The 56570-nt window shown below is 70.1% G+C and carries 53 protein-coding genes, 3 tRNA genes and 2 pseudogenes (2 of these 58 only partly in view); 33 read left to right on the plus strand and 25 right to left on the minus strand.

The window, feature by feature from the left end; genetic code table 11:
* The 4 genes in view from yidC to rpmH are tightly spaced (at most 20 nt apart) and all read right to left on the minus strand, a layout consistent with a single transcriptional unit that may run on beyond the window.
* Positions 1-759, minus strand: partial view of a membrane protein insertase YidC gene (gene yidC / locus ACWGJM_RS10900; RefSeq protein WP_453411333.1) — the 5' portion only. It extends 519 nt beyond the left edge of the window; the window shows 759 of its 1278 coding nt (coding positions 1-759); it begins with the start codon at positions 757-759; the stop codon falls past the left edge of the window.
* 3 nt (positions 760-762) lie between these two features.
* Positions 763-1128, minus strand: a complete 366-nt coding sequence (yidD, locus tag ACWGJM_RS10905; protein WP_453411334.1) for a membrane protein insertion efficiency factor YidD — start codon at positions 1126-1128, stop codon at positions 763-765.
* Complete coding sequence (gene rnpA, locus ACWGJM_RS10910; RefSeq protein WP_020941105.1) at positions 1125-1496, minus strand: ribonuclease P protein component; 372 nt, start codon at positions 1494-1496, stop codon at positions 1125-1127. Before rnpA ends, yidD begins: the two co-directional genes overlap by 4 nt.
* Before the next feature lie 20 nt (positions 1497-1516).
* Positions 1517-1654: a 50S ribosomal protein L34 gene (rpmH, locus tag ACWGJM_RS10915; protein WP_005482975.1), complete on the minus strand. Its 138-nt coding sequence runs from the start codon at positions 1652-1654 to the stop codon at positions 1517-1519.
* 374 nt (positions 1655-2028) lie between these two features.
* Here rpmH and dnaA point away from each other — a divergent pair, with 374 nt between their 5' ends.
* The 11 genes and pseudogenes from dnaA to ACWGJM_RS10970 all read left to right on the plus strand — a co-directional run bounded on the left by dnaA (position 2029) and on the right by ACWGJM_RS10970 (position 15309).
* Positions 2029-3948 carry a chromosomal replication initiator protein DnaA gene (gene dnaA / locus ACWGJM_RS10920; RefSeq protein WP_453411335.1) on the plus strand — a complete coding sequence of 640 codons (1920 nt, stop codon included), beginning with the start codon at positions 2029-2031 and terminating at the stop codon, positions 3946-3948.
* Positions 3949-4812: 864 nt separating this feature from the next.
* Positions 4813-5943: a DNA polymerase III subunit beta gene (gene dnaN, locus ACWGJM_RS10925; protein ID WP_453411336.1), complete on the plus strand. Its 1131-nt coding sequence runs from the start codon at positions 4813-4815 to the stop codon at positions 5941-5943.
* Positions 5944-6093: 150 nt separating this feature from the next.
* The gene (gnd, locus tag ACWGJM_RS10930; RefSeq protein ID WP_453411337.1) at positions 6094-6972 is read left to right on the plus strand and encodes a phosphogluconate dehydrogenase (NAD(+)-dependent, decarboxylating); all 879 of its coding nucleotides are present in this window, start codon (positions 6094-6096) and stop codon (positions 6970-6972) included.
* Positions 6973-7063: 91 nt separating this feature from the next.
* Positions 7064-8185 carry a DNA replication/repair protein RecF gene (gene recF / locus ACWGJM_RS10935; RefSeq protein ID WP_453411338.1) on the plus strand — a complete coding sequence of 374 codons (1122 nt, stop codon included), beginning with the start codon at positions 7064-7066 and terminating at the stop codon, positions 8183-8185.
* Positions 8182-8763 (plus strand): DUF721 domain-containing protein, encoded by a 582-nt coding sequence (locus tag ACWGJM_RS10940; protein ID WP_453411339.1) that lies wholly within the window; start codon positions 8182-8184, stop codon positions 8761-8763. Before recF ends, ACWGJM_RS10940 begins: the two co-directional genes overlap by 4 nt.
* A 373-nt stretch (positions 8764-9136) precedes the next feature.
* Positions 9137-11221, plus strand: a complete 2085-nt coding sequence (gene gyrB / locus ACWGJM_RS10945; RefSeq protein ID WP_453411340.1) for a DNA topoisomerase (ATP-hydrolyzing) subunit B — start codon at positions 9137-9139, stop codon at positions 11219-11221.
* 42 nt (positions 11222-11263) lie between these two features.
* Entirely contained in the window at positions 11264-13858 is a 2595-nt protein-coding gene (gene gyrA / locus ACWGJM_RS10950) for a DNA gyrase subunit A (protein ID WP_453411341.1), read from the plus strand.
* Between the two features lie 18 nt (positions 13859-13876).
* Complete coding sequence (locus tag ACWGJM_RS10955) at positions 13877-14605, plus strand: DUF3566 domain-containing protein (protein ID WP_453411342.1); 729 nt, start codon at positions 13877-13879, stop codon at positions 14603-14605.
* Between the two features lie 89 nt (positions 14606-14694).
* Positions 14695-14771, plus strand: a tRNA-Ile gene (locus tag ACWGJM_RS10960).
* 72 nt (positions 14772-14843) lie between these two features.
* Positions 14844-15014, plus strand: a complete 171-nt coding sequence (locus tag ACWGJM_RS10965; RefSeq protein ID WP_453411343.1) for a hypothetical protein — start codon at positions 14844-14846, stop codon at positions 15012-15014.
* A gap of 95 nt (positions 15015-15109) precedes the next feature.
* Positions 15110-15309 (plus strand): annotated as a pseudogene (locus tag ACWGJM_RS10970) (VOC family protein).
* A 141-nt stretch (positions 15310-15450) separates the two neighbouring features.
* On the opposite strand, the gene ACWGJM_RS10975 reads toward ACWGJM_RS10970, so the two are convergent.
* Positions 15451-15774 (minus strand): DUF6344 domain-containing protein, encoded by a 324-nt coding sequence (locus ACWGJM_RS10975; protein WP_453411344.1) that lies wholly within the window; start codon positions 15772-15774, stop codon positions 15451-15453.
* A 250-nt stretch (positions 15775-16024) separates the two neighbouring features.
* On the opposite strand from ACWGJM_RS10975, the gene ACWGJM_RS10980 reads away from it, so the two are divergent.
* Both ACWGJM_RS10980 and ACWGJM_RS10985 read left to right on the plus strand, forming a co-directional pair.
* Complete coding sequence (locus ACWGJM_RS10980; RefSeq protein WP_003999697.1) at positions 16025-16153, plus strand: DLW-39 family protein; 129 nt, start codon at positions 16025-16027, stop codon at positions 16151-16153.
* Between the two features lie 107 nt (positions 16154-16260).
* Positions 16261-17625, plus strand: a complete 1365-nt coding sequence (locus tag ACWGJM_RS10985; protein ID WP_453411345.1) for a hypothetical protein — start codon at positions 16261-16263, stop codon at positions 17623-17625.
* Here the strand turns inward: ACWGJM_RS10985 and ACWGJM_RS10990 are convergent.
* Both ACWGJM_RS10990 and ACWGJM_RS10995 read right to left on the minus strand, forming a co-directional pair.
* On the minus strand, positions 17589-19016 hold the full coding sequence (locus ACWGJM_RS10990) for a serine/threonine-protein kinase (protein WP_453411346.1): 1428 nt from the start codon (positions 19014-19016) through the stop codon (positions 17589-17591). The genes ACWGJM_RS10985 and ACWGJM_RS10990 overlap by 37 nt on opposite strands.
* Before the next feature lie 113 nt (positions 19017-19129).
* Positions 19130-19678, minus strand: coding sequence for a helix-turn-helix domain-containing protein (locus tag ACWGJM_RS10995; RefSeq protein ID WP_453411347.1), 549 nt, complete (start codon positions 19676-19678; stop codon positions 19130-19132).
* A 186-nt stretch (positions 19679-19864) separates the two neighbouring features.
* Between ACWGJM_RS10995 and ACWGJM_RS11000 the strand changes: the two genes are divergently transcribed.
* Positions 19865-19937: transfer RNA gene (locus tag ACWGJM_RS11000), tRNA-Ala, on the plus strand.
* A gap of 514 nt (positions 19938-20451) precedes the next feature.
* A pseudogene (locus tag ACWGJM_RS11005) lies at positions 20452-20823 on the plus strand (LuxR C-terminal-related transcriptional regulator); the annotation flags it as partial.
* Positions 20824-20898: 75 nt separating this feature from the next.
* Here the strand turns inward: ACWGJM_RS11005 and ACWGJM_RS11010 are convergent.
* Positions 20899-21612 carry a DUF5324 family protein gene (locus ACWGJM_RS11010; RefSeq protein ID WP_453411348.1) on the minus strand — a complete coding sequence of 238 codons (714 nt, stop codon included), beginning with the start codon at positions 21610-21612 and terminating at the stop codon, positions 20899-20901.
* Positions 21613-21927: 315 nt separating this feature from the next.
* Here ACWGJM_RS11010 and ACWGJM_RS11015 point away from each other — a divergent pair, with 315 nt between their 5' ends.
* Both ACWGJM_RS11015 and ACWGJM_RS11020 read left to right on the plus strand, forming a co-directional pair.
* Positions 21928-22461 carry a peptidylprolyl isomerase gene (locus ACWGJM_RS11015; protein WP_453411349.1) on the plus strand — a complete coding sequence of 178 codons (534 nt, stop codon included), beginning with the start codon at positions 21928-21930 and terminating at the stop codon, positions 22459-22461.
* Between the two features lie 94 nt (positions 22462-22555).
* A complete protein-coding gene (locus tag ACWGJM_RS11020; RefSeq protein ID WP_453411350.1) occupies positions 22556-23446 on the plus strand; it encodes a rhomboid family intramembrane serine protease in 891 nt (296 codons plus the stop codon).
* A 270-nt stretch (positions 23447-23716) separates the two neighbouring features.
* On the opposite strand, the gene crgA is transcribed toward ACWGJM_RS11020, so the two are convergent.
* Positions 23717-23971, minus strand: a complete 255-nt coding sequence (gene crgA / locus ACWGJM_RS11025; RefSeq protein WP_132855222.1) for a cell division protein CrgA — start codon at positions 23969-23971, stop codon at positions 23717-23719.
* Between the two features lie 156 nt (positions 23972-24127).
* On the opposite strand from crgA, the gene ACWGJM_RS11030 reads away from it, so the two are divergent.
* Genes ACWGJM_RS11030 through ACWGJM_RS11055 form a run of 6 tightly spaced genes read left to right on the plus strand, consistent with a single transcriptional unit; the run spans position 24128 to position 28256 of the window.
* The gene (locus tag ACWGJM_RS11030; protein WP_453411351.1) at positions 24128-24925 is read left to right on the plus strand and encodes a DUF881 domain-containing protein; all 798 of its coding nucleotides are present in this window, start codon (positions 24128-24130) and stop codon (positions 24923-24925) included.
* 22 nt (positions 24926-24947) lie between these two features.
* Complete coding sequence (locus ACWGJM_RS11035) at positions 24948-25628, plus strand: class E sortase (RefSeq protein ID WP_453411352.1); 681 nt, start codon at positions 24948-24950, stop codon at positions 25626-25628.
* A 52-nt stretch (positions 25629-25680) separates the two neighbouring features.
* Positions 25681-25842, plus strand: coding sequence for a hypothetical protein (locus ACWGJM_RS11040; RefSeq protein ID WP_361442121.1), 162 nt, complete (start codon positions 25681-25683; stop codon positions 25840-25842).
* Positions 25839-26477, plus strand: coding sequence for an aminodeoxychorismate/anthranilate synthase component II (locus ACWGJM_RS11045; RefSeq protein WP_390737472.1), 639 nt, complete (start codon positions 25839-25841; stop codon positions 26475-26477). The genes ACWGJM_RS11040 and ACWGJM_RS11045 overlap by 4 nt, the downstream gene beginning before the upstream one ends.
* A complete protein-coding gene (locus ACWGJM_RS11050) occupies positions 26474-27490 on the plus strand; it encodes a class E sortase (protein ID WP_453411353.1) in 1017 nt (338 codons plus the stop codon). The genes ACWGJM_RS11045 and ACWGJM_RS11050 overlap by 4 nt, the downstream gene beginning before the upstream one ends.
* Positions 27491-27503: 13 nt before the next feature.
* Positions 27504-28256, plus strand: a complete 753-nt coding sequence (locus tag ACWGJM_RS11055; protein WP_453411354.1) for a class E sortase — start codon at positions 27504-27506, stop codon at positions 28254-28256.
* Between the two features lie 60 nt (positions 28257-28316).
* On the opposite strand, the gene ACWGJM_RS11060 is transcribed toward ACWGJM_RS11055, so the two are convergent.
* The 7 genes from ACWGJM_RS11060 to ACWGJM_RS11090 all read right to left on the minus strand — a co-directional run bounded on the left by ACWGJM_RS11060 (position 28317) and on the right by ACWGJM_RS11090 (position 37732).
* Complete coding sequence (locus tag ACWGJM_RS11060) at positions 28317-29339, minus strand: restriction endonuclease (protein ID WP_453411355.1); 1023 nt, start codon at positions 29337-29339, stop codon at positions 28317-28319.
* Between the two features lie 201 nt (positions 29340-29540).
* Positions 29541-31529 (minus strand): Stk1 family PASTA domain-containing Ser/Thr kinase, encoded by a 1989-nt coding sequence (gene pknB, locus ACWGJM_RS11065; RefSeq protein WP_453411356.1) that lies wholly within the window; start codon positions 31527-31529, stop codon positions 29541-29543.
* A gap of 171 nt (positions 31530-31700) precedes the next feature.
* Positions 31701-33179, minus strand: a complete 1479-nt coding sequence (locus ACWGJM_RS11070) for a peptidoglycan D,D-transpeptidase FtsI family protein (protein WP_453411357.1) — start codon at positions 33177-33179, stop codon at positions 31701-31703.
* On the minus strand, positions 33176-34621 hold the full coding sequence (locus tag ACWGJM_RS11075; protein WP_453411358.1) for an FtsW/RodA/SpoVE family cell cycle protein: 1446 nt from the start codon (positions 34619-34621) through the stop codon (positions 33176-33178). Before ACWGJM_RS11075 ends, ACWGJM_RS11070 begins: the two co-directional genes overlap by 4 nt.
* 27 nt (positions 34622-34648) lie before the next feature.
* The gene (locus tag ACWGJM_RS11080; protein ID WP_453411500.1) at positions 34649-36199 is read right to left on the minus strand and encodes a Stp1/IreP family PP2C-type Ser/Thr phosphatase; all 1551 of its coding nucleotides are present in this window, start codon (positions 36197-36199) and stop codon (positions 34649-34651) included.
* Between the two features lie 140 nt (positions 36200-36339).
* Entirely contained in the window at positions 36340-36858 is a 519-nt protein-coding gene (locus ACWGJM_RS11085; protein ID WP_453411359.1) for an FHA domain-containing protein FhaB/FipA, read from the minus strand.
* A gap of 10 nt (positions 36859-36868) precedes the next feature.
* Positions 36869-37732, minus strand: coding sequence for an FhaA domain-containing protein (locus ACWGJM_RS11090; protein WP_453411360.1), 864 nt, complete (start codon positions 37730-37732; stop codon positions 36869-36871).
* Between the two features lie 384 nt (positions 37733-38116).
* On the opposite strand from ACWGJM_RS11090, the gene ACWGJM_RS11095 reads away from it, so the two are divergent.
* A tRNA-Leu gene (locus tag ACWGJM_RS11095) sits at positions 38117-38200 on the plus strand.
* A gap of 81 nt (positions 38201-38281) precedes the next feature.
* On the opposite strand, the gene ACWGJM_RS11100 is transcribed toward ACWGJM_RS11095, so the two are convergent.
* Positions 38282-40810 (minus strand): FtsX-like permease family protein, encoded by a 2529-nt coding sequence (locus tag ACWGJM_RS11100; RefSeq protein WP_453411361.1) that lies wholly within the window; start codon positions 40808-40810, stop codon positions 38282-38284.
* A complete protein-coding gene (locus tag ACWGJM_RS11105) occupies positions 40804-41541 on the minus strand; it encodes an ABC transporter ATP-binding protein (RefSeq protein WP_453411362.1) in 738 nt (245 codons plus the stop codon). Before ACWGJM_RS11105 ends, ACWGJM_RS11100 begins: the two co-directional genes overlap by 7 nt.
* Positions 41542-41752: 211 nt before the next feature.
* Between ACWGJM_RS11105 and ACWGJM_RS11110 the strand changes: the two genes are divergently transcribed.
* From ACWGJM_RS11110 to ACWGJM_RS11130, 5 genes are all read left to right on the plus strand, one after another.
* Positions 41753-43033 (plus strand): sensor histidine kinase, encoded by a 1281-nt coding sequence (locus tag ACWGJM_RS11110; RefSeq protein ID WP_453411501.1) that lies wholly within the window; start codon positions 41753-41755, stop codon positions 43031-43033.
* On the plus strand, positions 43033-43665 hold the full coding sequence (locus tag ACWGJM_RS11115) for a response regulator (RefSeq protein ID WP_453411502.1): 633 nt from the start codon (positions 43033-43035) through the stop codon (positions 43663-43665). Before ACWGJM_RS11110 ends, ACWGJM_RS11115 begins: the two co-directional genes overlap by 1 nt.
* A gap of 127 nt (positions 43666-43792) precedes the next feature.
* Positions 43793-45259: a DUF2252 domain-containing protein gene (locus tag ACWGJM_RS11120; RefSeq protein ID WP_453411363.1), complete on the plus strand. Its 1467-nt coding sequence runs from the start codon at positions 43793-43795 to the stop codon at positions 45257-45259.
* A gap of 96 nt (positions 45260-45355) precedes the next feature.
* Entirely contained in the window at positions 45356-46168 is an 813-nt protein-coding gene (locus ACWGJM_RS11125; protein WP_453411364.1) for a hypothetical protein, read from the plus strand.
* A 59-nt stretch (positions 46169-46227) separates the two neighbouring features.
* Entirely contained in the window at positions 46228-46557 is a 330-nt protein-coding gene (locus tag ACWGJM_RS11130; RefSeq protein WP_453411503.1) for a rhodanese-like domain-containing protein, read from the plus strand.
* A 61-nt stretch (positions 46558-46618) separates the two neighbouring features.
* On the opposite strand, the gene ACWGJM_RS11135 is transcribed toward ACWGJM_RS11130, so the two are convergent.
* The 6 genes from ACWGJM_RS11135 to paaA form a co-directional block, all read right to left on the minus strand.
* On the minus strand, positions 46619-47752 hold the full coding sequence (locus ACWGJM_RS11135; RefSeq protein WP_453411365.1) for an acyl-CoA dehydrogenase family protein: 1134 nt from the start codon (positions 47750-47752) through the stop codon (positions 46619-46621).
* 143 nt (positions 47753-47895) lie between these two features.
* Positions 47896-48960, minus strand: coding sequence for a 2Fe-2S iron-sulfur cluster-binding protein (locus ACWGJM_RS11140; RefSeq protein ID WP_453411366.1), 1065 nt, complete (start codon positions 48958-48960; stop codon positions 47896-47898).
* Positions 48960-49517, minus strand: coding sequence for a 1,2-phenylacetyl-CoA epoxidase subunit PaaD (gene paaD / locus ACWGJM_RS11145; RefSeq protein ID WP_453411367.1), 558 nt, complete (start codon positions 49515-49517; stop codon positions 48960-48962). Before paaD ends, ACWGJM_RS11140 begins: the two co-directional genes overlap by 1 nt.
* Positions 49511-50212: a 1,2-phenylacetyl-CoA epoxidase subunit PaaC gene (paaC, locus tag ACWGJM_RS11150; protein ID WP_453411504.1), complete on the minus strand. Its 702-nt coding sequence runs from the start codon at positions 50210-50212 to the stop codon at positions 49511-49513. The genes paaD and paaC overlap by 7 nt, the downstream gene beginning before the upstream one ends.
* A 17-nt stretch (positions 50213-50229) precedes the next feature.
* Positions 50230-50517, minus strand: coding sequence for a 1,2-phenylacetyl-CoA epoxidase subunit PaaB (gene paaB / locus ACWGJM_RS11155; RefSeq protein ID WP_355929675.1), 288 nt, complete (start codon positions 50515-50517; stop codon positions 50230-50232).
* The gene (gene paaA, locus ACWGJM_RS11160; RefSeq protein WP_453411368.1) at positions 50514-51503 is read right to left on the minus strand and encodes a 1,2-phenylacetyl-CoA epoxidase subunit PaaA; all 990 of its coding nucleotides are present in this window, start codon (positions 51501-51503) and stop codon (positions 50514-50516) included. The genes paaB and paaA overlap by 4 nt, the downstream gene beginning before the upstream one ends.
* A 289-nt stretch (positions 51504-51792) precedes the next feature.
* On the opposite strand from paaA, the gene ACWGJM_RS11165 reads away from it, so the two are divergent.
* Genes ACWGJM_RS11165 through ACWGJM_RS11175 form a run of 3 tightly spaced genes read left to right on the plus strand, consistent with a single transcriptional unit; the run spans position 51793 to position 54520 of the window.
* A complete protein-coding gene (locus tag ACWGJM_RS11165) occupies positions 51793-52569 on the plus strand; it encodes a DUF5819 family protein (RefSeq protein ID WP_453411505.1) in 777 nt (258 codons plus the stop codon).
* Positions 52566-53774, plus strand: a complete 1209-nt coding sequence (locus ACWGJM_RS11170; RefSeq protein WP_453411369.1) for an HTTM domain-containing protein — start codon at positions 52566-52568, stop codon at positions 53772-53774. Before ACWGJM_RS11165 ends, ACWGJM_RS11170 begins: the two co-directional genes overlap by 4 nt.
* Positions 53771-54520 carry a TrmH family RNA methyltransferase gene (locus tag ACWGJM_RS11175; protein ID WP_453411370.1) on the plus strand — a complete coding sequence of 250 codons (750 nt, stop codon included), beginning with the start codon at positions 53771-53773 and terminating at the stop codon, positions 54518-54520. The genes ACWGJM_RS11170 and ACWGJM_RS11175 overlap by 4 nt, the downstream gene beginning before the upstream one ends.
* A gap of 90 nt (positions 54521-54610) precedes the next feature.
* On the opposite strand, the gene paaN is transcribed toward ACWGJM_RS11175, so the two are convergent.
* A complete protein-coding gene (gene paaN, locus ACWGJM_RS11180; RefSeq protein WP_453411371.1) occupies positions 54611-56317 on the minus strand; it encodes a phenylacetic acid degradation protein PaaN in 1707 nt (568 codons plus the stop codon).
* Positions 56318-56486: 169 nt separating this feature from the next.
* Between paaN and ACWGJM_RS11185 the strand changes: the two genes are divergently transcribed.
* Positions 56487-56570 carry the 5' end (the start) of a 3-hydroxyacyl-CoA dehydrogenase gene (locus tag ACWGJM_RS11185; RefSeq protein WP_453411372.1) on the plus strand. 1428 nt of this gene lie beyond the right edge of the window, so the window shows 84 of its 1512 coding nt (coding positions 1-84); the start codon lies at positions 56487-56489; its stop codon lies beyond the right edge, outside the window.

The following is a 56570-nucleotide window of genomic DNA, read 5'->3' on the forward strand; positions in this document are numbered from 1 at the left end:
GTACATCTGCTGGCCCATGGTCCACACGTTGGTGGTCAGCCAGTAGACGAGGACACCGACCGGGAAGTTGATGCCGAAGACGGCGAACATGATGGGGAAGACGTACATCAGCATCTTCTGCTGCTGCATGAACGGCGTCTTCACGGTCGTGTCGACGTTCTTCGTCATCAGCTGGCGCTGCGTGTAGAACTGCGACGCCGACATCATGACGATCATGACAGCGGTGACGACCCGCACATCGGTGACCGTGGCGCCCAGGGCCTGGACGGTGGCGGAACCATCCTTGAACTTCGCGGCCAGCGGGGCCCCGAAGATGTGCGCCTGACGGGCACTGGCCAGCAGCGACTCGTTGATGACGCCGATGGTCGTGCCCGACGCGATGCCGTTGAGCACGTGGTACAGGGCGAAGAAGAACGGAGACTGCGCCAGGATGGGAAGGCACGAGGAGAGCGGGTTGGTGCCCGACTCCTTGTACAGCTTCATCATCTCTTCGGACTGACGCTGCTTGTCGTTCTTGTAGCGCTCCTGGATCTTCTTCATCTCGGGCTGGAGCGTCTGCATGGCCCGGGTCGCCTTGATCTGCTTCACGAAGAGCGGGATCAGGCAGATACGGATCAGAATCACCAGGGACACGATGGACAAGCCCCAGGCCCAACCGGTGTCAGGCCCGAAGATGGCGCCGTACACCGTGTGGAACTGGACGATGACCCATGAAACGGGTGTCGTGATGAAGCTGAAGAGGCTGGCAATCGTGTCCACTAATCATGCTCCTTGGGCATGGGACGAGGTCTCTGCGGCCGGGCTCGAAGAAGGCTCGGCAGGGAGCTCCCCTTCGAGGGCCGGTTCGGCGGCGGAGGGCCCGCCCCTGCGTGCACGCCAGGCGTCACGCAGCATTTCGTGCCACCGCGGGCGCCTGCGCGGCGGAACATGGTCCACCCCGCCCAGCGACCACGGATTGCACCGCAGGATGCGCCAGGCGGTGAGTGCCGTGCCCTTGATCGCACCGTGCCGGTCAATGGCCGTGTAGCCGTAGTGGGAGCACGACGGGTAGTACTTGCACACCGGCCCGAGCAGTGGGCTGATCGTCCACTGGTACAGCTTGATCAGAGCCAGCAGCGGGTACTTCATCGCGCGCCCCCTCCCAGCAGCCGCTGAACGGCGGCATCCAGGTCTCGGGCCAGCTGTGCGTGGTCTGCGTCACCCGCTCCGGGCAGCGCTCGTACGACTACCAGGCTACCGGGGGGAAACAGGGCGACTCGGTCACGCATCAGATGGCGAAGTCTGCGCTTCACTTGGTTGCGCACGACCGCGCCACCCACGGCCTTGCTCACGACGAAACCCGCACGCGTCGGGGGAGCGCTCTCCCCAGGCGCATGCGGGTCCGTGGCACCGCTACGAAGGTGGACGACGAGGGTCGGGCGGCCTGCCCGGCGACCCCGTCGGACCGCGGTCGCGAAGTCCTCGCGCCGCCTCAGCCGATGCTCGGTAGGCAGCACGACGTCATGACCTGATCAGATCAGGCGGACAGACTGGCGCGACCCTTGCTGCGACGGTTCGCGAGAATCGCGCGGCCGGCACGGGTACGCATCCGCAGGCGGAAGCCGTGGGTCTTCGCGCGACGACGGTTGTTCGGCTGGAAGGTGCGCTTGCTCACTCGGGGGCTCCAGAAGAAATCGGTAGTGGCGGGGTGCCGTCCTGGCTGTCACCGTGCGCCCACGAGTAGCTCGCATCACGCCCGAGTGCACCGCTTCCCGATCACCTTCAGCGATCTGTGCCCATCGGAGGCAGGCGGCAGCAGCCATCGACAACTCGACCTGGTCACGGTACGCGGGGCTACGCCATCCGGTCAAACCGAGTGTCACGGAGAGACACTATCCACAGGCTGGGGACAACAACTTGAACCGTACCCGCCGCCCTGACTACCGTGACTGGACTCCGATTCGTTCCTTTGTCCCCCCGCCCCACCGATCTACATCCCGATCCGTCCCACAACCACACGTTCGTGGGACCTGTGAGAGAGCGTGCCCTGTGGCTGACGTACCTGCCGATCTTGCCGCAGTGTGGCCACGAGTACTCGAGCAGCTCCTCGGCGAGGGCCGCGGGCAGGGTGTGGAGGCCAAGGACGAGCACTGGATCCGACGCTGCCAGCCCCTCGCGCTCGTCGCGGACACCGCCCTGCTCGCCGTACCAAACGAATTCGCGAAGGGCGTACTGGAGGGCCGTCTGGCCCCGATCGTCAGCGAGACCCTGAGCCGCGAGTGCGGCCGCCCCATCCGGATCGCGATCACCGTCGACGACTCCGCGGGCGAGCCGCCGGCCCCACCCGCGCCCCCCGCCCAGCCGCAGCCGCGCTACGAGGAGCCCGAGCTCCCCACGGGACAGTACGAGGGATACGGCCGCCACCGGGCCGGCGACCAGCTGCCCACCGCCCGGCCCGCCTACCCGTCCGAGTACCAGCGGCCCGAGCCGGGCGCCTGGCCCCGCCCGACCCACGACGACTACGGCTGGCAGCAGCAGCGCCTGGGCTTCCCGGAGCGCGACCCGTACGCATCCCCGCCGGACACCTACGGTGAGCCGCACCGCGACGCCTACGGCGCCCCACCCCAGGACTACAGGCAGCCGGCGATGGACCGCCCGTCGTACGAGCAGCCCTACGACAAGCCGCGCCCGGACTACGACAAGCCCCGTCCGGACTACGACCAGCCGCGCCCCGAGTACGACAAACCCCGCTCCGAGTACGAAGCCTCCCGGGGCGACTACGACCAGCGCGACCCGGCCCGCCGCGAGCTCCCGGAGCCGCCGGCCGGAGCCGGCCACGTGCACCGCGGCGGACCCGTGGGCCCGAACCTGCCCACGACCGGAGCCCCCGGCCCGCTGGCCGCGCAGCCCGCGCCGGCGACCGGCCCGGGCGAGCCCACCGCGCGGCTGAACCCGAAGTACCTCTTCGACACCTTCGTCATCGGCGCCTCCAACCGCTTCGCGCACGCGGCCGCGGTCGCCGTCGCCGAAGCGCCCGCGAAGGCGTACAACCCCCTCTTCATCTACGGGGAGTCCGGCCTCGGCAAGACGCACCTGCTGCACGCCATCGGGCACTACGCGCGCAGCCTCTACCCGGGCACGCGGGTGCGGTACGTGAGCTCCGAGGAGTTCACCAACGAGTTCATCAACTCCATCCGCGACGGCAAGGGCGACAGCTTCCGCAAGCGCTACCGCGAGATGGACATCCTGCTCGTCGACGACATCCAGTTCCTGGCGGACAAGGAGTCGACGCAGGAGGAGTTCTTCCACACCTTCAACACGCTCCACAACGCCAACAAGCAGATCGTGCTCTCCAGCGACCGGCCGCCCAAGCAACTGGTCACGCTGGAGGACAGGCTGCGGAACCGTTTCGAGTGGGGCCTGATCACCGACGTCCAGCCACCCGAGCTGGAGACACGCATCGCGATCCTCCGCAAGAAGGCGGTGCAGGAGCAGCTCAACGCCCCGCCGGAGGTGCTGGAGTTCATCGCCTCCCGGATCTCGCGCAACATCCGCGAGCTGGAGGGCGCGCTGATCCGGGTGACCGCGTTCGCCTCGCTCAACAGGCAGCCGGTGGACCTGGGCCTGACGGAGATCGTCCTCAAGGACCTCATCCCCGGCGGCGAGAACGCGGCCCCCGAGATCACCGCCACGGCGATCATGGCCGCGACCGCCGACTACTTCGGCCTCACGGTCGAGGACCTGTGCGGCACCTCGCGCGGCCGCGCCCTGGTGACCGCCCGGCAGATCGCCATGTACCTGTGCCGTGAGCTCACCGACCTGTCACTGCCCAAAATCGGCGCGCAGTTCGGCGGCCGCGACCACACGACCGTCATGCACGCCGACCGCAAGATCCGCGCGCTGATGGCCGAGCGCCGGTCCATCTACAACCAGGTCACCGAGCTGACCAACCGCATCAAGAACGGCTGACACAGCCGTTACGGACGGCTGACACAGCCCTACGACAGCGCTGAGGGCGCCCCCGGGAGGAGATCCCGCGGGCGCCCTTCGTCATGCCGCAGCCATCCTGTGTTCGATTACCCGCCGGGTTACGGCCGCTCTCCACAGATTCGGGCACTTTCTTGCGTCCACATGCTGGGGACTGTGGAGTTGTCCCGAAACCATCCACAGGCTGTGCGGTTGAAAGGTCATCAGCCCAGCTCATGTGCCTGTGGATCGGTGGACGAACGATCTCCACAGACTGTGGACGAAGCGGGGATCCACAGGCTGTGCACGAAGTTGTCCACCGGCAACCCACAGCCTGGGGCCGGTTGTCCCCAGCGATCGCAGGCTTCTCCACATGGCTGTCCACTGTTCGGCAACGCGACGCACCCGATCACCGCCTCGAGTGAAAGGCGTCACATCAAGGTGCCGGGTTGGGGTGTGGGAAACGTGGGTAAATCTGGGGACGCAGCTGGGGAGAACTGCCCTCGGGCTGTGGGTGGTGTGTGCAGAACTTTCTGTTCTCCACAGAAACGCTCGGTTGTCCACCGCCTTCACCCACAGGACCAGTGGATAAAATCTGGGCCCTGAGCTGGGCAAACGTGGTTATCCACGGTATCCACAGGCCCTACTACTACTCCCGACTAGAGAGAGTGGGAAATCCGTTTCGAAGCGGGGCCTGTGCACAACTCGCCGTCTCGAGCCCGGCCGCCCCTCGGAGCGACTTGAGCCCGACAGGCACCTACTGTCAGTGCGGTGCGTCAGACTGGTCCCCGGTGTCCTTCCCGTCCCAGTGGGCGGTGACACCGAGTCGGAGGACTCAGAGGCAACAGCAGCAGGAGGCGGCTTACGGTGAAGATCCGGGTGGAACGCGACGTACTCGCGGAGGCAGTGGCGTGGGCGGCACGCAGCCTCCCGGCCCGTCCGCCGGCGCCTGTGCTCGCCGGTCTTCTGCTGAAGGCCGAGGACGGCCAGCTGAGCCTGTCCAGCTTCGACTACGAGGTCTCGGCGCGGGTGTCCGTCGAGGCGGAGGTCGAGGAGGAGGGCACGGTCCTCGTCTCCGGCCGCCTGCTCGCCGACATCTCCCGCGCCCTCCCCAACCGTCCGGTGGAGATTTCCACAGACGGTGTACGGGCGACCGTGGTCTGCGGCTCCTCGCGGTTCACACTTCACACACTGCCTGTGGAGGAGTACCCGGCGCTGCCCCAGATGCCGAACGCGACCGGCACGGTCCCCGGCGAGGTCTTCGCCTCCGCCGTCCAGCAGGTCGCCATCGCCGCCGGCCGCGACGACACGCTGCCCGTCCTCACCGGTGTGCGCATCGAGATCGAGGGCGACACGGTCACGCTGGCCTCCACCGACCGCTACCGCTTCGCGGTCCGCGAGTTCCTGTGGAAGCCGGAGAACCCGGACGTCTCCGCGGTCGCTCTGGTGCCCGCCAAGACGCTCCAGGACACCGCCAAGGCGCTGACCAGCGGCGACAGCGTCATCCTGGCGCTGTCCGGCTCGGGCGCGGGCGAGGGCCTGATCGGTTTCGAGGGCGCCGGTCGGCGGACGACCACGCGTCTGCTGGAGGGTGACCTCCCGAAGTACCGCACGCTGTTCCCGACGGAGTTCAACTCCATCGCCGTGATCGAGACCGCCCCCTTCGTGGAGGCCGTCAAGCGTGTGGCCCTGGTCGCCGAGCGGAACACCCCGGTACGGCTGAGCTTCGAGCAGGGCGTGCTCATCCTGGAGGCCGGCTCCAGCGACGACGCACAGGCTGTGGAAAGGGTCGACGCCCAGCTGGAGGGCGACGACATCTCGATCGCCTTCAACCCGACCTTCCTGCTGGACGGGCTGAGCGCGATCGACTCCCCGGTGGCCCAGCTGTCGTTCACGACGTCCACCAAGCCCGCGCTGCTCAGCGGCAAGCCGGCGGTGGACGCCGAGGCGGACGAGGCCTACAAGTACCTGATCATGCCGGTGCGGCTCAGCGGCTGACCGGCTGAGCGCGACCTCCGGGAAAGCCCCAGGTGAGGGCATACGAATGAGCGCGTATGCCCACAGCTGTGCGTGAGCGTCCGGGTTTAGGCTCGGACACAGGTACGACAGTGCCTCGCACGCCACACAGCGACCTAAGGAACACAACTGATGGAGCTCGGTCTCGTCGGCCTCGGCAAGATGGGCGGCAACATGCGCGAGCGGATCCGCCGCGCGGGCCACACCGTCGTCGGATACGACCGCAACGCTGACCTCGCGGATGTCCACAGCCTGGAAGAGCTTGTGGGCAAGCTTCCCGGCCCGCGCGTGGTCTGGGTGATGGTCCCGGCCGGCGAGCCCACCCAGTCCACGATCGACGAGCTCGCCGAGCTCCTGGAGCCCGGCGACGTGGTCGTGGACGGCGGCAACTCCCGCTGGACGGACGACGAGCGGCACGCCGAGGAGCTGGCCGCCAAGGGCATAGGCTTCGTGGACTGCGGTGTCTCCGGCGGCGTCTGGGGCCTGGAGAACGGGTACGCGCTGATGTACGGCGGCGACGCCGAGCACGTCGCCAAGGTGCGGCCGGTCTTCGACGCGCTCAAGCCGGAGGGCGATCTCGGGGCCGTGCACGCCGGCAAGGTCGGCGCGGGCCACTTCGCGAAGATGGTCCACAACGGCATCGAGTACGCGATGATGCAGGCCTACGCCGAGGGCTGGGAGCTGCTGGAGAAGGTCGACTCCGTGGAGAACGTCCGCGAGGTCTTCCGTTCCTGGCAGGAGGGCACGGTCATCCGTTCCTGGCTGCTCGACCTCGCGGTCAACGCCCTGGACGAGGACCAGCACCTGGAGCAGCTGCGGGGTTATGCACAGGACTCCGGCGAGGGGCGCTGGACGGTGGAAGCCGCCATAGACAACGCGGTGCCGCTGCCGGCGATCACCGCGTCGCTGTTCGCGCGGTTCGCCTCACGCCAGGAGGACTCCCCGCAGATGAAGATGATCGCCGCGCTGCGCAACCAGTTCGGCGGCCACGCCGTCGAGAAGAAGCCGTAGCGCGGACTCGACGAAGCCCGACGAAGACGGAAGAAGTTGTCCACAGGATCGCCCGGCGATCCACAAGCCTGGGGGAGGTCGGCGAACGACCATGCACGTCACGCATCTGTCGCTGGCCGACTTCCGCTCGTACGCCCGGGTCGAGGTCCCGCTGGACCCGGGCGTCACGGCCTTCGTCGGCCCGAACGGGCAGGGCAAGACGAATCTCGTCGAGGCGATCGGTTACCTCGCCACCCTCGGCAGTCACCGGGTCGCCTCAGACGCCCCCCTGGTGCGCATGGGCGCCGATCGCGCGATCATCCGTGCCCAGGTCCGGCAGGGCGAGCGGCAGCAGCTGGTCGAGCTGGAGCTGAATCCCGGCAGGGCCAACCGTGCCCGGATCAACCGGTCCTCGCAGGTCAAGCCGCGGGACGTGCTGGGGATCGTACGGACGGTGCTGTTCGCGCCGGAGGACCTCGCCCTGGTCAAGGGGGATCCCGGGGAGCGGCGCCGCTTCCTGGACGAAATGGTCACCGCGCGTTCTCCGCGCATGGCCGGTGTCCGTTCCGACTACGAGCGCGTGCTCAAGCAGCGCAACACGCTGCTGAAGTCGGCGGCGCTGGCCCGGCGGCACGGTGGCCGCTCCATGGACCTGTCCACGCTGGACGTGTGGGACCAGCATCTCGCGCGTGCGGGCGCCGAGCTGCTCGCGCAGCGCATCGACCTGATCGCCGCGGTCCAGCCGCTGGCCGACAAGGCGTACGAGCAGCTGGCCCCCGGCGGCGGCCCGGTCGCCCTGGAGTACAAGCCGTCCGCGCCGGGTGAGGCGCACACGCGCGAGGATCTGTACGCCCAGCTGATGGCGGCCCTGGCGGACGCCCGCAAGCAGGAGATCGAGCGGGGCGTGACGCTTGTGGGCCCGCACAGGGACGATCTGGTGCTCAAGCTCGGTCAGTTGCCGGCCAAGGGGTATGCGTCGCACGGTGAGTCCTGGTCCTATGCGCTGGCGTTGCGCCTGGCGGCGTACGACCTGCTGCGCGCGGAGGGTAACGAGCCGGTGCTGATCCTCGACGACGTCTTCGCCGAGCTGGACGCCCGGCGCCGTGAGCGGCTGGCGGAGCTGGTGGCTCCCGGCGAGCAGGTGCTGGTGACGGCCGCGGTCGACGACGACGTGCCGCATGTGCTGGCGGGTGTCCGGTATGCCGTGTCCGAGGGGGCGGTGGAGCGGGTATGAGCGCCGAGGGCTTCGGCTCCGACGGGACCTTCAGGCCCGACACGGCTTCCGGGTCCGACACGGCTTCCGGGAAGGCGCCCGAGCCTTCGGGGGTCGATCTCGCGCGGGTGGCGCTGCGTGCCGCCAAGGAGCAGGCACGCGCGCGTGGGGACGCGGCGCAGCAGAAGAAGCAGGCGCGGCGGGGCGGTCTGCGTTCCGGTGCGCGGGCGGACGGCCGTGATCCGATGGCACTCGGTGCGGCGATCAACCGGTTGATCACCGAGCGGGGCTGGGAGGCTCCGGCCGCGGTGGGCGGTGTGATGGGCCGTTGGCCGCAGATCGTGGGCGAGGACGTGGCCAAGCACTGCGTTCCGGAGAAGTACGACGAGGACGAGCGGGTGCTGGTCGTGCGCTGCGATTCGACGGCGTGGGCGACGAATCTGCGGCTGCTGGCGCCGACTCTGGTCGCGCGGCTCAACGAGGATCTCGGGCACGGCGCGGTCCAAATGATCAAGGTGTTGGGGCCCGGTGGTCCCGCCCGTCGCTATGGCCCGTTGCGGGCGCCGGGCAGCATGGGCCCCGGTGACACCTACGGGTGACTGATCTCACATGAGGACCTCGCAGGGGCCTGCTGCGGGTGTGTCCCGGCGGTTCGGCATGCAACCGCACGCTCTTGCGAATCCCGACCTGACCCTTGAGTAGCGAAGGGTTGACATCCCGAAGCGCTGAGTGCCGCTGTGAGCCGCTTGGAGCCCCCTTCCGTATATCGGGACCCGGCGGAGACCGGTTGAGGGCGGCACATGAGGACTCAGGTACCGGCAAACCCCCATCACTGTCGGCGCTACCGGTAGACTGGAAGACAATCCCGCCCCCAACGTGGGGACCGTCCGGGAAAAGCTGAGCAACGCTGATCAGGGCTTACCAACGCAACATGCCGCAGCCGCTCCGGCAACCCGCCGACGAGCCCGGCTCGTGCTGTGCCAGAAAGGGCGCTTCGTGGCCGATTCCGGCAACCCCAACGAGAACATCCCGTCCACCGACGCGGGCGCGAACGGACCGGCGACCTCCTCGAACGGGGAGGTCACGGCCTCGTACGACGCCAGTGCCATCACCGTCCTCGAGGGTCTGGACGCGGTCCGCAAGCGACCCGGTATGTACATCGGCTCGACCGGTGAGCGCGGCCTGCACCACCTCGTGTACGAGGTGGTCGACAACTCCGTCGACGAGGCGCTGGCCGGGCACGCGGACACCATCGACGTGACGATCCTGGCCGACGGGGGCGTGCGCGTCGTCGACAACGGCCGCGGCATCCCGGTGGGCATCGTCCCCTCCGAGGGCAAGCCGGCGCTCGAGGTCGTGCTGACCGTGCTGCACGCGGGCGGCAAGTTCGGCGGCGGCGGCTACGCGGTCTCCGGCGGTCTGCACGGCGTCGGCGTCTCCGTCGTGAACGCCCTGTCGTCCAAGGTCTCGGTCGAGGTGAGGACCGACGGGTACCGCTGGACGCAGGACTACAAGATGGGCGTCCCGACGGCGCCGCTCGTCAAGCACGAGGCCACGGAGGAGACCGGCACGTCGGTCACCTTCTGGGCCGACCCGGACATCTTCGAGACCACCGAGTACTCCTTCGAGACGCTGTCACGGCGCTTCCAGGAAATGGCGTTCCTCAACAAGGGTTTGACGATCAAACTCACTGATGAGCGCGAGTCGGCGAAGGCCACCGCCGGGGCGGACGAGGCGGGCGCCGACGACAAGGACGAGGTCAAGACCGTCACGTACCACTACGAGGGCGGCATCGTCGACTTCGTGAAGTACCTCAACTCCCGCAAGGGAGACGCGGTGCACCCCACGGTCATCGACCTCGAGGCCGAGGACAAGGACAAGAGCCTGTCCCTCGAGGTCGCGATGCAGTGGAACAGCGGCTACAGCGAGGGCGTGTACTCCTTCGCCAACATCATCCACACCCACGAGGGCGGTACGCACGAGGAGGGTTTCCGCGCCGCGCTGACCTCGCTTATCAACAAGTACGCGCGCGACAAGAAGCTGCTGCGCGACAAGGACGACAACCTCACGGGTGACGACATCCGCGAGGGACTGACGGCGATCATCTCGGTGAAGCTGAGCGAGCCGCAGTTCGAGGGCCAGACCAAGACCAAACTGGGCAACACGGAGGCCAAGACCTTCGTGCAGAGGGCGGTCTACGAGCACCTCAACGACTGGCTGGACCGCAACCCGGTCGAGGCGGCGGACATCATCCGCAAGGGCATCCAGGCGGCCACCGCGCGCGTGGCGGCCCGCAAGGCCCGCGACCTGACCCGCCGCAAGGGCCTGCTGGAGTCGGCCTCTTTGCCGGGCAAGCTCTCCGACTGCCAGTCGAACGACCCCATCAAGTGCGAGATCTTCATCGTCGAGGGTGACTCCGCCGGCGGCTCGGCCAAGTCCGGCCGGAACCCGGAGTACCAGGCGATCCTCCCGATCCGCGGCAAGATCCTCAACGTGGAGAAGGCGCGGATCGACAAGATCCTTCAGAACCAGGAGATCCAGGCGCTGATCTCCGCGTTCGGCACGGGTGTGCACGAGGACTTCGACATCGAGCGGCTCCGCTATCACAAGATCATCCTGATGGCGGACGCCGACGTCGACGGCCAGCACATCAGCACCCTGCTGCTGACCTTCCTGTTCCGCTTCATGCGGCCGCTGGTCGAGGCTGGGCACGTGTACCTCTCCCGTCCCCCGCTGTACAAGATCAAGTGGGGCCGGGACGACATCGAGTACGCCTACTCGGACCGCGAGCGTGACGCGCTGATCGAGATGGGCCGGCAGCGCGGCAAGCGCATCCGCGAGGACTCGATCCAGCGCTTCAAGGGCCTCGGCGAGATGAACGCCGAGGAACTGCGCGTGACCACGATGGACCAGGAGCACCGGGTCCTGGGCCAGGTCACTCTCGACGACGCCGCCCAGGCCGACGACCTGTTCTCGGTCCTGATGGGCGAGGACGTCGAAGCCCGCCGCGCGTTCATCCAGCGCAACGCCAAGGACGTCCGCTTCCTCGACATCTGAGTCGGTCTCAGCTGACCGCACAAGGAAGGATCTTCACCAGCAATGGCCGACGAGAACACTCCCGTCACCCCTGAAGAGGGCGGCGAAGTCGCGATGCGAGTCGAGCCCGTCGGGCTCGAGACGGAGATGCAGCGCTCGTACCTGGACTACGCGATGTCCGTCATCGTGTCCCGTGCGCTGCCCGACGTCCGCGACGGTCTCAAGCCCGTCCACCGCCGCGTCCTGTACGCCATGTACGACGGCGGCTACCGCCCTGACCGCGGCTTCTACAAGTGCGCGCGCGTGGTCGGCGACGTCATGGGCAACTACCACCCCCACGGCGACTCCTCGATCTACGACGCCCTGGTGCGCCTCGCCCAGCCGTGGTCGATGCGGATGCCGCTGGTGGACTCCAACGGCAACTTCGGCTCCCCGGGCAACGACCCGGCGGCGGCGATGCGTTACACCGAGTGCAAGCTGGCGCCGCTGTCGATGGAGATGGTCCGTGACATCGACGAGGAGACCGTCGACTTCACGGACAACTACGACGGCCGTTCCCAGGAGCCGACCGTTCTGCCGGCCCGCTTCCCGAACCTGCTGATCAACGGTTCGGCCGGTATCGCGGTCGGCATGGCGACCAACATCCCGCCGCACAACCTGCGCGAGGTCGCGGCGGGCGCCCAGTGGTACCTGGAGAACCCGGAGGCCTCGCACGAGGAGCTCCTGGACGCGCTCATCGAGCGCATCAAGGGCCCGGACTTCCCGACCGGTGCGCTCGTCGTCGGCCGCAAGGGCATCGAGGAGGCCTACCGCACGGGCCGCGGCTCGATCACCATGCGGGCGGTCGTCGAGGTCGAGGAGATCCAGAACCGGCAGTGCCTGGTGGTCACGGAGCTGCCGTACCAGGTGAACCCGGACAACCTGGCGCAGAAGATCGCCGACCTGGTGAAGGACGGCAAGATCGGCGGCATCGCCGACGTCCGCGACGAGACGTCGTCCCGCACGGGCCAGCGTCTGGTCATCGTCCTGAAGCGCGACGCGGTCGCCAAGGTCGTCCTGAACAACCTCTACAAGCACACGGACCTCCAGACGAACTTCGGCGCCAACATGCTGGCGCTGGTCGACGGCGTCCCGCGCACGCTGTCCCTGGACGCGTTCATCCGCCACTGGGTGACGCACCAGATCGAGGTCATCGTCCGCCGTACGCGCTTCCGGCTGCGCAAGGCGGAGGAGCGGGCGCACATCCTGCGCGGTCTGCTGAAGGCCCTGGACGCCATCGACGAGGTCATCGCGCTCATCCGGCGCAGTGACACCGTCGAGATCGCCCGCGGCGGCCTGATGGACCTCCTGGAGATCGACGAGATCCAGGCCAACGCCATCCTCGAGATGCAGCTGCGCCGCCTGGCCGCCCTGGAGCGGCAGAAGATCGTCCAGGAGCACGACGAACTCCAGGCGAAGATCACCGAGTACAACGCGATCCTGGCCTCGCCGGTCCGCCAGCGCGGGATCGTCAGCGAGGAGCTCGCCGCGATCGTCGAGAAGTACGGCGACGACCGCAAGACGATGCTGGTGCCCTACGACGGTGACATGTCCATCGAGGACCTGATCGCCGAGGAGGACATCGTCGTCACCGTCTCGCGCGGCGGCTACGTCAAGCGCACCAAGACGGACGACTACCGGGCGCAGAAGCGCGGCGGCAAGGGCGTGCGCGGCACGAAGCTGAAGGAAGACGACATCGTCGACCACTTCTTCGTCTCGACCACGCACCACTGGCTGCTGTTCTTCACCAACAAGGGCCGGGTGTACCGGGCGAAGGCGTACGAGCTCCCCGACGCCGGCCGGGACGCGCGTGGGCAGCACGTGGCCAACCTCCTGGCCTTCCAGCCGGACGAGGCGATCGCCGAGATCCTCGCGATCCGGGACTACGAGGCGGCGCCGTACCTGGTGCTGGCCACCAAGGCCGGTCTGGTCAAGAAGACGCCTCTGAAGGATTACGATTCGCCCCGCTCCGGCGGCGTCATCGCGATCAATCTGCGGGAGCGCGAGGACGGTTCCGACGACGAACTGATCGGAGCCGAACTCGTCTCGGCCGATGACGATCTGCTGTTGATCAGCAAGAAGGCGCAGTCGATCAGGTTCACCGCCTCGGACGAAACCCTGCGGCCGATGGGTCGTGCCACCTCGGGTGTCAAGGGCATGAGTTTCCGCGAGGGCGACGAGCTTCTCTCGATGAATGTTGTTCGACCCGGTACGTTCGTGTTCACTGCCACAGACGGCGGGTACGCGAAGCGGACCCGCGTCGACGAGTACCGCGTCCAGGGTCGCGGTGGCCTCGGTATCAAGGCCGCCAAGATCGTGGAGGACCGCGGATCGCTCGTTGGCGCGCTGGTGGTGGAGGAACTCGACGAGATCCTCGCCATCACCCTCTCCGGCGGTGTGATTCGTACGCGAGTCAACGAGATCAGGGAGACGGGCCGTGACACCATGGGCGTCCAACTGATCAACCTGGGCAAGCGCGATGCCGTGGTCGGTATCGCACGTAACGCCGAGGCGGGACGCGAGGCGGAGGAGGTCGACGGCGACGTGGCCGTCGACGAGACCGCCGGGGATGCCGCGACCACCGGCACGGACGAGGGTGAGGCGCCCTCGGACGAGTAGCACGAGGAGTGAGTCATCGTGAGCGGAGCCACTGGCGCCGGGTCGGCCGGTACCTCCACGGGTACGGAAACGGGCGGCGGCGGCCGTGGCTCCGCCGCGAGCGCCGCGCAGCCGACGGATCCGCACACGACCAACCTGAAGCCGGTCAAGGCGGACTCGCCCTCGCCCGACTCGCATGGATCCCAGGGGGGAACTGTGGCGGACGCCCGCGGCCGTGAGGACCGGTCGGCGCCCGCGGCGGCCTCGCCGCTGCCCGGGGAACGCAAGCCGCAGCAGCCCTCCGGCCCCTACCACCCGCCGCAGGCCTACCCGGCGCAGGGCACCGGGGCGGCCGTACGCCGGCCGCGTACCGGTTCCGGAGCGCGCACCACGCCCCGCACGCGCAAGGCGCGGCTGCGGGTGGCCAAGGCCGACCCGTGGTCGGTGATGAAGGTCAGTTTCCTGCTCTCCATCGCGATCGGCATCTGCACGGTCGTCGCGTCCGCGGTGCTGTGGATGGTCCTGGACGCGATGGGCGTCTTCTCGACGGTCGGCGGCCAGATCTCGGAGGCCACGGGCTCCACCGAGTCCAACGGCTTCGACCTTCAGGCCTTCCTCTCGCTGCCGCACGTCCTGACGTTCGCCACGATCATCGCGGTCATCGACGTCGTCCTGGCCACGGCCCTCGCCACGCTCGGCGCGTTCATCTACAACCTCTCCGCGGGCTTCGTCGGCGGCATCGAGCTGACCCTCGCCGAGGACGAGTGACGGTCCCCCGACAATCGATTTTGGGACTGCCCCTCTCGTGCGCTAATCTTCAGGAGTCAGCGCGCGGGAGATACACCGCAAAGCGCGGCGGGGCTATAGCTCAGTTGGTTAGAGCGCATCCCTGATAAGGATGAGGCCACAGGTTCAAATCCTGTTAGCCCCACCAGCACAAAGACCCCCAACCGGTCACGGTTGGGGGTCTTTGACATCTATGCCTGACATCAACCGACGAGGTGGGATGACTGACACCGACAGACCCAGCGGCAGTCACCACCACTACGACGACCCCCATGAGCGCGGGAAGCTGGATCGGGCCTCCTGCGGCTGGATCCTCCTGGGTGCGTTCATCATCGTGGTCATCACATGGGTGCTGGTGATGCTGGGACTCATCTTCGATGGACCGCGTTAACCGATGAGTGGATCTTCCAGTATCAAGGTGCGGGGCGGGTTGACCGTCGTCGCCACTAAGGCCAAGTAGTCGTTCACTCGGCGGATCCGGCGGCCCTGGGGCAGTGGTGGGCCGAGGCACTTGGGAGAGCCGGTTGCATCTCGACTTCAGGCCCGGTGACCAGGACGCCGTGGTGGCTCGCCTCGAGGCTCATGGCGCGAAGTGTGTAGACGTCGGTCAGGTCGACCAGTCGTGGGTTGTCATGGCAGACCCCGAGGGCAACGAGTGCTGTGTCCTTGCCCAGCGGCGTCAGTGAGAACCCCGCTGTCCTCCTGACAGCTCCAGCGATACGACGAGACCCCCGACCGGTTCTGCCGGTCGGGGGTCTCTCTGTGCGGGTGGCTGTACGCAAACCGCCGTTGTGTCGTGTTACGTCGCTGAGGTGCTGCCCGGGCCGTCAGGTCTGAAGGGGGGCCTTGTGCTCGGGAGAGGGGGACGCCTCCTGGTCGGCGAGGGGCCGGCGGCGGCAGCCGGGGGACTTGCCGTGGGCCTCGGCTTGGATGCGCTGCTTCATCGTGGGGGGCAGGGACGCGGCGATCAACCGGGACAAGAGGGGCGCGATCGGGGCCGAGGCCTGGACGGTCTCGCTGCACGGTTCCTCGGTCCGGGGCTGCGGTGCGGCCGCGGCGGTGGTCGCCGTGACGAGGCCGAGCGCCGTGAACAGCGCGAGGAATGCGGTGACGATGGCGGTCCACAGCTTCATGACCTTGTTCTGGGTCATGGCCCCTCACTTTCAGGTCGGGCGATTTGCGTACTTTCCTCATGATGTGTATGAGGGCCGCGAAGTGGTGGACCGACGCCCGTGGCGCGGCGATGTTCTGATGAACACCACTCGTATGGGCGTAAAGGACAAGAATTGTTCTCAGACAGGCGGAAGTTGACGGCCTGATGTAGGTCACCGATCGATATCGGTCGGTGTGTATAGTCGGGCGCCAGAGGTCCCCTACGTCAAGGAAAGACGAGGTCGCGCGGTGAAGAAGCTTCTCCTGGTCGCACTGGCCGCCATCGGCGGGCTCCTCGTGTACCGCCAGATCCAGGCGGATCGCGCCGAGCAGGATCTGTGGACGGAGGCGACTGACTCCGTGCCCACGGGTTCGTGAGTACCGGAAAAACCGGAATCTGAGCAAGCCCCGACCGCCCTCGCGGTCGGGGTTTCGTGTTGCAGGATGGGCGACGGTCCGGTACGAGCGCGAGGGGGCGGGGCGGCATGGAGACGGGGCGGTGGCGTACGGCGTGGTGGCGTACGGCGGTACGGTTCGCCGTCACCGGAGCGCTGACGGGCGCGGCGGTCGCCCTGCCGGGCGGTATCGCGGCCGCCGACGGCACCACGACCGGGACACCGGGTGGCTACGCCTTCGCACCGCAGGCGCGGACCGTGAAGGGCACGGCCGGCACGACGGGCGCCGAACGCCTCGAGCCCGGCGAGACCTACCGCAGCTCCCTCGGGAAGAACGCCGAGGTCTACTACCGCCTAGCACTCAGAGACCGGGCGACCGCCTACGTCGCCGTCACCGCCGTCCCCCCGCCCGACGCCAAGGTCTCCGCCACCGACGGCATCCGCGTCTCGCTCCAGGACGCCGACGGCACCACCTGCTCCAACGACACCGCCGGCTTCGGCGGCGGCCTGAGCCCGCGCCCCGTCACCGCGCTGGGGACGCGTGAGGCGGGCAGGGCCCTGTGTCAGGGGGCGGGCACGTTCTACCTGGTCGTCTCACGCGTCGACGCGACCGGCTCCGGGTCCGGCGGCGGCTCCTCGGCCCAGGACTGGAGCCTGGAGATCGCCCCGGTCACCGAACCGCCCCGGGCCGAGGCCGCCGGCACCGCGGCGCCCGAGGCCTGGAACTCCACCACCCCCGAGCCCCTCACCGGCGACCCCCGGACCCGCGCCGGCGGCGCGGGCTTCGCCGGGGCGCGGGCACTGGACCAGGGCGTCTGGGACACCCGCATCCGGCCCGGCCAGACCATCTTCTACAAGGTCCCCGTCGACTGGGGCCAGCAGCTGTACGCCACCGCCGAGCTCGGCAGCTCCGCCGGCGACGGCGGCTATGTGACCGGCGCCCTCGACCTGGCCCTGTACAACCCCGCCCGCGGTGACGTCACCGACCTCCCCCGTGGCTACAGCGGCCGGCAGACGACGGTCGCCCTCGCCCCCCTGCCGCCCGTCGAATACGTCAACCGGTACGCCGCGAGCGGCCAGGTCAGCGCCATGCGCTTCGCCGGCGCCTACTACCTCGCCGTCCACCTCAGCGGGCAGGTCGCCGACGCCTTCGGCGACAAGGCGTTCGGGCTGACACTGCGCGTCCGCGTCCAGGGCACGCCGCACGCGGGCCCCGGGTACACCGGGAAGTCAGCCCCCGCGAACCTCTTCGAGATCACCGACGGCGACCGGGAGGCCGCGGCCACGGGCGGGGCCCCCGGCGGCGGCACCGCCATGAAGGCCCTCGCCGCCGGCGGGATCGGCACCGGGACGGTCCTGCTCCTGGGGCTCGGCCTGTGGACCCTGACCGCACGGCGCAGGGCCGCGGCCGCCGAGGCTCAGATGCGGGTCAGCGCCCAGAACCCGACCGCGTAGCAGGCCAGCGCGAGCAGCAGTACCGGGACGACGACCTTGGGCGGGGGCCCGGGGCGGCGGCGGGGTGCGGCATGCGTGGCACGTGTGGCTCGGAGGACCTTTGCGGTGTATGGAGCGGTGGGGGTGTGGGGGTGCGGGGGCGTGTAGGGGTGCGGGGGTGACGCGACCGCGTACGACGGCGGGTGAAAGGGCGCGTGCGGGGCGTGCGCGGGGTTTTGGCTCTGCGTCGTGGGCGTGGGCGTGGGTGTGGGTGTCGGCGTGAGCGGTTGCTGCGGCGGCGGGAGGCGGAAGCTGCCGGTGTCCGAGGGGGAGCGGCCCGGGTCAGTGCGGGAGCCTGCGCCTGTTCCGGTAGCCGTCCCTGTGCCCGCGCCCGGGCCCGGGCCGGTGCTCGTATCCGTGCCGGCTCCCTGCCCCGCCCCCGACACCGACCCCGTACTGGTGCCTTCGTACGGCCCCTGCGCCCCGTAAGCCCCCTCGTCCGCTCCGGCACCGGCCGCCCCGGGCCCGGCCCTCAGTGGCCCCTCCGGGCCGAACCCCGGAGGCAGGGGACCGACTTGGTCGAAGATCTCGATCAGTTCCTCGTCGGGGCCGGGCTCCGGCAGCAGTTCCACGGCGGCGGCGAGGGCCTTGCGCGCTCCCGTGGCGGTGCGGAAGCGGGCCTGTGGGTCCGGTTGCAGCAGGGAGGCCACGACCTGCCACAGCGGCTCGGGAACGCCCTTGGGCGCGCCGGGCGTTCCGTGTTCCATGAAGTACTGGACGAGTGCCTTGGCGTCGGGCTTGGCGCCCTGGAGGAGGTACAGCGCGACCAGGCCGACCGCGAACAGGTCGGCGGGAAAGTCCGGTTCGGCGCCCAGCATCTGTTCGGGCGCGAGGTAACCGGGCGTCCCCACCACGAGGTTGGTCTCCGTCAGGCGCGGCTCGCCCAGCCGCATCGCGATGCCGAAGTCGGACAGCCGCAGCCGGGGCCGTCCGGTGCCGGTGGCCTCCAGCAGGATGTTGGCGGGCTTGATGTCCCGGTGGACGACTCCCTCGGCGTGCACGGCGGCGAGGCCGGCCAGCAGTTGGTCGAGGAGGGTGCAGACGAATCCGGGCGGCAGGGGACCGTAGTCCCCGACCAGGTGGACCAGGGAGCCACCGACGACCAGGTCCATGGTGAACAGGACCTTGTCGTCGTCGGCGGCCCAGCTCGCCGGAGCGAGCACATGCGGGTGGTCGATCCGCAGGGCCTGCTCCCGTACGAAGCGCAGGAGGGAGTGGGCGTCGCGTTGCTGAAGCACCTTGGCGGCGACGTAGCGGCGACGGCGGTGGTCCCAGGCGCGCCAGACGGCGCCGACCCCGCCGCGTCCGATCGGGTCGGCCAGTTCGTACCGCCCGGCGAAGACCTCACCCATGGCTGTCCGTCGCTCCTCCCCCTGCGGCCCCCGTGTTGCTCTCCCGTCACTTGCTTCCCCCGTGACGAGCTTCCCCCGTGATGAGAGCTACGACCCCTCCCCGGGCCGCGGACTCAGCTCTGGTGGGACTGGTAGTGGGCGACCGCGTCCGAGGTGCGGCCGGCGCCGTAGACGCGCAGGAACTCCGCCAGCTCCGGATGGCTCTGGGCGAGGGTGTCCGCGGCCTCGATGATGTCCCCGGCGGCGGCCACCGAGCGCAGCAGCGACTGGATCTCGCGGACCACCCGCTTGACCGTGGGCGCCCCCGAACTGCTCGTCGTCTGTGTGGTGTTGTTGAGCACCGATCCCCCCTGCGACTTCTTGATCTCGTCCATGCGCTCGGTCGCCTCGGCCGCGCTGACGCTGCCGTCCGCGACCTGCCCCGCCAGGTCCTGGAGCAGCTGCACCCGCTGGACGACCGCCGGATTGCCGATCTTCGCGCGCTGACCGCTCATCAGCTGCGACAGCATCGGCGCGGACAGCCCGAGGACCGCCGCGAGACGAGCCTGGTTGAGACCGAGATCTTCGATGAGCTTACGGAAGAGCGCCCCCAACGGCTCCCCGTACCAGTTCCGCTGAAGCTCCCGCGCTCTTGCGGTGGCTTCCTGCTGTGCGGCGTCCATTGCGTCTCCCCATCGCTTCCCCTGAAAACCCGGGTTCGCTGTAGCGAACCACGTCCGAGCATCTTACGGAGAGTGGTCATCCGCGGGGACCCCCAATCTTTTTGCGGGATACCCGGGGTGACCCGGTACTCTGGTCTGCGACGGCCGCCGGTACCGAGATCGTTCCGGCCGGGCGTCGCCTGCTCCGGGGCCTTAGCTCAGTTGGTAGAGCGCTGTCTTTGCATGGCAGATGTCAGGGGTTCGACTCCCCTAGGCTCCACATCAAACCCCTCTCACCTGCGCAAACGTGGTGAGAGGGGTTTCTGTTTCGCCCCGCGGGCGGCAGGGCGCGTGGGCGCGGGGGGTGCCCGCAGGGACGGTCAGCGCTCCGTCAGCTGCACGTCAGCGGCTGCGGCGACTGTTGTTGGCATGACGTCCATCGTGGCGGTCTCCAGCTGCCTCCCCGACACCGTTCCGACGCGAGAGCGTCGCGACCCGGGTGGGATCAGAGGATTCTCGGGCGCCGCAGGATTAGCGGGACTGAGCCGCACCCTGACCCTCTGCTGGATGTCCATCGCCGCCTTCGGCCGCTCGCTGGCCGTCTCCGGTGCCATCTCCCTGCCCGTCCCCGCCTCGGCGTGGTGCCGCGTGCCATGGAAGGCGTACGCAACCTCGCCGCGCGTCAGCGCGAACTGGCCCTGCGCTGGCCGGGGGTGAGCATCCCCGGCACGCCCGGACCACTCCGCCTCCGAGTTTGTGATGACCTCGGGGTCCATGACGGTGCCGCCGAGATGCCCGACCTGCCCGTACTGCTCCTGTCCCCAGTACGTCGAACCCCTCTACGCGCGCGAGCCGCTCGCCGACGGCGGTCGCAGCGTCGGCTACATGCTCAAGGACCGCGTCACCAACGGCGGCCAGTTCCTCGACTCGTTACTCCTCGCCCGCAAGGACCGCGACGAAGCCGTCGGCAGCCGCTCCGGGCGTGAACGCGAGTCCTCGAACAGCTTGCCCAGGGCCGCTCCAACGCCGGCATCGCCCAAGGACTGTTCATCACCGAGAAAGCCGTCGCCAAGCACATAGGCAACATCTTCACCAAGCTGGGACTGCACGCCACGGACACCGACAACCGCCGCGTCCTGGCCGTGCTCGCCTATCTGGACCAGTGATCCCCGCAGCACACCACCGAGGGGCGGGAGACATCCGGGCCTCCCGCCCCACGACGGCCGTCGCACCGCCTCGCGTCAGGGACGGTCCTCGTCCTGCGCGGACTCCTCCGCCTCCTTGGCCTTCACCTCCGGATCCAGCACAGAAGTGTCCAGGCTGCCGTCCACCGAACTCAGCGGACCCGACTCGGGCACCTCCGTCGCCGCGGGCGGCTCCACCAACCAGTCGGGATTGGCCTGCTTGTCCCACCACTTCCAGGCCGCGAAAGCACCACCGGCCACCGCACCCACCACGGCCAGCGCCTTGGCGAGACGACCGGCCCTGGCCCGCCGCCGGTGCTTGCGAGCCAGCTTCTGGATCTCCTTGGGCGAGACCTGGCCACGCAGCGCGGCCAGCGCCGCGGCACCCCGCGCCGCCGCCTCGTCGCGCACCGGCCCGGCCGCGGCCACCGCCTGCTCGAGCTTCGGCCGCGAGTACTCCGCCGCCTGCCGGGCGGCCTTGCGGGTACGGACCGCGGCCTCATGGGCGGCCAGGTCGACCTTCGGCGGCACATGGGCCATGGCCTGCGCCCGGGCCAGCTCCAGCCGGGGCGCGAGACGGGCGTCGTACTGGACGCGGGCCTGTTCGGCGGCCTGCGACACCTTGGGCGCGAGCCGTACACGTGCCTCCTGCGCGTAGTGCGCGGCACGCTCCTTGGCCGTGTCGGCGTAGGGCGCCACCACTTCCGCGGCGTGCAGCACGCTGTCCTTCGCCGAGCCGGTCGCGGCGCGCACGCTGTCGATGCGGGTCACGGGTTCCTCCTCCTCGGTGGCGTACGGTATTTCGACTTTCCACCCTTTTACGGATCATGCCTGTCAACGGGACGTGGGGCATGCGAGGACGGGCATACGAGTGCCGACCGAACCGCTCACGCCCCACGCGCCACACGAAGAGCGGGTGAATACGGGGCAACACGAGCCTGTCGACGACAATCCCGACAATGCCACGAATCGCCGCCGCGCGCGCCCGCCCCGGGGCGATTCGCGCCCACCAGACACGGTCGGGCGACGCGCGGCCTGGAGCGTGCGAGGATCAGAGGGTCACAGGAAGACAACGGAAGGCAGATCGTGGCCGAGCAGCTCTACGCCACCCTGAAGACCAACCACGGCGACATCGAGGTCAGGCTCTTCCCGAACCACGCGCCCAAGACGGTCAAGAACTTCGTCGAGCTCGCCCAGGGTGAGCGCGAGTGGAAGCACCCGGCCACCGGCGCGGCGAGCCACGACAAGCTCTACGACGGCACGGTCTTCCACCGGGTGATCAGCGGCTTCATGATCCAGGGCGGCGACCCGCTCGGCAGCGGCATCGGCGGCCCGGGCTACGAGTTCGAGGACGAGTTCCACCCCGACCTGTCCTTCAACAAGCCCTACCTGCTCGCCATGGCCAACGCCGGCCCCGGCACCAACGGCTCGCAGTTCTTCATCACCGTCTCCCCGACGACCTGGCTGAACCGCAAGCACACCATCTTCGGCGAAATCACCGACCCGGCCGGCCAGAAGGTCGTGGACGCCATCGCCGCCGTCCCCACCACCAAGCCCAACGACCGTCCGGTCAACGACGTCGTCATCGAGACCATCGTCATCGAGCGCCGCGAGGGCTGACCGGCCCCAGACAGGCCGGGGAACCATTCGCCCCGCTCGTCCGTAAGGATGAGCGGGGTGGTGCAGTGCCCACGAGACGACCCGAGGTGACTCCATGGACCAGGAGGCCGCAGGCAGCGCGCAGGACGCCAGGAGCGTGCCCGTGTGCTACCGGCACCCGGACCGCGAGACCGGCATCCGCTGCACCCGCTGCGAGCGCCCCATCTGCCCCGAGTGCATGGTCAGCGCCTCCGTGGGCTTCCAGTGCCCGGAATGCGTACGCGGCGGTTCCGGCTCCGGGCAGCCTCGTGCCGCCTCACGGCCGCGCACCGTGGCAGGTGGCACGGTCACCGCGGACCCACGGCTGCTCACCAAGCTGCTGATCGGCGTGAACCTGGCCGTGTACCTGGTCCAGCTGTCCCTCGGCGACCGCTTCACCAACCGGTTCGAACTCATCGGCCAGGCCTACGTGCCGTTGTTCGGTTCAGCCGAGGGCATCGCCCAGGGCCAGTGGTACCGGCTGGTGACCGCCATGTTCCTGCACGGCGGCTACATCCACATCCTGTTCAACATGCTCAGCCTGTGGTGGATCGGTGGCCCCCTGGAGGCAGCCCTCGGCCGCGCCCGCTACCTCACCCTCTACTTCGTCTCGGGCCTGGCCGGCAGCGCGCTCACCTACCTGATCGCCGAACCCAACCAGCCCTCGCTCGGCGCCTCCGGCGCGATCTTCGGCCTCTTCGGAGCGACGGCCGTCCTGATGCGCCGGCTCAACTACGACATGCGGCCGGTCATCGCCCTGCTGGTGATCAACCTCATCTTCACCTTCGGGTTCAGCGGCATCGCCTGGCAGGCCCACATCGGCGGCCTCGTGGCAGGCGTCGTGTGCGGTTACGCCATGGTCCACGCCCCGCGCCGACACCGCGCCCTGATCCAGTACGGCACCTGTGCACTGGTCCTGGCCGTGGTGGTGCTCCTGACGCTGGTCAGGACGGCTCAGCTCACCTGATACCGAACCGTTGTCCACAGTCTGTGCCCGATCTTGTGCATACTGTGCGCCAACAGCTGCGCCCCCTGCCGCTCAGGTGTGTTTTCCCAAGTCAGGCAGGGGACGAGGGTTTTCGCGTCAGCCGGTACGTCTGTCACACCGGCGTCAACCTCCGGTGGGTTATCCACAGATCGTCGTTTCTTTTCCCCAGCGTGTGGACACTGTGGACAATGCCTGTGGATAACTCAGCGGATAGCCCTGGGCAGAGCTGAGTTCACCCGGAAGCAGTCGCTACTTCCACTGGGTGGAGACGCCGAATCCCGCGGCGATGAAGCCGAAGCCGACCACGATGTTCCAGTTGTCCAGCTTGTCGATCGGCAGCGAACCGTCGGTCACGTAGAAGACGACGATCCAGGCCAGGCCGATGAGGAACATCGCCAGCATGACGGGCGCGACCCAGGCACGGTTGGTCAGCTTGATGGCCGTGGCCTGCTTCGACGGCGGCGGCGTGTAGTCGGCCTTCTTGCGGATACGTGACTTCGGCACGAGGGTCTCTCCTGTCGATGCGCTGCGTGGCCGCGCAGGTAACTGGGTCGGGCTCCGGTGGGGCAGCGTACAAGGGGACAGTAAGGGCAGACTGAGCACTCCCCCGGGCGTCCGTTAGCGTAGTGCTTCCGCGGCGCCGAAGGAGATAAGGGTACGTTGAGCAATTCTGCCGACTCCCCCGGGACGGGATCAACAGGTTCCGGCCCTGTCCTCCCTGCCCGCGGTACCCGTTTCCGGCCGGTGCGGGCTCTGACGGCGGCGGTCTTCGCGCTCGCCGGGCTGATCTTCTTCACCAGCTTCAACACCGCCAAGGGCACCGACATCCGTACGGACTCCTCCTTGCTGAAGCTGTCCGACCTCATCCAGGAACGGAGCCACAAGAACAAGGGGCTGGACGAGTCCAACGCGACGCTGCGGGACGACGTCGAGTCGCTGGCCGAGCGGGACGACGGCAGCACCAAGGCGCAGGACGAGAAGCTCTCCGGACTGGAGAAGAACGCGGGGACGGAGAAGCTCAAGGGCAAGGCGATCACGGTCACGCTCAACGACGCCCCGCCGAACGCCACGGCCAAGCTGCCCGGCTATCCCGAGCCGCAGCCCGACTACCTGGTCATCCACCAGCAGGATCTCCAGGCCGTGGTGAACGCGCTGTGGCAGGGCGGGGCCAAGGGCATCAAGGTGATGGACCAGCGGCTGATCTCCACCAGTGCCGTGCGCTGCGTGGGAAACACGCTGATCCTCCAGGGTCGCGTCTACTCGCCGCCGTACAAGATCACGGCGGTCGGCGACCCGGCGAAGATGCAGCAGGCGCTGGCGGACTCCCAGACGATCCAGACCTACATGGTGTACGTGAACGTCTACGGCCTCGGCTGGAAAGTCACCGAGGACGGCACGGTGACTCTGCCCGGCTACTCGGGCACAGTGGACCTGCACTACGCGAAGCCCGTGAAGTAGGTGCCCTCACCAGGAGCCGCCGGTGCGCGTGATCGTCAGGACCGTCAGCGAGCTCTGCATCACGGTGGGCACCTTGATCGTGCTGTTCGTGGTCTATGTACTGTTCTGGACCGGCGTCAAGGCCGACAGTGAGATGAACGACCAGATCGACCAGCTGCACCAGCAGTGGTCGAAGGGGGCCGTGCATCCCACGGCCGCCGCGTCGCGGGGGGCGGGGAAGCCGGCGCCGTACAGGTACGGCAAGCCTTTCGCGATCATGTACATCCCGCGGCTCGGTTTCACGTGGAACGAGCCCGTGCTCGAGGGCACCGGCACCGACGTGCTGAAGAAGGGGCTCGCCCACTACGCGCGCACCGCGCGGCTGGGCCAGGAGGGCAACTTCGCCGTCGCAGGTCATCGGCGGACATACGGCGACCCCTTCAAGGACTTCCCGAAGCTGAGGGCCGGTGACGCGGTCGTATTGACGGACGGAACGAGCTGGTTCACGTATCGGATCGACAAAGGGCCTTACAAAACGGTTCCGACTGACGTTGAAGTGATCGGCCCTGTGCCACGTAAGTCGGGGTACACGCGTCCGGGCCGGTATCTGACGTTGACCACGTGCGATCCCGAATGGGGCCACAGTCACCGGCTGATCGTCTGGGCGCATCTTGACTCCACGCAGCCTGTGGAGGCAGGCAAACCGAAGGCTCTGCGCCGTTAGTCTGGTGACGTACGGCGGGAGTCTGGTGCCGTGGTGGAACGGAAGGGACGGCATGTACGGCTGGATCTGGCGGCATCTGCCGGGAAACACGTGGGTGAAGGCGCTGACCTCACTCCTGCTGGTTCTGGCCGTGGTCTATGTCCTCTTCCAGTACGTGTTCCCCTGGGCCGAACCGCTGCTGCCCTTCAACGATGTGACGGTGGACAACCAGTGAGTGCGCGGATTCTCGTCGTCGACAACTACGACAGCTTCGTCTTCAACCTGGTCCAGTACCTCTATCAGCTGGGCGCCGAGTGCGAGGTGCTGCGCAACGACGAGGTGTCGACGGCGCACGCCCAGGACGGCTTCGACGGCGTGCTGCTGTCCCCGGGGCCCGGCACGCCGGAGGAGGCGGGGGTCTGCGTGGACATGGTCCGGCACTGCGCCGCGACCGGGGTGCCCGTCTTCGGTGTCTGCCTGGGCATGCAGTCGATGCAGGTGGCGTACGGCGGGGTGGTGGACCGCGCGCCCGAGCTGCTGCACGGGAAGACCTCACCGGTGGAGCACGAGGGCAGGGGCGTCTTCGCCGGGCTGCCCTCGCCCTTCACCGCGACCCGCTACCACTCGCTGGCCGCGGAGCCGGCCACCGTCCCGGCGGAGCTGGAGGTCACGGCCCGGACGCACGACGGGATCATCATGGGCCTGCGCCACCGCGAACTTCCGGTCGAGGGCGTGCAGTTCCACCCCGAGTCGGTCCTGACCGAGCACGGGCACCGGATGCTGGCCAACTGGCTGGTGGAGTGCGGCGACCAGGGTGCCGTGGCGAGGTCGGCGGGGCTCGCCCCGGTGGTGGGCAGGGCCACGGCGTGACCGCGCTGCGCCCCGAGCGCGAGGACTCGTACGGCGGCGCGTCGTACGGTTCCTACGGCATGCCGCCGCACGAGGCTCCCATCGATGATGAGACGGTGGCGTTGCGGATACCGGAGCCACCGCCTGTGTCGGCTTCTGCGGCCTCTTCGGCCACGTCTGCCACTCGAGCCACACCGGGCGGCCGAGCGGCCCGCAGAAAGGCCGCCAAGCGGCGTGGCGGGCGTCATGGCGGTGCGCGGGAGGCCGCGCGGGAGCCGTCCGGAGAGTCGCGGTCCGGAGAGTCGAGGTCCGGGGCGCCGCTGTCCCGGGTCGAGGCCCGGCGGCAGGAGCGGGCCCGCAAGCCGGGCCCGGCGGTCGTCGCGAGCAGGGCGATCGGTGAGGTGTTCATCACCACCGGTGTGCTGATGCTGCTGTTCGTCACCTACCAGCTGTGGTGGACGAACGTCCGGGCGCACGCCCAGGCCGGCAAGGAGGCGAACAGCCTCCAGCAGGACTGGGCGAGCGGCAAGCGCGCGCCGGGGACCTTCGAGCCGGGGCAGGGCTTCGCGATCCTGCACATTCCCGAGCTGGACGTGGTGGCGCCGATCGCGGAGGGCGTCAGCAACAAGAAGGTGCTCGACAAGGGCATGGTCGGCCACTACGGCGAGGGCGCGCTGAAGACGGCGATGCCGGACGCGAAGACCGGCAACTTCGGCCTGGCCGCGCATCGCAACACGCACGGGGAGCCCTTCCGGTACATCAACCGGCTCAAGAAGGGCGACGCGGTCGTCGTGGAGACGCAGGACACGTACTACGTCTACAAGATGACGTCGATGCTGCCGGTGACGGCGCCCTCCAACACGAGCGTGCTGGACCCCGTCCCGAAGGGGTCGGGCTTCACCAAGCCGGGCCGCTACATCACCCTCACCACGTGCACGCCGGAGTTCACGAGCAAGTACCGGCTGATCGTCTGGGGCAAGATGGTCGAGGAACGGCCGCGCAGCAAGGGCAAGCCGGATGCGCTCGTCGAGTAAGGGCAGATGAACAGTGGCAGCGACCGCCGACGACACCGAAGAGCACACGGGGGCGCCCGCGGCGGCGCCCGCACCACGGCGCCGGGGCACCGGCCGGATCGCCACGGCCGTCAGCCTTTTCGGTGAACTCCTGATCACGGCGGGCCTCGTGCTCGGCCTCTTCGTCGTCTACTCCCTGTGGTGGACGAACGTCGTCGCCGACCGTACGGCGCACAAGGAGGCCGACAAGGTCCGGGACAACTGGGCCCACGGCTCCGGCGGTCCCGGTGCGCTGGACACCAAGGACGGCATCGGTTTCCTGCACGTCCCCGCGATGAAGAACGGGGAGGTCCTGGTCGAGAAGGGCACGTCGACGGACGTCCTGAACGACGGCGTCGCCGGCTACTACACGGACCCCGTCAAGGCCACGCTGCCGACCTCCGGCAAGAAGGGCAACTTCACTCTCGCGGCCCATCGTGACGGCCACGGCGCCAAGTTCCACAACATCGACAAGGTGGAGAAGGGCGACCCGATCGTCTTCGAGACGAAGGACAAGTGGTACGTCTACAAGGCCTTCGCCGTCCTCCCGGAGACCTCGAAGTACAACGTCAAGGTCCTGACCTCGGTCCCGAAGGAGTCGGGCGTCAAGAAGCCCGGCCACTACATCACCCTGACGACCTGCACCCCGGTGTACACCTCCCGCTACCGCTACGTGGTCTGGGGCGAACTGGTCCGCGTGGACAAGGTCGACAGCGAGCGGACGCCGCCGAAGGAACTGCGCGGCTAACATGACGGAGGCCCGAAGCCGCAACTTGCCTTTGCGGCTTCGGGCGCCTTCTGCCGTGTCTCAGCGCAGCGCCTTCAGGTGCGCTCCGGCACTCCACGCTTCCACCTCGTCACGGTTGACGGTGATGACTCCGGTGAGGTCGGCGATGGCCTGTGCTTCGCTGCTGAAGTTCGACGTGGCGACGAACAGGGCGACGTCGACGCGGTCGAGGGCTCGTGTCGCACCGGCGAACTTCTGCATGTCGGCGCTGGGGACGGTCCAGCGGCCGGCCCGGTTCTTGCACTGGACGGCCACGGTACGTCCGTCCGCCGTACGGGCGGTGACGTCGATGCCCCGGTCGCTGTGGGCCCGTCGTACGACGACGTCCGTGCAGCCGTCACGGCGGAGCAGGTCGGCGACGTGGTGCTCGAACGCCTGCCAGGTCATGGCACTGATGGCAGCCCTGACCTGATCCGTCGGCGCGTCTCCTTCCAGGGCGTTGAGCCGTCGGTGGTGCCAGCACAGCCTTTGCTCGACGTTCTGGATGTCGTCGCGAAGGGCGATGAGCTCGCGGCGGTGCTCGCCCGATGCCTCGATCAGGGCGTTGAACATGGGGACGACGGTCTTGCCGAGGATGCGGGTGATGCGCTGGTCGATGTGGTCGTCGAGGGAGGGAGTTGCCGTGTGGACAGAGTTATCCACAGGCTGTGTCCGGGCCAGATACTCCATGTCCAGGAGGTACAGACGCACCTGACGTGCGACTTCGCTGTCGCGGAGCAGCATGGCGACGTTGAGGACGGCTCGGCGGGAGAAGAGGGCCAGTGAAGCTGTGCGGGACTGGATTCCACTGAGCGCCTTGAAGGCGCTCAGTTCTGTACCTGTCAGCACGTGGTAGCCGTTGGCCTCCAACTCAGTCCTGTGGTCGATCACAAGGGATCGGATCGCCTTGACGCGTACCTGAAAATACGCCGCCACCATCGCCGTCGTCACGTGCATCCCGTCCGGCAGCAGTGACAGGACCTTCACGCGGTCCAGCACGTCGGTGCGCTCCAGCACGCTGTCGCGCAGGGTCTTCGATTCCAACAGTGCCAATTCGTTGATCATGTTCTGCACCTCTGCTCATTTCGTGGCCGTCTGGCCGGGGCAGAGACTCGATTCCCCACCCCATCGATCAACGAGTCATGACGTACGAAGACACGATCGGTCGTGGAACTGTCGTGCGGTCGGTGTGCCGTGTTCCGCGCTGCGTACGAATGAGCCCCGGCACCCGTGTGAGATGGGTGCCGGGGCTCATTCGGTATGCGGTCAGCCGGTTACACCGCCGAAGATGTTGGTGCCGCCGTTGTTGTTTCCGCCGTTGTTGTTGCCGCCTTGGCCGACCGTGACCACGTTGACCGCGGTGCCCTGGTCAACCGTGTTGCCCGCGCCGGGGTCGGAGGTGAAGACGATGGCGTTGTCGTCCTGGGACCCGTTGACGTTGCCGAGTTGGAGGCCGGCCTGCTGGAGCAGGGTCTTGGCGTTCTTCAGGGTCTGGCCCTGGAGGTTCGGAACCTGCGTCTGCTGGTTCTGCTTCGCCTTGCCGATCTGGATCTGCACCGTCGAGTTCTTGCTGATCTGGGCGTTGGCCGGCGGGTCGGTCGAGATGACCTTGTCGACCTTGGTGTTGTCGTCGGTCTCCACATCGGTGCAGTTGCCGACCAGGTTGTTGGCCGTCATCTGGGCCTTGGCCTCGTCGCAGGACTTGCCGGTGACGTCCGGGACGGTCGCCTTTTCCTCCGCCTTGGCGACGGTCAGGGTGATCGTCGTGCCCTTCTGCTTCGACGTGCCGCCTTCGGGGTCCTGGGCGGTGACGACGCCCGGCGTCCGGGTGGACACCTCGATCTTCTTGTCGACCACGAAGCCCTTGTCCTCGAGCTGGGATTTGGCATCGTCGAACTGGGCGCCGCGGACGTCCGGCACGGTGACCTTCGGCGTGCCCGTCGACACCGTCAGAGTGACGGTGTCGTTCTTCTTCACGTCCGAGCCCGGGGTCGGGTTCTGGGAGCAGACCGTTTTCGCCGGTTTGCCGCAGGCTTTCTTGGTGACCGTGACCTTCAGGTCGACGTTATTGGCCATCCGTTCGGCATCGGCCTGCGTGTGGTCGACGAAGTTCGGAGCCTTGAAGGTCTCGTCCGCCGAGTTGTTCCCGGGGAACGCCCACTTCCCGATCAGGATCGCGCCGACCAGCACCAGGATGCCCGCCACGATGAGCAGGATCGTGGAGGTGTTGTTCTTCTTCGGCTGGCGGCGCCGGTCGGGGCGGTCGTCGTAGCCGTAGCCGCCGTCGTCCGGGTTCATCGGCGGAAGCATGGTCGTGGCGCCGGCGCCCGCGTCGGAGCGCAACGCGGTCGTGGGCGCGTCGTCCGGGTAGCCGCCGTAGCCGACGGCGCCCAGGGCTGCCGTCGCCGCGACGGGCTGGCCGTCGAGGCAGGCCTCGATGTCGGCGCGCATCTCGTCGGCGGACTGGTAGCGGTAGTCCGGGTCCTTGACCAGTGCCTTGAGGACGATGGAGTCCATCTCGGGCGTGATCTCGGGGTCGAAGACGCTCGGCGGCTGGGGTTCCTCGCGGACGTGCTGGTAGGCGACGGCCACGGGAGAGTCGCCTACGAAGGGCGGGCGGACCGTCAACAGCTCGTAGAGGAGACAGCCAGTCGAATAGAGGTCCGAGCGGGCGTCGACCTGCTCGCCCTTGGCCTGCTCGGGCGAGAGGTACTGCGCGGTGCCGATGACCGCGGCGGTCTGCGTCATGGTCATGCCGGAGTCGCCCATGGCGCGGGCGATGCCGAAGTCCATGACCTTGACCTGGCCGTTGCGGGTCAGCATGACGTTCGCCGGCTTGATGTCGCGGTGGACGATGCCGCTGCGGTGGGCGTACTCCAGGCCCTGGAGGATGCCGATGGTCATCTCCATCGACCGCTCCGGCAGCAGCTTGCGGCCGCTGTGAAGAAGCTCACGGAGCGTGGAGCCGTCGACGTACTCCATCACGATGTACGGGATCGAGACCCCGTCGATGTAGTCCTCGCCCGTGTCGTAGACCGCGACGATCGCGGGATGGTTGAGCGAGGCGGCCGACTGGGCCTCCCGGCGGAACCGGGCCTGGAAAGACGGGTCGCGCGCGAGGTCGGCGCGCAGCGTCTTCACCGCCACGGTGCGGCCGAGGCGCGTGTCATGCGCGAGGTAGACCTCGGCCATGCCACCACGGCCGAGCACCTGGCCCAGCTCGTACCGGCCGCCGAGGCGACGCGGCTCTTCCATAGTTCCCTACCAGCCCTCTCCGTCGGTCCCGGCCGGCACAGGGGTGTGCGGCCGGAGGCTGTCGTCCGGGCCTACCGTACCCGGCTCGCTCTGTGTGACCTGGCCAAGCCCGTCACCCGATACAGGACCGGTATCGCAACGTGCACCGATGCGTGGGGGACGTGAGCGGAGTCACTTCTTGGACTTGATGACCGCCTCCATCACGCTCTTCGCGATCGGGGCCGCGAGGCCGCCGCCGGAGATGTCGTCGCGGCTCGCCTGGTCGTCCTCGATGACCACGGCCACGGCGACCGGCGAGCTGCCGTCGGGGAGCTTGGCGTAGGAGATGAACCAGGCGTACGGGTTCTTGCTGTTCGCGACGCCGTGCTGGGCGGTACCGGTCTTGCCGCCCACCGTGGCACCGCTGATCTGCGCCTTCGTACCCGTGCCCTCCTTGACGACCGTCTGCATCATGTCCTGGAGGATCTGGGCGTTCTTCGGCGACAGCGGCTGGCTGAGCTCCTCCGGCTGGGTCTTGGCGACCGGGTCGAGGCTGGGGGACTGGAGTGAGTCGACCATGTACGGCTTCATCAGCTTGCCGTCGTTGGCGACGGCGGAGGCGACCATCGCCATCTGGAGCGGGGTCGCGGCGGTGTTGAACTGGCCGATCGAGGACAGCGCGGTCTGCGACGTGTTCATCTTGTCGGAGAACACCGAGGCGTTGGAACGGACCGGGGTGAACTGCTCGGCGTCGAAGCCGAACTTCTTGGCCTCTTCCAGCATCTTGTCGTTGCCGAGGTCCGCGCCGATCTTGCCGAAGACGGAGTTGCAGGAGACCTTGAGCGCGACCCGCATGGTCGCGTTCTTGCAGGGGATGTTGCCCTCGTTCTTCAGCGGGGTGGTGGTGCCCGGCATGATCCAGGGCAGCGGCGACTTGGTGTTCTCGTCGGCCGAGGTGTACAGCCCGTTCTCCAGGGCGGCCGCCGCGGTGACCACCTTGAAGGTGGAGCCCGGCGGGTAGGTCTCGCGCAGTGCCCGGTTCAGCGTCGGGTCGCTGGGGTTGTTCTCCTTCTTCAGCGCGTTCCAGGCCTTGGTGTCCGTGGTGAGGCTGTTGCCCGCGAAGGAGGAGGGGTCGTACGACGGGTAGGAGGCCAGCGCCAGGATCTTGCCGGTGGACGGTTCGAGGGCGACCACGGCGCCCTTGCCGCCCTGCTTCTTCAGGCCGTTGTACGCGGCCTTCTGGGCGGCCGCGTTGAGCGTGGTGACGACGTTTCCGCCCTGCTGCTGCTTACCCGTGATCATGTCGAGGGTCTTGCGGAAGAAGAGCCGGTCGTCGTCACCGGTGAGTATGCCGTCCTCGATGGACTCCAGCTGGGTGGCGCCGAAGGCCTGGGAGGCGTACCCGGTGACCGGCGACCACATGGCGCCGTCCTTGTAGGTGCGCTTGTACTTGAGGTCGCCGCTCTTCGTTTTGACGGACCCGGTGATGGGTTCGCCGTCGACGATGATGTCGCCGCGCGGGGTGGCGTAGCGGGCGATGGTGACGCGGCGGTTGTTGGTGTCGTCCTTGAGGCTGTCCGCCTTGACGTACTGGAGCCAGTTGTCGCGCAGGAGCAAGGTGAGGACGAGGAGACCGCAGAAGATCGCGATCCGGCGCAGGGGCTTGTTCACGGGCGGACCACCTGGGTCATCTCGGCGTCGGGGCTGGCGGCGGGGGCGGGCGCCGGACGTCTGGCGGTGTCGCTGATGCGGATCAGGATGCCGATCAGGGCCCAGTTGGCCAGCACGGAGGAACCGCCGTACGCGACGAACGGCATCGTCATACCGGTCAGCGGGATGAGGCCCATCACACCGCCGGCCACGACGAACACCTGGAGCGCGAAGGCGCCGGACAGGCCGACGGCGAGCAGCTTGCCGAACGGGTCGCGGGCGGCGAGGGCGGTGCGCACGCCGCGCTCCACGATCAGGCCGTAGAGCAGCAGGATCGCCATGATGCCGGCCAGGCCGAGCTCCTCGCCGAAGGTGGCGAGGATGAAGTCGGAGTTGGCGGCGAACTTGATCAGGTCGGAGTGGCCCTGGCCGAGGCCGGTGCCGAGGGTGCCGCCGGAGCCGAAGGCCCACAGGGCCTGCTGCAACTGGTCGGAGTGGAGGATGCCGTCGTGGGTCACCATGCGGCTGAGCTTGTACTCGCGCATCGGGTTGAGCCAGGCCTGGACACGGGTCTGGATGTGCGGTTCGAAGCTGGCGACGCCGACGGCGCCGACCGCGGACATCAGCAGACCGAAGACGATCCAGCTGGTCCGCTCGGTGGCGACGTACAGCATGATCACGAACATGCCGAAGAACAGCAGCGAGGTGCCGAGGTCGGTCTCGAAGACCAGGATGAGGATGGAGATCGCCCAGACGACCAGGATGGGGCCGAGGTCGCGGCCGCGCGGCAGGTAGAGGCCCATGAAGCGGCGGCTGGCCAGTGCCAGCGCGTCGCGCTTCACCATCAGGTAGCCGGCGAAGAAGACGGCGAGGGCGATCTTCGCGAACTCGCCGGGCTGGAGGGAGCCCAGGCCGGGGACCCTGATCCAGATCTTGGCGCCGTAGATGTTGGCCCCGAGGCCGGGCACCAGCGGCAGGATGAGCAGGACCAGTGCGCCGAACATGGAGATGTAGGTGTAGCGCTGAAGGACACGGTGGTCCTTGAGGAAGATCAGCACGACGACGAACATGGCGATGCCCAGCGCTGTGTAGAGCAGCTGCCGGGGCGCGGCCGCGGTGAAGTGGGGCAGCGACTGGAGCAGCTTCGACTGGTCGAGCCGCCAGATGACGACGAGCCCGAGGCCGTTGAGGAGCGTGGCGATGGGCAGCAGCAATGGGTCCGCGTAGGCGGCGAACTTTCTTACGGCGAGATGGCCGACGCCGGCCAGCAGGCCGAGGCCGAGGCCGTAGCTCAGCAGTCCGGCGGGTACCTGGTCGTTGATGGCCAGGCCCACGTTGGCGTAGGCGAACACCGGGATGGCGACGGCGAACACCAGGAGCGCCAGCTCGGTGTTGCGTCTGCTCGGTGCGCCGATGGCGCCGATGGTGGACGTGTGGTGCGTCGACGGGTTGGTAGTGCTCATCGTGTGACGGGGCCTCTCACGGCTTGCCTACTGCTTACCGCACAGCGAGACGACCTTCTGCTCATCCTCCGAGAGGGTGGGGCCGGGGCTGGGGGTCGCGGACGGGGTCGTGGACGGAGACTTCGAGTTCGAAGGGGATGGCGCCTTGCTGCCCGACGGGTTCGGTGTCGGCGAGGCCTTGGACGTGAAGGAGGTGTTCGTGGTTCCCGTGGTGCCCGAGGTCTTGCCCTGGCCGGTCTTGCTGTTGCTCTTGTCGGCGGCCGTCTGGCGCTCGGCCTCCTTCTTGCACGCGGAGGCCTGCACGGTGAGCTCGTCGATCTTCGACTGGGCGTCCTTGAGGCCGCCTTCCGCGATCGTGTTCTTGACCTGCTTCTGCTGGTAGGGCGGCAGGTACTTGAGTTCGATCTCGGGGTGGTCCTTCTCCACCTTCGACAGTGACACCCAGGCGAGGTCCTGGCTGATGCCCCGGTACAGGGCCACGTGCTCGTCCTTGGTGCCGACGTAGTACTGGGTCTGGGTCCAGCGGTAGCCGCCGTAGAGGCCGCCGCCGATGACGGCGAGGGCGAGGGTGCCGTAGAGGGAGCGCTTGAGCCACCTGCGGCCTCTGCGGGGTTTGACGAAGTCCTCGTCGGTGTAGTCGCCGAAGCTGCCGCCGGGGACGTAGCCGGTGGTGTCGCCGCTGCCGGGCGGGCCGAACTCGCCGCCGCCCTGGCCGCGGCCCTGGCGGCCGAGGCCGGAGGCGCGGCCGGCCGGGGTCTGCATGATGCCGTTGTCGTGCAGGTGGTGCTGGTTCTCGGCGACGGCGCCGACCACCACGGGGGTGTCGGACAGCTGTCCGGCGAGGGTGTCGCCGGTATCCAGGTCGAGGACGTCGGCGATGATCACGGTGATGTTGTCGGGGCCGCCGCCGCGCAGCGCGAGCTGGATCAGCTCCTGCACGGTCTCCTGCGGGCCCTGGTAGCTGGCGAGGGTCTCCTCCATCGTCTGGTGGGAGACGACGCCGGAGAGGCCGTCGGAGCAGATCAGGTAGCGGTCGCCGGCCCGTACCTCGCGGATCGACAGGTCGGGCTCCACGTGGTCGCCGCTGCCGAGTGCCCGCATGAGCAGGGACCGCTGCGGGTGGGTGGTCGCCTCCTCCTCGGTGATCCGGCCCTCGTCGACGAGCCGCTGGACCCAGGTGTGGTCCTGGGTGATCTGGGTGAGGACGCCGTCGCGCAGCAGGTAGGCGCGGGAGTCGCCGACGTGGACGAGGCCGAGCCGCTGTCCGGTCCACAGCAGGGCGGTGAGGGTGGTGCCCATGCCCTCGAGCTGGGGGTCCTCCTCGACCATGGAGCGCAGTTGGTCGTTGGCCCGCTGCACGGCATGGCCGAGGGAGGTGAGGATGTCGGAGCCGGGCACGTCGTCGTCGAGCGTGACCAGGGTGGAGATGACCTCGGAGGAGGCGACCTCGCCGGCCGCCTGGCCGCCCATGCCGTCGGCGATGGCGAGCAGGCGCGGACCGGCGTAACCGGAGTCCTCGTTGCCCTCCCGGATCATGCCCTTGTGCGATCCGGCGGCGAAGCGCAGTGACAGACTCATGCGCACCTCGCCCGTCGGCTCCGGGTACAGCCGGTCGTGTCGAGCCACACTGCCCACCCTCCGGTCGGGAGCGCGCCGGAGACCGGGGTGCGGTCCGCCGCTGCGTGCTCGCTCCGCTCGCGCTCAGTCATGATGTAGCACTACTTCCGCAGCTCGATGACGGTCTTGCCGATGCGGATCGGCGCGCCCGGCGCGATCGGTGTGGGAGTCGTCAGCCGGGACCGGTCCAGGTATGTGCCGTTGGTGGAGCCGAGGTCCTCGACGATCCACTGGCCGTCGCGGTCCGGGTAGATCCTGGCATGACGGCTGGAGGCGTAGTCGTCGTCCAGCACGATCGTGGAGTCGTGGGCGCGGCCCAGGGTGATGGTCTGGCCCTGGAGCGCGACGGTGGTGCCGGTCAGTGTGCCTTCGGTCACGATCAGCTTGGTGGGGGCGTTGCGGCGCTGCCGGCCGCCGCCCTGCTGGCCGCGCTGCTGCGGGGGCGCGGCCTGCTGCCGGGCCGCGGCCTGCTGGGGGCGCGCGGCCTCCCTGCGCGCTCCGCGCTGGGTGACGCGCGTACCGAACAGGTCGCTGCGGATGACCTGCACGGCCACGATCACGAACAGCCACAGTACGGCCAGGAAACCCAGCCGCATGACCGTGAGGGTCAGCTCTGACATTGCCCCCGCTTCACCCTTCGGCTTGCCGGTAAATGATGGTGCTGCTGCCCACGACGATCCGCGAGCCGTCGCGGAGCGTAGCGCGGGTGGTGTGCTGCCCGTCCACCACGATGCCGTTGGTGGAGCCGAGATCCTGGATCGTCGAGGGCGTTCCGGTCCGGATCTCGCAGTGCCGGCGGGAGACGCCGGGGTCGTCGATCCGCACGTCGGCCTCGGTGCTGCGGCCCAGCACCAGCGTCGCGCGGGAGATCTGGTGGCGGGTGCCGTTGATCTCGATCCAGTAGCGGGTGCGCCCGCCGCTCATCGGGGCGGCCGCGGGCCGCTGGGTGGCGGGCTGCGGGTAGCCGTACCCGCCGGGGCGCGCGCCGGGGGGCGGCGCGGAAGGCATGGGCGGGGCGGCGGCCGGCGGGTAGCCGTATCCGCCGCCGGGGGCGCCCGGGCCGGGCCGTCCGGTGGGCGGGGCCGCAGACGCGGGTGCGGAGGGGGCCTGCTGGTTGCTGGAGGATGCGAGCGTGCGGCTGCGCACCCGGTACAGGCCGGTGTCGAGGTCGTCGGCCTTCTCCAGGTTGACCTTGATCGGGCCCATGAAGGTGTAGCGCTGCTGCTTGGCGTAGTCGCGCACCATGCCGGCGAGCTCGTCGCCGAGCTGGCCGGAGTAGGGGCTGAGGCGCTCGTGGTCCGGCGCGCTCAGCTCCACGATGAAGTCGTTGGGTACGACGGTCCGGTCGCGGTTCCAGATGGTGGCGTTGTTGTCGCACTCCCGCTGGAGCGCGCCGGCGATCTCCACCGGCTGGACCTCGGACTTGAACACCTTGGCGAAGGTGCCGTTGACCAGACCTTCGAGGCGCTGCTCGAACTTCTTCAGGACTCCCATGGGGCACCTCCTCCGTCGCTGTCGTCCTGCCTTGCCGTACTGCGGTTCCGTACTGCCTTGCCTGGTACTGCTTACTGATCGTATCCACGCGGCCCGGCAATCAGCCGGTTCCCCGAGCGGCTCCCCTTCGAACTCCTCTTGTCAAGGATCGTAGAGGGGTGTGGAGACCAGTGTCCCGCACCTGGCTGTGGACCCGGCCGCCTCCTGGAGAGATGGCCGTGACCGGTACGAGGTTGATACGTGAACAGGGTCTCCTTGATACGTGGTCCGGGGGAGCCGGGGGTGGGCGGGAAGGGATGTGAATCGGCCCTGTCCGGCGTGCTAATGTTCTGGGTGTCGGAAGGGGCCAGCCCGAAAGGGCCGGAGCCGGAAGACACACCCAATGCGCGGGTGGCGGAATAGGCAGACGCGCTGGATTCAGGTTCCAGTGCCCGCAAGGGCGTGGGGGTTCAACTCCCCCCTCGCGCACAGAGGCTACGGGCCCATCGTGATCATCACGGTGGGCCCGTTGTCGTTGGTGGAGCGATGTCGTGCGGTGTGATGAGTCTCTCAGGCCGCACGGCGGTGCAGCGCGAGTGCGGCCGGTACGGCGGAGGCCGTCACCGCGAGCAGGGCGCACGTGCCCGCGGTGGTGCCGAGTGCGGTCCAGGGGAGGCGTACGGCGGCCGGGGCCGACAGCAGGTGCAGGGCGGCGCCGAGTTCCCACAGGTTGAGGGCGGTGACCAGCAGTCCGAGGAGTGCGCCGACCGCGGCCACCGTCAGGGCCTCCGCCGCCACCAGCCGCAGTGCCTGCGCCCGGGTCGCCCCGGTCAGGCGCAGGACGGCCAGGTCGCGCCGCCGGTCCGAGGTCGCCATCACCGCGGTGTTGGCCACCGAGACGGCGGTGCACAGCAGGGCGATGCCCAGGACCAGCAGGAGCCCGAGGCGGGTGGTGCGGTCGGTGCCCGGGTAAGTCGCCCGCAGCCACTGCTCCTTGGTCAGCAGCCGGCCCCCCGAGGCGCGTACGGCCGTGCGCAGTCCCGCGGCCACGGTGTGTGCGTCGGCGCCGGGCGCGAGGGCGACGTCGACCCGGTCGACCGGTGCGCCGGGGGCGTTGCGCGGGGTGACGTAGACGCCGTTGTCGCCGGTACCGGTGGTCATGACGGCGGCGATCCGCAGCGTCCTCGGGGTGCCGTCGCCGAGCCGGACCCGGACGCGCTGCCCGACGGTGTGCCGCCGCCACTCCTGGTTGACGATGATCGAGCCGTCGTCGAGGTCGGCGACGCGTCCGGCGGCCAGCGGGAGCCGGACGGTGGCGGCCAGCCGTGCCGGGTCGGCGGCGCGGGCCTCGGATCTGATCAGGGCCACGCCGTCCTCGAGGACGTACACCGCGCTGGAGGAGGTCGCCGTCACGCGAGCGCCGGGCACCGCGCGCAGGCGGCTGAGCGTCGCCGCGTCGAAGCCCACGCTGTCGGCCTGGCCGTCGGCCGGTGCGCCGGCCGGGGCGTCCGGGGTGATCACGAACGCGGCGGTCGTCCGGGCGCGCGTCTCGGCGGCCTTCGTCGCGTTCAGTGTCGCGGTGGCGCCCAGCAGTGAGCCCGCGAGGGCGACCGTGACCAGCACCGGGGCGGCGAGCGAGGCGGTGCGCCGCACATCGGCGGCCGCGCACTGCCGCACCAGCAGGCCGGTGACGCCGGGCAGCCGGACCAGCGCCCGCACCAGGGGCCGCACCACGGCGGGCGTGAGCAGCGCGACCGCGGTGATCAGCAGCATGGGGCGGCTCACGTACGACTTGCGGTGCAACAGCTCGCCCGGGTCGCCGACCAGGGCTATGCACAGCGTCACGGCGGCCGTCAGCAGCAGCGTCGCACCGCACAGCCACCGGCCGGGAGTCATCACCCTGCCGCCCACGGCCGCCTCGCGCAGCGCCTGGAGCGGCCCGGTGCGCCCCGCCCGCCAGGAGGCGGCCAGCGCCCCGCACACCGCGACCAGCAGGCCCGTCCAGAAGGCCAGGTGGTACGGCCAGACACTGTCGCCGATCGTGAACCAGCGCGGGGCGAGACCCTCGTCGACGACCCGTCCGGCGAGCCACGGCGCCCCGTACGCGCCGACCGCGCAGCCGGCTGCCGAGGCGAGCACGCCGACCGTCAGGGCCTCGGCGAGCACCGTCCGGCGGATCTGCCCGGCGGTCGCCCCGACGGCGCGCAGCAACCCGAACTCCCGGCGCCGCAGGGCGACGCGGAAAGCGAAGGTGGAGGCCACGACGAACACCGACACGAAGGCGGTGACCCCGCCGGCCGTGCCGAACAGGGCGTTCAGCGCGGTGAGCGCCTCGCGGTCCCGGTCGGGATCGGCGTCGGCGAGGCGGCGGGCGTCGCCGGTGAGGACCTGGACGTCCGTGCCGTGGGTGCTGTGGGTGCCGTGGGTGCCGTGGGTGCCGTGGGTGCTGTGGGTGTCGTGGGTGCTTTCTGTGGTTCGTATCACCTCCTGTACGGCTGCCAGGTCGGCGTCGATGGCCAACTGGTAGCTGGTCGGGGAGAGTCGGGCGGCCTGATCGTCGGTGTAGAAGGCGGCGTGCTCGAAGTCGTGGCGTGCGGTGACGGTTCCGACGACCCGGACGGTGCCGTGGCCGGTACGGACGCGCTCGCCCGGACGCGCCCAGCCGCCGCTGATGACGATCTCGTCCGCGGTACGCGGCGCGCGGCCCGCGGCGAGGATGTACGGAGCGAACGCGGCCGTGGACCAGGGGTGGCCGACCAGATCGCCGGGTCCGCTGTCCGCTCGTACCGGGAACGAGCGGTCCTCGACGACGGTTCCCAGCCGCCTCAATCGGGTGACGACCGGCGCGGGGACGGGGCGCGTCCGGGCGAGTTTGCGCACCCGTTCCCCGGCCGGGGTGGCCACGCGCAGGGTGTCCGCCCCCTTGACCACGACCGGTGCGGCGGCGAACCGCTCCGGGGCGCGGTGCGGTGCGTCCAGGGACGCGGCGAGGGTCAGGCCCGTCACGGTGAGGAGCGTGACACCGAGGAAGAGGGCGATGAAGCCGCCGGTGAAGGTGGCCCAGCGGGTGCGCACGGTGTTCAGGGCGAGGGTCAGCACGCGGCGGCCTCCAGTCCGGTCATGTGCGCGGCGATCCGGCCCGCGTCCGCGCCGCTCAGTTCGCCGGTGAGGCGGCCGTCGACGAGGAAGACCACGCGGTCCGCGCGGGAGGCGGCCACCGGGTCGTGGGTGACCATGACCACCGTCCGGCCCTCCCGGTCGACCATGTCGCGCAGCAGCCGCAGTACCTCGCGGCCGGTGCGGGAGTCGAGGGCGCCGGTCGGTTCGTCGCCGAACAGCACCTCGGGGCGGGTGATGAGGGCGCGGGCCAGTGCGACGCGTTGTTGCTGGCCGCCGGACAGTTCGCTCGGCCGGTGCCGGGCGCGGTCGGCGAGCCCGACCCGGTCGAGCGCCTCACGCACCCGCGCGCGTGAGGGGCGGCGGCCGGCCAGGCGCAGGGGGAGGGCCACGTTCTGCTCGGCGGTCAGGGACGGCAGCAGGTTGAACGCCTGGAAGACGAACCCGATGCGGTCGCGCCGCAACAGGGTCAGCCGTCTCTCGCTCAGTCCCGCGAGCTCGGTCCCGCCGACCTTCACCGACCCGGAAGTGGGCCGGTCCAGCCCCGCCGCGCACTGCAACAGCGTCGACTTGCCCGAGCCGGAGGGGCCCATGACGGCGGTGAAGCTGCCGCGCGGGAAGCCGAGGGTGACCCCGTCGAGCGCGGTCACCGCCCCGTCGCCCGTGCCGTATTGCCTGCTGACTGCCCGCAGCCTGATCGCGTCGGTGCTCATGGGTCCCCCTGGGGTCGTTGCCGGTTGACGGCGCCATGAATTGGTGGCGGCTCCACGAAACCGTCGGCGGCCCCCTCGGCGCAGTGCGGCAGGACCGAGAACCGGGGTAGGGCCAGGCATACCCCGACTCCCCTGCCTGGACGGATGGTCCGGCCCGCACCGGCCTCCTACGGTGATCCGCATGCAGCCTCCTCGGAACGTGTGGCAGGCCATGGCCCGGCCCGGCTTCCCGCTGTCGGCCTGGCCGTGGCGCTCGGCCCTCTACCTGCTCTCCGGCGTACTGACCGGCGCCGTCACCCTCGTGGTGCTCGCGGTGACGGCGGTGGCCGGCGGTGTCCTGGCCGTCGTGCTCGTGGGACTGCCGCTGCTGCTCGCCACCACCCTCGCCGGGATCCCGGTGGCCGCGGTGGAGCGGCGCAGGCTGCGCCTGGTCGATGCCGTGCCCGCCGCCGACCCGCACCGGGCGCCCGCGGCCACCGGGTTGCGGGCCTGGCTGGTGACGCGGTTGCGGGAGCGGGCCACCTGGCGGGAGCTCGGATACGCGCTGCTGTTCGCGGGCCTGCTGTGGCCGGTCGACGCGCTCGCGGCCACCGTCGCCCTGGGCGGGCCGCTGTCCCTGGTCGCCACCCCGCTGCTGATGGCCACCGTCGGTGAGGGCCACGAGGCGAAGGTGCTCAAGCAGTGGACGGTGACCGGCCGGCCGGAGGCGTTCGGGGTGGCCGTGCTCGGGCTCGTCCTGCTGGTCGCGGGCGCCTATGCGCTGGGCGTCATGGCGGGCGCCCGGGCCGCCCTGGCGCGGCTGCTGCTGTCCCCCGAGCCGAGTGAGACGGTCACCGAACTCACCCGCTCCCGCGCGCGGTTGGTGGACGCCTTCGAGGCCGAACGGCGGCGCATCGAGCGCGATCTCCACGACGGGGCCCAACAGCGCCTGGTCGCCTTGACGATGACGCTCGGCCTGGCCCGTCTGGACGCCCCGCCCGGGCCCCTCGCCGACCAACTCGCCAAGGCCCACCAGGAGGCGGGCACCGCGCTGGCCGAACTCCGCGAGCTGATCCACGGCATCCATCCCAAGGTCCTCGCCGACTATGGCCTCGAGGCCGCCGTCGCCGACGCGGCGGACCGCTGCGCGATCCCGGTCGACGTGGACCTGGAGCTGCCCGGACGGCTGCCCCAACCGGTCGAGGCGGCCGCGTACTTCGTGGTGTGCGAGGCCCTTGCCAACGTCGACCGGCACAGCGCGGCCACCCGCGCGCGCGTGAGCGGCGGACATCGCGCCGGGCGGCTGGTCCTGCGGGTGCGCGACGACGGCCGGGGCGGCGCCGAGGCCGGCCGGGGCAGCGGGCTGACCGGACTCGCGGACCGGGTGTCGGTCCTGGATGGCACACTCTCCCTGTCCAGCCCCGTGGGCGGACCGACCCTGCTGCGTGTGGAGATTCCTTGCGAACCTTGCCGGCCTCGCCCGCCCCGGGAGAGGGCCGAGCGCTGCGCGTAGTGCTGGCCGAGGACAGCGTGCTGCTGCGGGAGGGCCTGACCGGCCTGCTCACCCGCTTCGGCCACGAGGTCGCGGCGGCCGTCGGCGACGCGGAGGCGCTCGTCGCCGCGGTGGCCGAGCACCGCCCGGACATCGTGGTGACGGACGTCCGCATGCCCCCCGGCTTCCAGGACGAGGGCCTGCACGCGGCGGTCCGGCTGCGTGAGCGCCGGCCCACGCTGCCCGTCCTCGTACTGAGCCAGTACGTGCAGCGGGCCTACGCCTCCGACCTGCTCGACTCCGGTGACGGAACGGGCGTCGGCTACCTGCTGAAGGACCGTGTCGGGCAGGTCGAGGAGTTCGTCTCGGCGCTGGAGGAGGTCGCGTCCGGTGGCACGGTGGTCGACCCCGAGGTCGTACGGCAGCTGCTGCGCCGGCGCCGGGACCCGCTGCAACGGCTCACCCCGCGCGAGCGGGAGGTGCTCGCGCTGATCGCCGAGGGCAGGTCGAACAGCGCGATCGCCCGGCACCTGGTGGTGTCCGAGGCGGCCGTCGGCAAGCACATCGGCAGCATCCTCACCAAGCTGGACCTGCCGCCCGCCGTGGAGACGCACCGAAGGGTGCTGGCGGTGCTGGCGTATCTGCGCGGGTGAGGACGTCCCGACCGGCGGGTTTCCACAGGCGCGGAGTTGTCCACAGGGTCTGACGTGTTTCGGCCACCGGCTGTACGGTCGGCAGGCGTTGATGTTCGTACGAGTGGGTTCGGGGGAGGCGGTCGCGATGACCGAGACCGGTGCTGGAGTGGCGGGGACGGACACCGGAGCGGGGGCGGAGACCGGAGTAGGGGCGAACACCGGAGAGGTGCGCCGGCTGCCCCGGGTGCGGGGGTTCGCCGACTGGCCGGCGGAGGGTTCGCCGAAGGCGGAGGGCAAGGCGCTGCGGGCGAGCATCCCGCGCCGTGCGCACAGCGCCCTGGACCTCGACGGCTCGCGCCCGGACGCGGTCAGCGCCGTGGAGGAGTCGAGCCTCGGCCGCATCCCCGAGCTCACCCCGATCCGGGTCGGCAGGATGGCGGCGACGCCGTTCGCGTTCCTGCGGGGCTCGGCGGGCCTCATGGCGTACGACCTCGCCCGCACTCCCACGACCCGCATAGGCACCCAGATATGCGGTGACGCGCACGCGGCCAACTTCGGCCTGTACGGCGACGCGCGAGGCGGTCTGGTCATCGATCTCAACGACTTCGACGAGACGGTGCACGGCCCCTGGGAATGGGACCTCAAGCGGCTCGCCGCCTCGCTGGTACTGGCCGGCCGGGAGGCGGGTGCCGACGAGGACACATGCCGGCAGGCGGCACACGGCGCGGTGGGCGCCTACCGGCGCACCATGCGGCTGCTCGCCAAGCTGCCGGTACTGGACGCCTGGAACGCCATCGCCGACGAGGAACTCGTCTCGCACACCGACGCGCACGATCTGCTCGGCACGCTGGAGCGGGTCTCCGAGAAGGCGCGGGCCAACACCAGCGGGCGGTTCGCGGCCAAGTCGACCGAGGCCGCCGAGGACGGCGGGCGCCGCTTCGTCGACGCCTCGCCGGTGCTGCGCCGCATCCCGGACGCGGAGGCCGCGGCGGTGGCGGCGTCCCTGGAGCGGTACGTCACGACCCTCTCCGAGGACCGCCTGCCGCTGCTGGCCCGCCACACGGTGCACGACGTCGCGTTCCGGGTCGTCGGCACGGGCAGCGTGGGCACCCGCTCGTATGTCGTGCTGCTCCTGGACCACCGCGGCGAACCACTGGTCCTCCAGGTGAAGGAGGCCCGTCCCTCCGCGCTGGTCCCGCACCTGGCGACGGCCGGCTTCGAGGCACCGTCCGTCGGCCACGAGGGCCGCCGGGTGGTGCTGGGCCAGAAGCGCATGCAGGTCGTCAGCGACATCCTGCTGGGCTGGACGACGGTCGACGGGCGGCCGTTCCAGGTGCGGCAGTTCCGCAACCGCAAGGGCAGCGTCGACCCCGCCGCGCTCGCCGCCGACCAGGTCGACGACTACGGCCGCATGACCGGCGCCCTGCTGGCCCGCGCCCACTCCCACAGCGCCGATCCCCGCCTGATCGCCGGATACTGCGGCAAGAACGAGGAACTGGACGAGGCGATGGCCGCGTTCGCGGTCGCCTACGCCGACCGCACGGAGGCGGACCACGCGGACCTGGTGGCGGCGGTGCGGTCGGGGCGGATAGCGGCGGAGCTGGGCGTGTGAGGGGCGTGCGGGGCGTGTGAGGGGCGTGCGGGGCGTCTTCCGGGGTCGGCTGAGTGCCGGGCCCGGGCGTGGGTCCCGGTGGCCTACGCTGGTCGGGTGACGACCCCGGAAGCTGAGCAGTCCCAGCCGCCCCGGCCCGAGGAGCGGCTGGAGCGGGCCGTGCGGGCCGCAGAGCAGGCCCTGATCGAGTTCGAGATCGCGGTGGAGACCTTCCGCATCGAGGTCGAGAACTTCTCCCGCCTGCACGAGCAGCGGCTCGGCCCGATGTACGCCAGGCTCGAGGAACTGGAGGCACGGATCGCCGAGGCCAGGGCCGCCCGCACCGGTGATCCGGAGGACCTGCGGCGGGCCGAGGAGGCGCGGGCCCGGGTGATGCCCATCCCCGGTGTCGAGGAACTGCTGCACGGCTGGATGGACGGCCACGGACTGTTCCCGGAGGCCGCCGCGATGCTCACCGAGCAGGAGGTGCGGCCCCCGCAGCGGGTCCGCCCGAGCGAGGAGGCCCGCAAGCTCTACCGCGAGCTGGCCCGAAAGGCCCACCCGGACCTGGCGCAGGAGGAGCCCGAGCGGGCGCGGCGCGAGGAGTTCCTCACCCGCGTCAATGCCGCCTACGCCCGTGGCGACGAGGCGCTGCTGCGGGAGCTGGCCGAGGAGTGGGCCGCGGGACCGGCGCTCGCCGAGCGGCTCCCCAGCCGCGCCGAGGAGCTCTACGCCCGCCTGGAGTGGCTGGCCCAGCGCAAGGAACTGCTCGCCCTGGTCGCCCGCGAACTGGAGGACAGCGCGATCGCCTCGATGCTCCGCCTGGCCCCCGACGACCCCGACGCCCTCCTGGGGGAGATCGCCGAGAAGCTCCGCAAGGACGTGGCGGAGCGGGAGGCGGAGCTGGCGGAGCTGCTGGCGCAGGGGTAGCCCGGCCGGTTCCGCGAGCCTCTTCGGGTAGCGTCGGCGGCATGAGTTTCGGAGCTGGTGTGCCCACGGTCGAGGTCTCGGACCTCAAGGACGGCGATTTCCTGCTGGACGTCCGCGAGGACGACGAGTGGCAGGCGGGGCATGCCGAGGGGGCGCTGCACATTCCCATCAGCGAGTTCGTGGCCCGGTACGGCGAGCTGACCGAGGCGGCTCCGCAGGACGGCCGGGTCCATGTGATCTGCCGCTCCGGTGGCCGTTCGGCCCAGGTCACGATGTATCTGGTGCAGCAGGGCCTCGACGCGGTGAACGTGGACGGCGGCATGCAGGTCTGGGCGGCCGCGGGCCGTCCCGTCGTCACCGACGCGGGACAGCCGGGACACGTCCTCTAGGTCATCTCCGTCGGCTTCACCTCCGCCGGTTCACCTCCACGGGTCCGTGGGCCGGTCCGGGTCAGCCCAGGGGATGGGCGGCCAGCAGGTCCCCCAGCGTCTCCTCGTACGCCGCCGCCGGGCCGAGCGACAGCTCCAGCTGCTTGGCCCAGGCGTGGTACCGGTGCAGGGGGTAGTCGGTGTCGGCGCCGAACCCGCCGTGCAGATGCTGCGCGGTCTGCACGACCCGCCGTACGCCCTCCGCGGCCCAGATCTTCGCCACGGCCACGTCCCCGGCGGCGGGCAGCGTGCCCGGCGCGCCCGAGGCGATGCGCCATGCGGCCTGCCACAGCGTGGCCTCCATGGCCCGCAGGTCGATGTACCGGTCGGCGGACTGCACGGCGACCGCCTGGAAGGTCGCGATCGGGTGGCCGAACTGCTCACGCTTGCCGGTGTAGTCGCTGGTCATCCGCAGCACCCGCTCGCCCAGCCCGAGCGCGAGCGCGCACGTCCCGGTGGCCAGCAGCGCGCGCAGCCACTCCCAGGCGCCGTCGGCCTCGATGACGTCCCCGGCCGTGATCCGCGCGGACCGCAGACGCAGCTCGCCCAGCCGCTCCCCGGAGGTGGAGACCTGCTCGGCGAGCACGACACCATCATGGCCGCGGGGGACCAGCGCGAGGACGGTCCGGTCGGCATCGGTGTGCGCCGGTACGACGATGAGGTCGGCGCCGTACGCCCACGCCACCCCGGTCTGCACCCCGTCCAGCACCCATGCCTCGCCGTCCCGCCGTGCGTTCACGGCGAGTTCGGCCGGGTCGTGACCGGTGCGTCCGTGCGCCGCGACGGTGAGCACGAGCTCGCCCCGCCCGGCACGCGGCAGCAGCCCGGCCCTCAACTCCTCGCTGCCGTAGGCCTGTACGGCCGCCGCCGCCGCGCTGCTCTCCAGCAGCGGCACCCGCGCCAGCACCGTCGCGGACTCCCGCAGCACCAGGCACAGCGCGATGGCGTCCAGGCCCGCGCCGCCGTACTCGGCGTCGAGCAGCAGGCTCAGCAGGTCCGCGTCGGCGAGCCTGGCCCACAGCGTCCGGTCGAAGTCCTCGGCCACGGCGCCCGTGGTCAGTGCGGGGCTCGGTACCGCGTCCGGCGCGATCCCGGCGAACACCCCCCTGGCCGCCTCGGCCGCCGCCAACTGCTCCTCGGTGAAGGTGAAGTCCACGGTCCTGTCCTCCCGGCGGATCCGTCCGTATGACGGTGCTGAACTGACGGTCCGTCAAGATAGAACATGTTCTAGAAGAAGGGAACGGTGCTTCGAGGGAATGGTGCTTCGAGGGAACGGCGCGGTCGGCGCCGGCCGATGCTTCAGCGGTCGAAGTCCAGCTCCACCTTCTCCGTCACCGGGTGCGACTGGCAGGCCAGCACGTACCCGGCCTCCGTCTCCTCCGCCTCCAGCGCGAAGTTGCGGTCCATGCGCACCTCGCCCGCGACCAGGAAGGCCCGGCATGTTCCGCACACCCCGCCCTTGCAGGCGTAGGGCGCGTCGGGCCGGTTGCGCAGCACCGTCTCCAGGAGTGATTCGCCGTCCCGGACCGGCCAGGTCCCGCCGCGCCCGTCGAGCCGGGCGGTCACGGTGCTGTGCTCGGGAGCCACGGTGACCGTCGCCGGCGCGGCGCCCGCGTCCACGTGGAAGATCTCCTCGTGGATCCGGGTCCGGTCCACCCCGAGCCCGCGCAGCGCCCGCTCCGCGCCCTGCACCAGCCCGTATGGCCCGCACAGGAACCAGCCTGCCACGTCGCCCACCGGCAACAGCGCCGGCAGCAGTCCCGTCAGCCGCTCCTGATCCAGCCGCCCGGACGGCAGCCCCGCCTGCTGCTCCTCCCGGGACAGCACGGTCACCAGCTGCAACCGCTCCGGATAACGGTCCTTCAGGTCGGCGACCTCCTCCAGGAACATGGTGGAGGCGGCCGTGCGGTCGCCGCGTATCAGGCAGAACCGGGCGCGGGGCTCGCGCGCCAGCAGTGTGGAGACGATCGACAGCACCGGGGTGATCCCGCTGCCGCCCACGATCGCGGCGTACAGGCCGGGCGCGGGTTCGAGGGTGAACCGACCGGCCGGGGTCATCACCTCCAGTTCGTCCCCGACGTTCACCTCCTTCAGCGCGTATGTCGAGAACGCCCCGGCCTCGACCAGCCGTACCCCGACCTTCAGGGTGCGCGGCCCCTCGCCGCCGGGCTCGGGCGCCGGCGAGCAGATCGAGTACGTCCGCCGTATCTCGACCCCGTCGGCCCGGCGCCGCAGCGCGAGGTGCTGGCCCGGCGCGTGCCGGTACTCCTCGCGGAGCTCGGGCGGGACGGTGAAGGTGAGGGCCACGGAGTCCTCGGTGAGCCGGTCGACCGCGGCCACCGGGAGCGGGTGGAAGCGGGCCATCACAGCTCCTTGAAGTGGTCGAACGGTTCCCGGCAGGCCAGACAGCGCCGCAGCGCCTTGCAGGCGGTGGACGAGAACCGGCTCAGCAGCTCGGTGTCGGCGGATCCGCAGTTCGGGCAGCGGACGGGGTCGGTCGCGTGGGTCACGCCGGTCGCGTCGGGCCGGCCGGTGCGGGTGCGGGTCGGCCCCAGCTCCAGGGCCACCGGTCCGGCGTCCCGTCGCACGCGCGGGGGCGCTATCCCGAACTCCCGCAGCTTGCGCCGCCCTTCGTCGGAGATGTCGTCCGTCGACCAGGCGGGCGTGAGCACCGTGCGCACGGTGACCTTCCGCATGCCGTGCTCGCGCAGCACCCGCTCTATGTCCAGGGACATCGCCTCGATCGCCGGGCAGCCGGTGTAGGTCGGCGTCAGCTCGACGTCCACGGCGTCCGTGCCGCGCACCCGCACCGCGCGCACCACGCCCAGCTCCTGAAGGGTGAGCACGGGCAGCTCGGGGTCGGGGACGGAGCCCGCGAGGCGGAGCAGCTCGGTCTCCAGGGGAGTCGTCGCGGTCACCATGACGCCCCCGGATGGCTGCGGTGCAGGTGCTGCATCTCGGCGAGCATCCGCCCGAACGGCTCGGTGTGCAGTCCCTGGCGGCCTGCGCCCGCCGACCACGCCCCGGTCCGCGGTCCCTCGGGGACCGTCAGGGTGGCCCGGCGCAGCACGTCCCCGACCGACTCCAGCCAGACCGTCTCCAGGGCCGCCCGGCCGACGTCCAGGCCCTCCACCGGCTGGAACATCTCCCCGGTGAACCGCCACAGAGCCGCGCACGCCCGTCGCATCCGCTCGTGACTGGCCTCCGTGCCGTCGCCGAGCCGCAGGGTCCACTGCTCGGCGTGGTCGCGGTGGTAGGCGACCTCCTTGACGGCCTTCGCCGCGAGCGGAGCGAACGGGCTGTCCCCGGCGGCCAGTTCGCCGTAGAGCAGGTGCTGGTAGGTGGAGAAGTACAGCTGGCGGGCGATGGTGTGCGCGAAGTCGCCGTTCGGCTGCTCCACGAGCTGGAGGTTGGTGAAGGCACGCTCCTCGCGCAGATACGCCAGTTCGTCCTCGTCCCCGGCCATCGACAGCAGGCCCCGGGCCTGTCCCAGCAGGTCCAGCGCGATGTTGGCGAGGGCGACCTCCTCCTCGAGGACGGGCGCGTGGCCCGCCCATTCGCCCAGGCGGTGGGAGAGCACCAGGGCGTCGTCGCCGAGGGCGAGGGCGGCCGTCATGGGCACGGTGGTCGCCGTCACAGGTGCTTCACCCCTTCCGGGATCTCGTAGAAGGTCGGGTGCCGGTACGGCTTGTCGGCGGCCGGTTCGAAGAACGGGTCCTTCTCGTCGGGGGAGGACGCCGTGATCGCGGACGCGGGGACGACCCATATGGAGACGCCCTCGCCGCGCCGGGTGTACAGATCGCGGGCGTTGCGCAGGGCCAGCTCCGCGTCCGGGGCGTGCAGGCTGCCGGCGTGGGTGTGGGAGAGCCCGCGGCGGGAGCGCACGAAGACCTCCCACAGGGGCCAGTCGGTGGTGGTCATGCTCGGCTCGCTCCTGTCCCACCGGTGTGCTTCTCACCGGTGTGCTTGGCCGCGTACGCCGCGGCCGCCTCCCGTACCCACGCGCCCTCGTCGTGTGCGCGGCGGCGCTGGGTGATGCGCTGTTCGTTGCACGGGCCGTTGCCCTTGAGGATCTCCTGGAACTCCGCCCAGTCGATGGCGCCGAAGTCGTGGTGCCCGCGCTCCTCGTTCCACTTCAGGTCCGGGTCCGGCAGGGTCAGGCCCAGCGACTCGGCCTGCGGGACGCAGATGTCGACGAAGCGCTGGCGCAGCTCGTCGTTGGAGTGGCGCTTGATCTTCCACGCCATCGACTGCGCGGAGTGCCGCGAGGCGTCGTCGGGCGGGCCGAACATCATCAGGGACGGCCACCACCAGCGGTCCACGGCGTCCTGCGCCATCGCGTGCTGCTCCGGCGTGCCGCGGCTGAGGGCGAGCAGCAGCTCGTACCCCTGGCGCTGGTGGAAGGACTCCTCCTTGCAGACGCGGATCATCGCGCGCGCGTACGGCCCGTATGAGCAGCGGCACAGGGGGACCTGGTTGGTGATGGCGGCGCCGTCCACCAGCCAGCCGATCGCGCCGACGTCGGCCCAGGTCAGGGTGGGGTAGTTGAAGATCGAGGAGTACTTCTGACGGCCGCTGTGCAGTTTGTCGAGGAGTTCCTCCCGGCTGGTGCCGAGGGTCTCGGCGGCGCTGTACAGGTACAGCCCGTGGCCCGCCTCGTCCTGGACCTTGGCCATGAGGATGGCCTTGCGGCGCAGCGAGGGAGCACGCGTGATCCAGTTGGCCTCCGGCTGCATGCCGATGATCTCGGAGTGGGCGTGCTGGGCGATCTGCCTGACCAGGGTCGCGCGGTAGGCGTCGGGCATCCAGTCGCGCGGCTCGATGCGCTCGTCCGCGGCCACGGCGGCGTCGAAGGCGCGCTCGTACTCCTCCGTGCCGACGGTGCGCTGCGCGGCTGCTGTGGCCATGCGGTCCCCCTGACCTTGGGCTCTGCTGGAGCACTCTCCCGACCGATCGTTCGGTCCGTGTGGATTCAATGGTGGGGCGAGTCGCCGCGAGGTGTCAACCGCTGTGGACAATCACTCCCACAGCCTGTGGACAACCTCGCTCGTCACCCTGTCCCCCGCCGTGCCGTACCGCATCGGCAGTGCCTCGGGGCTGCGCCGGACGGGTGAGGCTGAGTACCGTTCCGTGCGGGCGCCGACGAGCCGTGCGGTGTCCGTGGGCCATACGGCGGTGACAGGGAAACGGGGCGGAATGGACGCGTACGACGAGGACTCGACGGCCCCGCCGGGGCCTGACGGCTCGGGCGGGACGCGTCACCGGCCCGGACCGGACGCCACCGGCGGGCCCGTCGAGGAGCGGAAGGGACAGGAGAACAGCCCGCGCACCGGCCTGGCCGCGCTCTCCCTCCGCTACCAGGTCGGTGCCGCCCTCGCGGTGGCGGTCGTCGCGGTGGCCGCCTGCGTGCATCTCGGCATGGTGTTCCTGCACGTCGCGCCGGCGAACACGGTGACGAAGCAGCACGGCCGGGCGATCGACGAGTGGATCTACCCGGAGTTCGAGCAGAACTGGAAGCTGTTCGCCCCGAATCCGCTTCAGCAGAACATCGCGGTGCAGGTCCGTGCCGAGGTCCGGGCGGCTGACGGCACGGTCACGGCCACCGGCTGGTACGACCTGTCGGCGCAGGACGGCGAGGCGATAGACGGCAGTCTGCTGCCCAGCCACACCCAGCAGAACGAGCTGCGCCGGGCCTGGGACTTCTTCGTCTCCACGCACGGCGCCGACAACCGCCCGGTGGGCATGCGCGGCTCACTCTCCGAGGAGTACCTGCGCCGCATCGCGGTCCGGCGTCTGTACGCCGAGGACGGCATCGGCCGGAAGAGCGTCATCGACCGTGTGCAGGTCCGCTCCCGCACGACCAACGTGCCGCCGCCCGAGTGGAGCCACGAGCAGGTCTCCGACACCCCGGTCTACCGGCTGCTGCCCTGGTGGACGGTGACGCACGACGAGGCCGCGGGAGGTGTGCGGTGAACCGTCTCGCGCTGTCGGTCTCCCGCGCTGTCGCCCGCGTCACCGAGTCGGCCCTCGGCCCCTACCAGTCCGCCGTGATCCGCATCGGCTCCGCCGGGACCTGGCTGCTGTTCCTGCTGCGCGAGTTCCCCCACCGCGAGCAGCTCTACGGCCCCGACGGCCCCTGGAGCTGGGCCATGGCCCGCCGCCTGACCTCGGACAACGGCGCCTTCTCGGCTCTGATGTGGACGGACGGGCGGGCCTGGTTCGAGGCGTTCTACGCGCTCGCCCTCGTCGCGAGCGCCCTGCTCCTGCTGGGCTGGCGCACCCGCACGGCGTCCGTGCTGTTCATGGTCGGCGTGCTTTCCCTCCAGAACCGCAGCATCTTCGTGGGCGACGGCGGCGACAACGTCCTGCACCTGATGTCGATCTACCTGGTGTTCACCCGCTGCGGCCAGGTGTGGTCCTTGGACGCCCGGCGGGCCGGGCGCGCGGCGGCGGCACGCGCGCGCGGGGAGCGGGTCACCGACCGGGTCGGCCCTGTGCTGTGGGGGGCGCTCGGTCTCGCGCTGGCCGTGGTGACTCTGACCGGCAGCCTGCACAGCGATCTGTTCGTCCCCGTGCTGCTGTGGACGGTCTGGCTGGCTCAGGGCCTGTGGTGGGTGGTGGGGCGCCGGGCGCGCTCGGCGGAGCCCCGGATCCTGCTGGACGTGGTCGCCAACATCGTGCACAACGGCGCCCTCTTCGTGATCATGGCGGAGGCCTGCCTGATCTACGCCACGGCCGGCTGGTACAAGATCCAGGGCTCGCGCTGGCAGGACGGCACGGCCGTCTACTACCCGCTGCACCTGGACTACTTCTCGCCCTGGCCCGCCCTCGCCGACCTGCTGTCGGCCAACGGCACCCTGCTCATGCTGGTGACGTACGGGACGGTCGTCGCGCAGGTCGCCTTCCCGTTCACGCTGTTCAACCGGCGGGTCAAGAACGTGCTGCTGGCCGTGATGATGACCGAGCACGCCGTGATCGCGGTCGTCCTCGGGCTGCCCTTCTTCTCGCTGGCGATGATCGCCGCGGACTCGGTGTTCCTGCCGACGTCCTTCCTGCTCCGGCTCGGTGGCTGGGCGGCACGCGCGCGTGAGCGGCTGATGCGGCGCGGCGGCCGGGATCTGCCCCCGCCGCGCTCGTCGGAGGACAGTGAGACCGCCCGCGTAGGCTTCGGGGCATGACCGGCCCCGTGACCCGCTGGCGCGAGCGCGCCGCCGCCTGTGTGCTGCTCGACGGCTTCCACGCCCTCAAGCACGCGGTGCGCTTCGGGGCCGAGGTACCGGTCGCGGTCGCCACCGACCGGTCGGCGGCACTCGCCCTCGCCGACGAGCTGGCCCCGGACGTCCGGGACACGCTGGACACCCTCCTGGCCGAGGTGCCGGAGGCGACGTACGCCACCCTGGTGCCGCGTCCGCACCCCACAGGCGTGGCCGCCCTGGCCGTACGGCCGTCCCGCGCGGCCAACCTGGAGAAGCTGGCGCACGCCCCGCGCAGCTCGCCCGTCGTGGTCCTCGACAACCCGCGCAATCTCGGAAACGCGGGGGCCGTGATCCGGCTGGCCGCCGGCTTCGGGGCAACCGGGGTCGTCACCACGGGCACCCTCGACCCGTGGCATCCCACGGTGGTGCGCGGCGGGGCGGGGCTGCACTTCGCGACCGCCGTGGAGCGGCTGACCGTCGCCGAACTGCCGCCCGGCCCCCTGTTCGCCCTCGACCCGGAGGGCGAGGACCTCCGGGGCATGAAGCTGCCGGACGACGCGGTGCTCGCCTTCGGCTCGGAGCGCAGCGGGCTGTCCGCCGAGCTGCGCGCCCGCACCGACCAGCTGGTGTCCCTGCCGATGCGCCCCCAGGTCTCCAGCTACAACCTCGCGACCAGTGTGGCCATGACGCTGTACCACTGGAGCGCCACCGGGGGCGCGCCCGCCTGAGCCGGCCCTAGGGTCTTTCGTTTGGATCAGGCCGGATCAGGGAGCGGTGCCAGGGCCCGCGAGCCCGGCCTGATCCAAACAAAAGAGGCCCTAGACCTCCCGGCGGACCTCCACCACCCGGAAGCGGCCCGCCACGAAGGCGCCGTCGCACAGGGCCGCGTTGGCCGCCGGGTTGCCGCCGGAGCCGTGGAAGTCGGAGAAGGCGGCGGTCTGGTTCACGTACACACCGCCGGTGAGGTTGAGCGACAGCTGGGCGGCCTCCTCCAGGCAGGCCTCCTCGATCGCCTGCTCGACCCGCTCGTCGGTGGTGTACGCGCCGACCGTCATCGCGCCCTTCTCGCGGACCGTGCGCCGCAGCAGTTCCACCGCGTCGGCGGCCGAGTCGACGGCGACGGCGAAGGAGACGGGGCCGAAGCACTCGCTCATGTAGGCGGCCTCGTCATCCGCCCCCTCCCAGTATTTCCGCGCGCCGTCCAGCTTGACGATCACCGGGGTGCGGACGACCGCGCCCGGGAACTCGGGGTTGGCGACCTCGCGGGAGGCGAGCGCGACCTCGCCGAGTCCCGCCGCGGCCTCCAGACGGGCCTTCACGTCCGGGTTGACGATCGCGCCGAGCAGGGCGTTCGCGCGCGCGTCGTCCCCGAGCAGGCCGTCGACCGAACGGGCGAGGTCGGCGACCACCTCGTCGTAGGACTTGGGGCCCTGGTCGGTGCGGATGCCGTCGCGGGGGACGAGCAGGTTCTGCGGGGTGGTGCACATCTGGCCGCTGTACAGGGACAGCGAGAAGGCCAGATTCGAGAGCATCGCCTTGTAGTCGGCCGTCGACTCCACGATCACCGTGTTGACGCCGGCCTTCTCCGTGTAGACCTGCGCCTGGCGGGCGTTGGCCTCCAGCCAGTCGCCGAACGCCGTCGAGCCCGTGTAGTCGATGATCCTGATCTCGGGGCGGGTGGCCAGCGTCTTGGCGATGCCCTCGCCGGGGCGCTCGGCGGCGAGGGCGACCAGGTTCGGGTCGAAGCCGGCCTCGGCGAGCACCTGGCGGGCCACCTGGACGGTGAGGGCGAGCGGCAGCACCGCGCGCGGATGGGGCTTGACCAGCACCGCGTTGCCGGTGGCCAGGGAGGCGAACAGGCCCGGGTAGCCGTTCCACGTCGGGAAGGTGTTGCAGCCGATGAGCAGCGCGGTCCCGCGCGGGACCGGCGTGAAGCGCTTGACGAGGGCCAGCGGGTCGCGCTTGCCCTGCGGCTTGGTCCACTCCGCGGTGTCGGGGGTGCGCACCTGCTCCGCGTAGGCGTACGCCACCGCCTCCAGGCCGCGGTCCTGGGCGTGCGGGCCGCCGGCCTGGAACGCCATCATGAACGCCTGGCCGGAGGTGTGCATGACCGCGTGCGCGAACTCGTGCGTCCGGTCGCTGATCCGCTTGAGGATCTCCAGGCAGACCACGGCCCGGGCCTCCGCGCCCGCGTCCCGCCACGCGCCCTGCCCGGCCCGCATCGCGGGCAGCAGGGTGTCGACGTCCGCGTGCGGGTAGGTGACGCCGAGCTCGATGCCGTAGGGGGAGACCTCGGCGCCCACCCAGTCGTCCGTGCCGGGCTGGCCCAGGTCGACGCGGGTGCCGAGGAGAGCGTCGAAGGCGGCCTTGCCCGCGGCCGCGTCCAGGCTGCCGTTCTCGCCGTACGCCTTCGGGTGCTCCGGGTGCGGGGACCAGTACGCGCGTGTGCGGATCGCCTTCAGCGCCTGGTCGAGGGTCGGCCGGTGCTTGGCGATCAGCTCGTGCGCGGTCAGTTCGGCGGCCATGCGGGACCAACTCCTCGTCTCAAGAGCTCTCCGTCGAGCTCATGACCTGGGCAGAAACAGCAGAACCATGGGCGGGAACAGCCGGACAGAGTTAGAGTAACCGAACGATCGGTCGGGACAAGGGGGTCCGCCGCATCTGTGGAAAACCCCGTGCGGGAGGATCGCGCCCATGACAGCACTCGACCTCAGCAGCCCCGTGGCCGTGGTCGGCACCGGCACCATGGGCCAGGGCATCGCCCAGGTCGCGCTGGTC

Source organism: Streptomyces sp. NPDC054834 (assembly GCF_053611185.1).

What these genes read in the sequence shown, in the direction of transcription:
- yidD (WP_453411334.1), bottom strand. Translation starts at nt 1,128, where the DNA reads ATGAAGTACCCGCTGCTGGCTCTGATCAAGCTGTACCAGTGGACGATC.
- gnd (WP_453411337.1), top strand. Translation starts at nt 6,094, where the DNA reads ATGGAGCTCGGTCTCGTCGGCCTCGGCAAGATGGGCGGCAACATGCGC.
- recF (WP_453411338.1), top strand. Translation starts at nt 7,064, where the DNA reads ATGCACGTCACGCATCTGTCGCTGGCCGACTTCCGCTCGTACGCCCGG.
- ACWGJM_RS10940 (WP_453411339.1), top strand. Translation starts at nt 8,182, where the DNA reads ATGAGCGCCGAGGGCTTCGGCTCCGACGGGACCTTCAGGCCCGACACG.
- gyrA (WP_453411341.1), top strand. Translation starts at nt 11,264, where the DNA reads ATGGCCGACGAGAACACTCCCGTCACCCCTGAAGAGGGCGGCGAAGTC.
- ACWGJM_RS10965 (WP_453411343.1), top strand. Translation starts at nt 14,844, where the DNA reads ATGACTGACACCGACAGACCCAGCGGCAGTCACCACCACTACGACGAC.
- ACWGJM_RS10975 (WP_453411344.1), bottom strand. Translation starts at nt 15,774, where the DNA reads ATGACCCAGAACAAGGTCATGAAGCTGTGGACCGCCATCGTCACCGCA.
- ACWGJM_RS10985 (WP_453411345.1), top strand. Translation starts at nt 16,261, where the DNA reads ATGGAGACGGGGCGGTGGCGTACGGCGTGGTGGCGTACGGCGGTACGG.
- ACWGJM_RS10990 (WP_453411346.1), bottom strand. Translation starts at nt 19,016, where the DNA reads ATGGGTGAGGTCTTCGCCGGGCGGTACGAACTGGCCGACCCGATCGGA.
- ACWGJM_RS10995 (WP_453411347.1), bottom strand. Translation starts at nt 19,678, where the DNA reads ATGGACGCCGCACAGCAGGAAGCCACCGCAAGAGCGCGGGAGCTTCAG.
- ACWGJM_RS11020 (WP_453411350.1), top strand. Translation starts at nt 22,556, where the DNA reads ATGGACCAGGAGGCCGCAGGCAGCGCGCAGGACGCCAGGAGCGTGCCC.
- ACWGJM_RS11040 (WP_361442121.1), top strand. Translation starts at nt 25,681, where the DNA reads ATGTACGGCTGGATCTGGCGGCATCTGCCGGGAAACACGTGGGTGAAG.
- ACWGJM_RS11060 (WP_453411355.1), bottom strand. Translation starts at nt 29,339, where the DNA reads ATGATCAACGAATTGGCACTGTTGGAATCGAAGACCCTGCGCGACAGC.
- pknB (WP_453411356.1), bottom strand. Translation starts at nt 31,529, where the DNA reads ATGGAAGAGCCGCGTCGCCTCGGCGGCCGGTACGAGCTGGGCCAGGTG.
- ACWGJM_RS11075 (WP_453411358.1), bottom strand. Translation starts at nt 34,621, where the DNA reads ATGAGCACTACCAACCCGTCGACGCACCACACGTCCACCATCGGCGCC.
- ACWGJM_RS11080 (WP_453411500.1), bottom strand. Translation starts at nt 36,199, where the DNA reads ATGAGTCTGTCACTGCGCTTCGCCGCCGGATCGCACAAGGGCATGATC.
- ACWGJM_RS11085 (WP_453411359.1), bottom strand. Translation starts at nt 36,858, where the DNA reads ATGTCAGAGCTGACCCTCACGGTCATGCGGCTGGGTTTCCTGGCCGTA.
- ACWGJM_RS11090 (WP_453411360.1), bottom strand. Translation starts at nt 37,732, where the DNA reads ATGGGAGTCCTGAAGAAGTTCGAGCAGCGCCTCGAAGGTCTGGTCAAC.
- ACWGJM_RS11105 (WP_453411362.1), bottom strand. Translation starts at nt 41,541, where the DNA reads ATGAGCACCGACGCGATCAGGCTGCGGGCAGTCAGCAGGCAATACGGC.
- ACWGJM_RS11110 (WP_453411501.1), top strand. Translation starts at nt 41,753, where the DNA reads ATGGCCCGGCCCGGCTTCCCGCTGTCGGCCTGGCCGTGGCGCTCGGCC.
- ACWGJM_RS11120 (WP_453411363.1), top strand. Translation starts at nt 43,793, where the DNA reads ATGACCGAGACCGGTGCTGGAGTGGCGGGGACGGACACCGGAGCGGGG.
- ACWGJM_RS11140 (WP_453411366.1), bottom strand. Translation starts at nt 48,960, where the DNA reads ATGGCCCGCTTCCACCCGCTCCCGGTGGCCGCGGTCGACCGGCTCACC.
- paaD (WP_453411367.1), bottom strand. Translation starts at nt 49,517, where the DNA reads ATGGTGACCGCGACGACTCCCCTGGAGACCGAGCTGCTCCGCCTCGCG.
- paaC (WP_453411504.1), bottom strand. Translation starts at nt 50,212, where the DNA reads ATGACGGCCGCCCTCGCCCTCGGCGACGACGCCCTGGTGCTCTCCCAC.
- paaB (WP_355929675.1), bottom strand. Translation starts at nt 50,517, where the DNA reads ATGACCACCACCGACTGGCCCCTGTGGGAGGTCTTCGTGCGCTCCCGC.
- paaA (WP_453411368.1), bottom strand. Translation starts at nt 51,503, where the DNA reads ATGGCCACAGCAGCCGCGCAGCGCACCGTCGGCACGGAGGAGTACGAG.
- ACWGJM_RS11165 (WP_453411505.1), top strand. Translation starts at nt 51,793, where the DNA reads ATGGACGCGTACGACGAGGACTCGACGGCCCCGCCGGGGCCTGACGGC.
- ACWGJM_RS11175 (WP_453411370.1), top strand. Translation starts at nt 53,771, where the DNA reads ATGACCGGCCCCGTGACCCGCTGGCGCGAGCGCGCCGCCGCCTGTGTG.
- paaN (WP_453411371.1), bottom strand. Translation starts at nt 56,317, where the DNA reads ATGGCCGCCGAACTGACCGCGCACGAGCTGATCGCCAAGCACCGGCCG.